The sequence below is a fragment of the Flavobacterium sp. W22_SRS_FP1 genome (assembly GCF_052113685.1).
GTDB lineage: Bacteria > Bacteroidota > Bacteroidia > Flavobacteriales > Flavobacteriaceae > Flavobacterium.
On the sequence record NZ_JBGQOE010000012.1, the window covers coordinates 1 to 57,671 of the forward strand.

A 57,671-nucleotide genomic window follows, 5' to 3' on the forward strand; every position below is an offset into this window, starting at 1 on the left:
TTTTCGTTTTTCCATCGTACAAAATTATAGTTTTTGATTTATAATTGTGTCCGATTATTTAAGGGGTCAATACAGCAGGAAATTCGCGAAATTTAGTTCATCCTCAAATAGCAGCAAAGACAGGATATGATTTGCTTATAGGGTCTACTTTATCAAAAAATTGTTTAGTAGTTGGAGCTGTTAATTATGTTTATAATTATGCTGATCCTTCAAATGTTATAATTTCTAGTTTTAGTAATTATGGACCTACAGATGATGGAAGAATAAAACCAGATGTCGTTGCTCAGGGAGTTCAGGTTTACTCGACAACATCAATTTCTGATGTGTCTTATGATAGCTTAAATGGAACTTCAATGGCAGCACCGGCGATTACAGGGTTAATTATGTTGTTGCAAGAGTATTATAAGAATTTGAACGGTGTTTTTATGAAGGCAGCTTCTGTCAGAGGTTTAATTTGCCATACAGCAAATGAAGTTGGTTTTTCATTAGGTCCAGATTATGAAAGCGGATGGGGCTTAGCTAATGGTAAAGAAGCTGCGAAGTTAATTTCATATAACGGTAGTAAATCTATAATTAAAGAAGAAAATTTGATTAATAATGGGGTCTACACAAGAACTTTTTCTGTAAATACTGCTCAGCCTTTATCGGTTTCTATTGCTTGGACCGATCCAGTTGGAGTTATAACTCCAACCGGTATTGAAGATAGTAGAAAATCCGTTTTAGTAAATAATTTGGATTTAAAAGTTTTTAAAGATGATGTTGTTTATTATCCTTGGAAATTGGATGCAAATAACCCACAGAGTCCCGCAACCAATAATTCAGATAATGAGGTGGATAATATTGAGAAAGTTTTTATTGAAAATGCTGAACCTGGTTTATATACCATTCAAGTAACCCATAAAGGCTCTCTTTTAAATGGAAGTCAAGAATTTACCTTAATTGCAGACGGACAAACTTCTAAAACATTAGCTTCTTCAGAATTTGTACTTAATGATGGCTTTAGAATTTTTCCAAATCCAGCTCAAGAAATTTTATTTTTTGACATGCCGTTGGGCTGCATACCACAAAGTATTGGGGTTTTTGATCTAACTGGTAAAATGATTCGTAGTTATAATTACGAGCAAAAAAACAACATAGACGTTTCTGGTCTGGTTTCAGGTGTGTATATTATTAAATTTACTTGTGAGGATAAAACTTTCAATTTAAAGTTCGTTAAAAAATAAAGAATATGATTTTCAATTTAATAAAAAAACATCCAAAAGAAATGGGTGTTTTTTTATGGATAAATATCATTTACCTTTGCCTTTATATAATAGCTTAATTACATCCTTTTCCAATGAGAATACTTTATTTTATATTTTTCTTAGCAGGTCCAATACTATTGTTTTCTCAAGATAAAACTAAAAGAAATTTAGCCGTAACTAATAAGGGTATGCAGCAACTTGATACTATTGGAAAAAAAACCAAGGTCGCAACTATGGATCAATATCGTTTTATTTCTATAGAACGCGATACCACGTACCTCGATACTTCACTTACCATTCAAAAGGAGTACAGTTTTAATTATCTTCGAAAAGACAACTTTGGACTATTGGCTTTTTCCAATGAGGGTCAAACTTACAATACTTTGCAATACAGTTTAAACGAAATTTCGCCTCTACCTGAATTTGGTTTTAAGGCAAAACATTTTAATTTTTTGGAAGCAAATGATATAAAATATAGCTCTGTGGCCACACCGGTTACCGAATTGTATTTTAAATCGGTAATGCAAAAGGGACAAACTCTAGATGCCTTTTTTACTTTAAACATTAATCCAAGACTCAATTTTTCGATTGCATATAAAGGATTGCGTTCTGAAGGGAAGTATATAAACCAACTTTCTAGTACTGGAAATTTCAGATTCACAACAAGCTATAATACAAAAAATGATCGTTATTTTGCTAAGGCACATTTTACATATCAAGATATATTGAACGAAGAAAATGGTGGGATAACCACAATTTCCGATTTTGATGATGAAGACCCTAGATACGATAATAGACAAAGACTCCAGGTATACCTTAACGATACTAAGTCTTTTCTGAAAGGGAAGCGAGTTTTTGTAGACCACTTTTTAAGGGTCAATGCAGAGAAAAGTGATAATAATTTGTATGTCACGCATCAGTTTAATTACGAAAACAAATTTTTTGAATACAATCAGCTAACGGTTCCTTCAACTGTTGGTTCAGCACCGGTTTATAGATTTGGAGATTCTTTTCTTACGTCTGGTATTAATGACCAGACACGTTACAATAAGATGTATAATAAGCTTGGGTTGGTTTATGAAAACACCACGCTAGGAAAATTTCAATTTTTTGCTGATGATTTTCGAAGCAATTATTACTACAATCAGATATTGATTTTTGACGATAAAACAGTCCCAGCTTCATTAACGCGAAATATAAATAGTTTAGGAGGTCAGTACGATTATCAAAAGAATAAATGGAATGGGAAATTCTCGTATTCAAGATCCGCTACAAACCAGTCGTTGTCGAATTTAGATGCTAATTTGAACTATGATTTGAATGATGACTATCAATTTTCATTCGGCTATCAAAACTTGAACAAGTTGCCTAATGATAATTACAATCTCTACCAAAGTAGTTATGTGAATTACAATTGGTCTAAGGATTTCAAAAACGAAAAAATAAATTCTATTACTGCCGAGGCTGAAACTCCTTGGGTCGGAGCATCAATCAAGTTTATGACGCTTAAAGACCATTTGTACTTTAGCAATACGGCAACAGACGCTAGCCAACAGATTATAACTCCACAACAGTATGGTAACAGTATAAATTACGTGTCGGTGAAACTGAATAAGGAAATAGCTTTCGGAAGGTTCGCTTTGGATAATACTATCTTGTATCAAAAAACAGATCAAAGCGAAACGATTTTAAATGTTCCTGAACTTGTTACGAGAAACACATTCTACTATACCAATTATCTGTTTAAGAAAGCCTTGTTTTTGCAAACAGGAATTACCTTGAATTATTTTACGAAATATTTAGCTAATGACTATAATCCCGTGACAGGAGAGTTTTTTGTTCAAAATAAAAAAGAAATTGGAAGTTATCCAAACCTTGATTTTTTTATCAATGTCAAAATTCAAAGAACTAGAATTTATCTTAAAGCAGAGCATTTTAATTCTTCTTTTACAGGAAATAATTTCTATTCAGCACCAAACACTCCATACCGTGATTTCATGATCCGTTTTGGTTTGATTTGGAATTTCTTTAATTAGAGAACTGTATCTCCTATCTTTTCCTAATACTTTTGCCGGTCCAGCCGCTATGTCCTAACATGCTCAAAGCAAATGAGGCAAAGATTTCGCTTTTGCCAAGAACGCAAAAGCTCTTAAACAGCTTTACTCAATAACAAAATACTATCTTTGCAAAGATATTTATCACAAATAAAATACTTAAACGCAGAATTAAATGCAATACGCAGAAAACATATTAGGTACAATTGGTAACACGCCGTTAGTGAGGTTAAACAAAGTAACTGAAGGAATAGATGCATTGGTACTAGCTAAAATCGAGTCTTTTAATCCCGGAAATTCTGCAAAAGACAGGATGGCTACAAAAATGATTGCTGATGCTGAAGCTGATGGTAGGTTAAAGCCCGGAGGGACAATAATAGAAGGAACTTCTGGTAACACTGGAATGGGTTTGGCCTTGGTCGCGATTATAAAAGGCTACAAGTTGATTTGTGTAATTTCAGACAAACAATCCAAAGAAAAGATGGATATTCTGCGCGCAGTGGGTGCAAAAGTGGTGGTTTGCCCTACGGATGTGGAACCAACTGACCCGCGGTCGTATTATTCCGTTTCTAGAAGATTAGCTGAAGAGACTCCCAATTCTTGGTATGTCAATCAGTACGATAATCCATCAAATGCGTTGGCTCATTACGAACAAACAGGACCGGAAATTTGGGAACAAACCGAAGGTAAAATAACTCATTTCGTTGTTGGAGTGGGGACAGGAGGAACTATATCAGGAATCGCAAAATATCTGAAAGAGAAGAATCCAAATATTAAGATTTGGGGTATTGACACTTATGGTTCGGTATTTAAAAAATACCACGAAACAGGCATTTTTGATGAGAACGAGATCTATTCCTATATTACAGAAGGAATCGGAGAAGATATATTGCCTAAAAACGTTAACTTTTCATTGATTGATGGGTTTACAAAAGTAACTGACAAAGATGCTGCGGTTTACACTCGCAAAATTGCTGTTGAAGAAGGTATTTTTGCAGGGAATTCGGCGGGAGCGGTAGTAAAGGGATTGTTGCAGCTAAAAGAGCATTTCAAGCCAGAGGACGTTGTTGTTGCTTTATTTCATGATTCTGGGAGTCGCTATGTAGGAAAAATGTACAATGACGAATGGATGCGCGAAAGAGGCTTTCTGGAGGAGGTGATAACCAAAGCAGAAGATGTAATAAAAGATCATATAGATAAACCATTAATCGTAGCGCGTACTGAAGAATTGGTTTCGCATGCTATTGAAAGAATGCGTAAATATAAAATCTCACAAATTCCTGTGATGGATATAAACGGATTTGTTGGTTCTCTTGATGAATCTGGCTTATTTCAAAGTTATATTAGTGATAAAAATTCTGCAGAAAGACCGATCAGAGAAATCATGGGAAAACCATATCCTATTGTAAAAAAGGGAACGACTATTGAAGCGGTTTCTAAGTTATTCAGCAGAGAAAATGCTGCTGTTTTGATTGATTTAGAGAATGGAAAATTTCATATTATCACGAAATATGATATCATTGGTTCGATTAAATAGAAGCTTTTTGTCATAATTAATTTAGATGCTAAACCTAGCGTCGCTTTGTGTGAACGTTTCAAGTTCGTAGCTTTTTAACTCTTGAAAATAAAGACAGCAATCTTAATCCCTTAATAGAAATGACTTTTACTGCAATAGATTTTGAAACTGCAACAGCATTTCATCCTTGCTCTGTTGGCATTGTTACCGTAGAAAACGGAATAATTGTCGACGAATACGTAAGCTTGATTAAGCCGCCAAACAATTTTTACTCTCCCTTCACTATTCAAGTGCACGGAATATATCCACGTGATACGGTAAACGCAAAATCATTCTCGCAAGTTTTTCCTGAAATACAAAAACGACTACAAAATAGAATTGTAGTGGCTCATAATGAAAGCTTTGACAGGAATGTTTTGGCTAAATCGATGGCTTTATACAATTTAAGCTATGCTGATTTGAATATTGGCACTCGCTGGGAATGTACTGTAAAAATATACAAAGCTAAAGGTTTGAAACCAACTAAATTAAGTGACTGTTGCAGAGAAATGAAAATTGCTTTAAATCACCATGAGGCTTTATCTGACGCCAGAGCTTGCGCAAAACTGTATATGTTGCGATAGTTTTTATCACTAGAAATGGTAACTATTGCTTTAAGATTCTTCTTTTTTTTAGAAGAGGTAAGTTGTGCTTTTTTTTTATTACTTTAGTTAGTCATTAACGAGGTTTTACGATGAAAGAAGATTTTCTACATTACCTATGGAAATTTAAGAAGTTTGATACTCTAAATTTAAAAACCTCCAAGAGTGAGGATGTTACAATAAGTAATGTTGGTCAATATCTAGAGTTAGCAGGGCCTGATTTTTTCAATGCCCAGATTACCATTGGTGACCAGAAATGGGCAGGCAATGTGGAAATACATCTTAAGTCATCGGATTGGTATGCCCATCACCATGAAAATGACGCAGCTTATGAAAACGTAATTCTCCATGTGGTGTGGGAACATGATATCGAGATTTTCAGAAAAAACAATATTGAAATTGCTGTTTTAGAGCTTAAAAATTATGTGGGTAAATCGGTATTGGATAGTTACCAGTTATTGATGAAGCCAAAATCCTGGATTTTTTGTGAGAAACAAATTAGTACAATAGATGATTTTATAGTCAGGAATTGGCAAGAACGTTTGTTTTTTGAACGTCTCGAGCGAAAATCAAAACCTATTCATGATTTATTAGAACAAACCAATAATGATTGGGAAGCTGTTTTATTTTGTCTTTTGGCGAAAAACTTTGGACTCAATACCAATGGGGATATTTTCTTTAAAACTGCCAAATCCATTCCATTTTCAACCATTAGAAAGGAAAGCTTTGAGCAAGAGAATTTAGAAGCGCTCTTATTTGGGAATGCGGGTTTATTGGATGGAGAAAAGGAAGATAATTACTGTAGGAGTTTGAGATCTAGGTTTGACTATTTAAGACATAAATACCAACTAGAAAAATGTTCATTCGAGCCAGTTCAGTTTTTTAAGCATCGACCAGATAATTTTCCGACCATACGACTGTCACAGTTAGCTATGTTGTATCATATTGAACAGAATCTGTTTTCAAAAACCTGTAAAATTAATTCTGTTGCGGCCGTTTATGATATCTTCAAAGTTAACGCCCAGGATTATTGGCAGGACCATTATCAGTTTGACAAAAAAAGTCCGGTGAAGAAAAAAATGCTTTCCAAGTCGTTTATCGATTTGATTGTCATAAATACTATAGTTCCAGTTTTGTTTGCATTTGCAAAAAGCCAAGGAAGAGAAATTTCTGAGAATTTAGTTGAATTAATAAATCAGGTTTCTCCAGAGAAGAATGCCATTATAGATAAGTTCAGCTATTTTGGAATAAAATCAACAAATGCTTTTCAAACTCAGTCCTTGTTACAGCTCAAAAACGAGTACTGTAATAAAAGCAAATGTTTGGAATGCGCTATAGGAATGGAGTTGTTGAAGAATAAAAAATAAAATGACTCTAGTAAAAAATTCAGTACTTTTGCATATGCACAAAACAGAATCACATAAGAAATTACCAACAGTTATAAAGCTTAAGTATTTCTTTGAAAAATATGGTTTCCACGTTTCTTCTCGACTAGCAGACAGCTTGGGTATGCGGGTAGCAAGTGTTCGTCTGTTTTTTATTTACATATCGTTTGTCACCGCGGGATTATGGTTTGGAGTGTATTTAACGCTAGCTTTCTGGATCCGACTTAAGGATTTGATTCGGGCAAAACGAACCTCGGTATTCGATTTATAGAGTTTTTAAAAAATTAGCATATAAAAAGGGATCATAAAGTGAGTAATTACTTTACGATCCCTTTCTTAATTCTTAGAGAAAATTATTTTTGCGGATTGTTTAGCTTACTTTTTTTCTTGCCATAGGCAAAATAAATAGCAACTCCAATAATCATCCAAATTGCAAGTCTTTCCCAACTTTCAATAGGTAAGCCAGCCATCAAGATTAGACAGATAACAACTCCTACAATGGGAAATACTGGTACAAATGGTACTCTAAAACCTCTTACTGCATCAGGATTGGTTTTTCTCATTACCACAACTCCAATACATACAAGAGCAAACGCAAATAATGTTCCTATACTTACCATATGACCTAGGTCTGACACAGGAACAAATCCCGCAAACATACTAACAAAAACCATGAAAAGTAGGTTTGTTTTGTATGGTGTTCTATTTGTTGAATGTAATGTGCTGAAAAATTTAGGTAGTAATCCATCAACACTCATGCTATAAAAAACCCTACTTTGTCCCATCAACATCACTAACATTACAGAGGTATATCCAGCAATAATAGCAATTGTTAATGCTGAGTTTAAGAATGTATAACCTGTCTTAGCAAATGCTGTAGTCACAGGGCTTGCGTCACCTTTAAAGTTAAGATAGTTTTCTAAACCAGTCAAAACAAAAGCAAATAGAACATATAAAACGGTACAAATTATTAACGATCCTAATATACCAATTGGCATACCCTTTTGTGGGTCTTTTGCTTCTTGTGCAGCTGTAGAAACAGCGTCAAATCCAATGAACGCAAAAAACACAACCCCAGCACCTCGTAGGATACCACTCCATCCGTAATGACCAAAGTAATCACTACTAAAAAAATTCAAAAAGCTCATTTTTCCAGAGCTTAAAAGTGCTTCACCTTCATTTACTGGAATAAACGGAGTATGATTTGCTCCATCAATAAAACCCCATCCTAAACCAATGAATACAACAACAACAGTTACTTTTAGAATAACCAAAATATTATTAATTAAAGCAGATTCTTTTGTACCTCTAATCAATAGTAGAGAGAGAGCGAAAATAATTAATATGGCGGGTAAATTAATGAATCCTGGTTTCTCATCCCATGGTCCATGGAGTATTGCTTGCGGAATAGAGAGTCCATAGTTGCCAAGGAATTTATCTACGTATTGAGACCAGCTTACTGCTACCGTTGCGGCTCCGAGAGCATATTCAAGTACTAAATCCCATCCAATAATCCAAGCAACAAACTCTCCCATTGTTGCATAAGAATAGGTGTACGCACTACCTGCAACAGGTATCATTGAGGCAAATTCGGCGTAGCACAATCCAGCAAAGGCGCAACCTACAGCAGCTAAGATAAAGGATAACGTTACTGCAGGTCCTGCATTTTCTGCAGCTGCAATTCCTGTTAAAGAAAATAACCCAGCACCAATTATCGCCCCAACTCCAAGAGCAACAAGGGACCGAGCAGATAACGTTCTTTTTAACCCTTTCTCGTCTTCTGAAGCTTCATTCAGTAAAACCGACAGTGGTTTTGTTTTCCAAATTGACATATATTTATTGGTTTTTTGTTATTAGTGCTCAAATGTATTATTTTTTACAAAATATAAAAATATTATTTGAACTAAATAAGAAAATAAAACTGTGGTCAGAATATGATTTAGTTCCGCATTTCGAAATATTTTGTGATCTAAATAATGATTTGTTTGCTTAGGGCTGAGTTTTATAACAATAATTAAGATTTTTTTTCGTGAAATATTTTTTTTGTCTGACATTTTTATAATTTTAATGTCAAAATTAAGGGGGCTTAATATGGAATACTATTTCTCAATTAATACAGTTTTTTACACTCAATATTTGTCGATATGAATTTCAAAAATATAGCTGTTTATTTTAAATTCACTAAAAGTCAGCGTACTGGTGTTTTGATTCTCTTTGCCATCATTGTAGTTTTTCAATTGGCTTATTTTTTTGTCAATATTGATTCAATTGAAAAGGAATCTCCCGAAAAACAGAAGTGGCTATCCGTGCAATCTGAAATAGATTCTTTAAATAGATCAAAGCAAAAGCTTGTGGTTAAAACATACTCCTTTAATCCTAATTTTATTTCAGATTATAAAGGGTACAGGCTTGGGATGTCAGTTCCTGAAATAGATAGACTACTTGCATTTAGAAAAGAAAATAAATACGTGAATTCTGCAAAAGAATTTCAAGACGTAACTATGGTTTCTGATTCGTTATTAACTGTACTAGCTCCATATTTCAAATTTCCAGATTGGGTCATAAATAAAAGTACGAACAAAAAATATTTGAATTATGAAGAAAAGGCTTTTGGCCAAAAAGAAAAAATAGTAGTAGCGGACATCAATAATGCTAAACAAGAAGATTTAACTAAGATTTTTGGAATCGGAGAGGTTCTCTCTCTTAGAATTTTAAAGTTAAAGGAGAGTCTGGGTGAATTCGTTTCTATGGAACAGATGAAAGATGTTTGGGGACTATCACCCGAGGTAATCACTAATCTTAATATGCATTATAAAATTTTTGCTTTTCCGAATATAAAGAAATTGGATATCAATAATGCTTCAGTGAAGGAAATGGCCCAATTTCCATACTTTAGATATGCTTTGGCGAAGCAAATAGTGACTTACCGCAGTATGAATGGAGATATTAAAAATATTGAGGATTTAACAAAAATTAAGGATTTTCCTGTTGAAAAGTCAAATATAATTGGCTTATATTTGACTTTTAATTAGAAGTGCGTAATATGGTGATTTATTTTTTTAATCAGGAGTGGGTCTATAAGCTCAAAAATTTTAAATTTAGAACTATAAAAGCCATTTTGACTTAAATTACAGTCCACTTTAACTACAAAATAAAAAAAACAAACACATTATTTACATGAATTCGAGATATTTCACAGAAGAACATCAATTATTTAGGGAGAGTTTAAAAGATTTTTTACATAAAGAAGTAGTGCCTCATATTGAAAAATGGGAGAAAACAGGTGAGATAGAACGTTTTATATGGAAAAAGTTTGGAGAAATGGGTTTTTTTGGAATACCCTACCCTGAGGTTTATGGAGGGTTGAATCTAGACCTGTTTTACACAGTTATTTTTTTAGAAGAGCTTCAGAAAATTAAATCTGGTGGCTTCGCAGCCGCGATGTGGGCGCATTCTTATTTAGCAATGACGCATTTAAATGCTGAAGGCGATGAGCGCATTAAACAAGACTATTTAGCGGCAAGTATTGCTGGTGATAAAATAGGCGCTTTATGTATTACAGAGCCTTTTGGTGGTAGTGACGTTGCCGCTATGCGTACTGTAGCTATTAGAAAAGGAGATAAATATATTATCAATGGTTCGAAAACCTTCATTACTAACGGTGTCTATGGTGATTATTACGTAGTTGCGGCAAAAACAAGCCCTGAGCTTGGAAATAAAGGAATAAGTATTTTCTTGGTAGACAGTAACCTTAAAGGGGTTTCGGCTATAAAACTCGATAAATTAGGTTGGAGAGCTTCAGATACTGGAGAGATTGCATTTGATGATGTAGAAATTCCTGTTGAAAACTTAATGGGAGAAGAAGGGAAAGGCTTTCCTTATATTATGCAGCACTTTGCATTAGAGCGTTTGATTATGGCTATAAATGCTCATGCGAGAGCGGAGTATGCAATTGACTATACAATAGAATACATGTCACAGCGAGAAGCATTTGGTAAAACGATAGATAAGTTTCAGGCATTAAGACATAAGTTAGTCGAGCATGCAACAGATGTAGAGCATTGCAAAGTGTTTAATTATTCAGCCGTAGCTAGATTAGATAAAGGGGAATACGTAGTTAAGGAGGCAACTATGGCCAAATTACAATCTACAAAAGTGTCTGACGAAACAATTTATAGTTGCTTACAAATGTTGGGTGGTTATGGGTATATGGAAGAGTATCCATTAGCTCGTTTATTTAGAGATAGCCGTTTGGGGCCGATAGGAGGTGGGACTTCAGAAATTCTCAAGGAAATTTTATCAAAAATGATAATTGACAAACAAAATTATAAGCCAGCTGTGAAATAATATCTTGCTTAAAATAATAATATAAATCCGTTGGTAAAACAGCGAACTATATTTAAACTTTTTTAAATGGATTGAAAGATTTATTTAAGTATAAATGTAAAAAAAGAGTCAAAAAACTGTTCGGAGGCTATTTTATTTGTCAATATGCACCGTTTTTTCAAAATAATCAGAATTCATGAGGAGTAACTCAAAATATTGATTACTTTTGCGCACTTAACGAGAGGGGGTGTCAAAATTATGTTAATTATACCAATTAAAGACGGAGAAAATATCGATAGAGCATTAAAGCGCTATAAAAGAAAATTTGATAAAACAGGAACTGTTCGTCAGTTACGTGCACGTACTGCTTTTATTAAGCCTTCTGTAAAAAATAGAATTAAAGTTCAGAAAGCAGCTTACATTCAAAACATGAGAGACAACTTAGAGAACTAAGTTATTTCTTTTTAAATTCAATACCGTTAGTCGTCAAAGTTTCTTAGCTTTGACGCTAACGGTTTTTTTATATGGTCAACACTACTGACGCATTCATGGCTTATCTACAGAAGGAGAAAAAATACTCTCCTCATACCATAAATGCGTACTTGAATGATATAGCAAACTTCCAGTCGTTCAATAAAGTTCATTTCGATCAAAATAATATAGAAAAGGTAAATTACAGTCAAATTAGAACTTGGATTGTGTCTCTTGTGGATAACGATATATCGAATGTTTCAGTAAACAGGAAAATTTCGTCTTTGAAAGCTTTTTATAAATTTCTTTTGAAAATTAAGCAAATTGAAGTTAGCCCCTTGCTTAAGCATAAAACCTTAAAAATTTCAAAGAAAATTCAGATCCCTTTTTCAGAAAAAGAGGTTGCCGAAGTGTTAACTGGGATTCAAAATCCATCTGGTTTTGAAGAAGTGAGGGATAAATTAATAATAGATTTGTTTTATACCACAGGAATACGAAGAACTGAACTGATTCGTCTAAAAGGTCTAGATGTTGATTTCTCAAATAACACGATAAAGGTTTTGGGTAAGAGAAACAAAGAAAGAATTATTCCTGTTTTGCCGATAATAAAGGAGGAGCTTTCCTTGTATGTTTTTGAGAGGTCGTCTTTAGAATCGATTAAGGATAAGGAGTTTCTTTTTTTAACAAAAAAAGGGTTGAAATTAAACGATTCTTTTGTGTATCGTTTAATAAATTCTTACTTTAGTGCGGTCTCTGAAAAAGTAAAAAAAAGCCCGCACATTTTACGACATACGTTCGCAACGCATTTGTTAAATAATGGGGCTGATTTGAATTCGGTGAAGGAGTTATTAGGGCATGCGAGTTTAGCTTCAACACAAGTTTATACACACAGTAGCTTGTCTGAGCTAAAAAAAGTTTACGAAGATTCTCATCCAAGAAATAAAAGATAATTCACAAAAGGTTTAACCATTAAATTAATTGATTATGAAGGTAAATGTTCACGCAGTCAACTTTAACGTTGACGGGAAGCTGGTAGATTTTGTTCAAGACAGAATGGATAAATTGGAGAAGTATTACGATAAGGTAGTGTCTTCAAATGTCTATTTGAAAGTGGAGAAGACAAGCGATAAGGAAAATAAGATTGTTGAGGTAAAGATGAACGTTCCCGGAGATGATTTTATGGTTAAAAAGCAATGCAAAACTTTTGAAGAAGGGATTGAATTGTCAGCCGAATCTTTGGAGCGATTATTGGTTAAAAGAAAAGAAAAGATGAGTCCGCATATATAATATTAAAGTTTTTTTAAAAAATGTTTTGATTGAGAGATAAAATTTCTACATTTGCAGTCCGTTAGAAATAGCGGACTTTTTTTATCAATATTGCCAGCGTAGCTCAGTTGGCTAGAGCAGCTGATTTGTAATCAGCAGGTCGTGGGTTCGAGTCCCTCCGCCGGCTCTAAAGATGCAGTACACTTGAATGTGGCTAAATGGAATATTGGGAATAAAAAAAGAGGGGAGATACTCAAGCGGCCAACGAGGGCAGACTGTAAATCTGCTGTGTAAACTTCGCAGGTTCGAATCCTGCTCTCCCCACAAGAATTGATTTTAGATTGCGGGTTTTAGATCGTAGATTGAAAGGTTTAAAATCGGAAATCTAAATTGTTCAATCAAGGATTCTGCCGACTTAGCTCAGAGGTAGAGTGCTTCCTTGGTAAGGAAGAGGTCACGGGTTCAATTCCCGTAGTTGGCTCAAGTAAGTAGGAAATTGAAAATGAATATATAACTAGATTAAAAATTAAGTAAAATGGCAAAAGAAACCTTTAACCGTAACAAACCCCACTTAAACATTGGAACAATTGGGCACGTGGATCACGGAAAAACTACATTAACTGCGGCAATAACTAAAGTGTTATCTGATGCAGGTTACTGTCAAGCAAAATCATTTGATCAAATTGATAATGCTCCTGAAGAAAAAGAAAGAGGTATTACAATTAATACATCTCACGTTGAGTATGAAACTGCTAATCGTCATTACGCTCACGTTGACTGTCCAGGTCACGCGGATTACGTAAAAAACATGGTTACCGGTGCTGCTCAAATGGATGGTGCTATTCTTGTTGTAGCTGCTACTGATGGACCAATGCCACAAACACGTGAGCACATTCTATTAGGTCGCCAAGTTGGTATTCCTAGAATGGTTGTATTCATGAACAAAGTGGATATGGTTGATGATGAAGAGTTATTGGAATTAGTCGAAATGGAAATTAGAGACTTATTGTCTTTCTATGAATATGATGGAGATAATGGTCCTGTTGTTCAAGGTTCTGCTTTAGGTGGTTTGAACAATGATCCAGTATGGGTTCCTAAAATTCTTGAATTGATGGAAGCGGTTGACGCGTGGATTGAAGAGCCGGTGAGAGATACTGACAAGCCTTTCTTGATGCCTGTTGAAGATGTGTTCTCAATTACTGGTCGTGGAACTGTTGCTACAGGTCGTATCGAAACTGGTATTGCTAACACTGGTGATGCTGTTGAAATCATTGGAATGGGAGCTGAAAAATTGACTTCTGTTATAACAGGTGTTGAGATGTTCCGTAAAATCCTTGATAGAGGAGAAGCTGGAGATAACGTAGGTATTTTATTGAGAGGTGTTCAAAAAGAAGACATCAAAAGAGGAATGGTTATCGTTAAGCCAGGATCAGTAAAACCACACGCTACTTTCAAAGCTGAGGTATATATCTTGAAAAAAGAAGAAGGTGGACGTCATACTCCATTTCATAATAACTACCGTCCACAGTTTTACGTACGTACAACAGATGTGACGGGTGTTATTTCTTTACCAGAAGGTGTAGAGATGGTTATGCCAGGAGATAACTTAACTATTAACGTAGCTTTGTTAAGTCCAATCGCAATGAATGTTGGATTACGTTTTGCTATCCGTGAAGGAGGTAGAACTGTTGGTGCAGGTCAGGTAACTGAAATTGTAGCGTAATTCAATAAAATAAATCTGAGACCAGTAGCTACGCATGTAGTTACTGGTTTTTAACGAACGGGCGTAGTTCAAGGGTAGAATAGCGGTCTCCAAAACCGTTGATGGGGGTTCGAATCCCTCCGCCCGTGCAAAAAAATAAATCATAATGGCAAAAATAGTTAATTACATATCAGAATCATTTGAGGAATTAAAGTCAAATATGACTTGGCCAGTTTGGGCTGAAGTACAACGTCTTACCATTGTTGTTGCTATTTTCTCTGTATTATTCGCCTTGGCAACATGGGGAGTAGATGAGTTTTTTGCGTCAGCATTAGCCGGATTTTTTAACTGGATCAAAGCTTAATTTTTGTTATGACGGATAATAATCTAAAAAAGTGGTATGTCGTTCGAGCAGTAAGCGGACAAGAGAATAAAGTGAAGGCCTACATAGAATCGGAAATCGCAAGGTTAGGGATGGCTGATTATGTTTCTCAAGTACTTGTGCCTACTGAAAAAGTAGTTACTGTGAAAGATGGTAAAAAACTGATCAAGGAAAAAGTTTATTTTTCTGGTTATGTTATGATTGAAGCGAATCTAGTAGGAGAAATACCTCATATTATTAAGTCTGTGACTAGTGTTATCGGCTTTCTAGGTGAAACTAAAGGCGGGGAGCCAGTTCCTTTAAGGCAATCAGAGGTAAACAGAATGTTAGGTAAAGTAGATGAGTTAGCCGTTAATGCAGATACTCGGTCGATACCATTTAATATTGGTGAAACAATTAAGGTTGTTGATGGTCCTTTTAACGGTTTTAACGGAACGGTTGAGAAAATTAATGAAGAAAAGCGTAAACTAGAAGTGATGGTGAAAATTTTCGGAAGAAAGACACCTTTGGAGTTAGGGTTTATGCAAGTTGAAAAAGTATAATATTTTGTTACATATAATTCCATTACAATCGCTTCCAATGATTGTGATGTTAAATTTTTTAAAAAATGGCTAAAGAAATTAGTAAAGTAGTTAAACTACAAGTTAAGGGAGGTGCTGCGAATCCATCGCCACCGGTTGGACCTGCTTTAGGAGCTGCTGGTGTAAACATCATGGAGTTCTGTAAGCAATTCAATGCTAGAACTCAGGATAAAGCCGGCAAAATATGCCCAGTACAGATTACTGTGTATAAAGACAAATCATTTGAATTTGTTGTTAAAACTCCGCCTGCAGCTGTTCAGTTAATGGAAGCTGCAAAGCTAAAATCAGGTTCTGGAGAGCCTAATCGTAAAAAAGTAGCTAGTGTTACTTGGGAACAAATTAGAGCTATTGCTGAAGACAAGATGCCTGACTTAAATGCGTTCACAACAGAAGCTGCGATGAGTATGGTTGTTGGGACAGCTAAGTCTATGGGTATAACTGTATCAGGAGACTCTCCTTTTTAATTAAAAGAAAGAAATGGCAAAATTAACAAAAAAGCAAAAAGAGGCTGCTTCAAAGATTGACAAAAACAAAGTATACTCTCTAAAAGATGCTGCGGCATTAATAAAAGTAGTTGCTTCTGCAAAGTTTGACGAGTCTGTTGATATCGCAGTTCGATTGGGTGTAGATCCAAGAAAAGCAAATCAAATGGTGAGAGGTGTGGTAACATTGCCTCATGGAACTGGTAAAGACGTTAAAGTATTGGCATTAGTTACTCCAGACAAAGAAGCAGAAGCTTTGGCAGCCGGAGCTGACTATGTAGGTCTTGACGACTATTTAGCGAAGATTAAAGCGGGTTGGACAGATGTTGATGTAATCATCACTATGCCAAGCGTTATGGGTAAATTAGGTCCATTAGGTCGTATATTAGGACCTAGAGGTTTAATGCCTAACCCTAAAACAGGTACTGTAACTATGGATGTTGCAAAAGCTGTTCAAGAGGTAAAAGCTGGTAAAATCGATTTCAAAGTTGATAAAACTGGTATTGTACATGCAGGAATTGGTAAAGTTTCTTTTGGAACGGAGCAAATTGTTGAAAATGCACACGAAATTATTCAAACATTAATCAAACTTAAACCAACTGCGGCTAAAGGAGTGTACATTAAAAGTATATACCTTACAAGCACTATGAGTCCTGCTATTGCATTAGACCCAAAAGCAGTATAATTGGTAGTTAATAATTTTTAGTATGACTAGAGAAGAAAAATCAATCGCGATTGAAGAATTAACTGCACAGTTAGCTGGTACAAATATTGTTTACATAGCAGATATTTCAGGACTAAATGCAGATACAACTTCAAAGTTGAGGAGAGCTTGTTTCAAAGCAAATATTAAATTAGAGGTAGTAAAAAACACTTTGCTTGTAAAAGCAATGGCAGCTTCTGAAAATGAATATGGTGACTTACCGTCAGTTTTGACTGGTAACAGCGCTATATTCACATCAGAGATCGCAAACGCACCTGGAAAGATAATAAAAGATTTCCGTAAGAAATCAACTAAGCCACTTTTAAAGGGTGCTTATATCAATGCGGAAGTTTATATTGGAGATGACCAGTTAGATGCGTTGGCAACTATCAAATCAAGAGAAGAACTTATTGGCGAAATCATTGGATTACTTCAATCACCAGCACAAAGAGTTATTTCTGCTCTTCAAAATCAATTTGCCAAAGAAGAGGCAGTTGAAGAAGAGGCATAATAAAAACAGAGTTTATCTCAGTTCTTATTATTTACAATGCGCACAATAAACAAAATATAATTTTACAAATCATTTTAAAACGATAGAAAAAATGGCAGATTTGAAACAATTCGCAGAACAATTAGTTAATTTAACTGTAAAAGAAGTTAACGAATTAGCAACAATATTAAAAGATGAGTACGGAATCGAACCAGCTGCTGCAGCTGTAGTAGTTTCGGGTGGTGGCGACGCTGCTGCAGAAGAGGTTCAAACAGAATTTACAGTTGTATTGAAAGAAGCTGGTGCTTCTAAATTAGCAGTTGTGAAAATGGTAAAAGAACTTACAGGTTTAGGTTTGAAAGAAGCTAAAGATGTAGTTGATTCTGCTCCGTCAAATGTTAAAGAAGGTGTATCTAAAGAAGAGGCTGAAGGTCTTAAAAAATCTTTAGAAGAAGCTGGAGCTGTAGTTGAGCTTAAATAGTTTAACTCAGTTTAGGGAATACGGTTTAGGTCTTGGATGCACATCCAAAGACCTAAACCATTTTTCGTATAACTAAAGTCTATCTTGTTTTGCTGCAAAATAGTCTTTAATATCAAGTTCATTTTACCCATTACGAGGAAAAAAAATTAACAGATAATAAGAAAGTAGTTATCTTAAATTGGTTTTTAAAGATGTAATGGTAGTAAAAGAAAAGTATAAATAATATTTATACACAAAAAATTACTTTTTTAATCAAAATTTTGTCCATTGATGATAACAAATCAGACTGAAAGATTGAATTTTGCCTCTACAAAAAATATTCCTGACTATCCGGATTTTCTGGACGTACAGGTTAAATCTTTTCAAGATTTTTTTCAACTAGAAACTAAATCTGACGAAAGAGGCAATGAAGGACTTTATAACACCTTCATGGAAAATTTTCCAATTACAGATACAAGAAATAATTTTGTATTGGAATTCCTTGACTACTTTGTAGATCCACCACGTTATACAATTCAAGAATGTATAGAAAGAGGGCTTACACATAGTGTACCTTTAAAAGCAAGGTTAAAACTATATTGTACAGATCCGGAGCACGAAGATTTTGAGACCATTGTACAAGATGTGTATCTTGGTACTATTCCTTACATGACGCCTAGTGGTACTTTTGTTATCAATGGTGCCGAACGTGTGGTTGTTTCTCAGCTGCATAGATCTCCAGGTGTTTTCTTTGGACAGTCATTCCATGCAAATGGAACAAAATTATATTCTGCGAGAGTTATTCCTTTTAAAGGTTCTTGGATAGAATTTTCAACAGATATCAATAGCGTAATGTACGCTTATATCGACAGAAAGAAAAAACTGCCTGTTACTACTTTATTCCGTGCTATAGGTTTCGAAAGAGACAAGGATATCCTAGAGATATTTGATCTTGCGGAAGAAATTAAAGTATCGAAAACAGGACTTAAAAAATATATCGGTAGAAAATTAGCTGCACGTGTTTTAAATACATGGCATGAAGATTTTGTAGATGAAGACACTGGTGAGGTAGTTTCTATCGAACGTAACGAAATCATCCTTGATAGAGATACCGTTATCGATAAAGATAATGTTGAGGAAATCATCGATTCTAACGTTAAATCTATTTTGTTGCATAAGGAGGATAATAATCAAGTTGATTATTCTATAATCCATAATACGTTACAGAAGGATCCAACTAATTCTGAAAAAGAAGCCGTTGAGCATATTTACAGACAATTGCGTAATGCAGAACCGCCTGATGAAGAAACTGCTCGTGGTATTATAGATAAATTGTTTTTCTCTGACCAACGTTACAACTTAGGTGAAGTAGGTCGTTATAGAATTAACAAAAAACTTGGTTTAGATACTCCAATGGAAAAGCAAGTGCTTACCAAAGAAGATATCATTACCATCGTAAAATACTTGATCGAATTAATCAATGCGAAAGCAGATATTGATGATATTGATCACTTATCAAACCGTCGTGTTAGAACAGTTGGAGAACAATTGTCACAGCAATTCGGTGTTGGTTTAGCGCGTATGGCTAGAACAATTAGAGAACGTATGAACGTTAGAGATAACGAGGTGTTTACACCAATAGATTTGATCAATGCTAAAACATTATCGTCTGTTATTAACTCTTTCTTTGGTACTAACCAATTGTCTCAGTTTATGGATCAAACGAATCCACTTGCAGAGATTACGCACAAAAGAAGATTATCTGCGCTAGGACCAGGTGGACTTTCGAGAGAGAGAGCTGGATTTGAGGTTCGTGATGTTCACTATACGCACTACGGACGTTTATGTCCTATTGAAACACCAGAGGGACCAAACATTGGTTTGATATCTTCTCTTGGAGTTTATGCTAAAGTAAATGGAATGGGTTTCATCGAAACACCTTACCGCAAAGTAACTAACGGAGTTGTAGATTTAACTTCTACTCCAATTTACTTAAGTGCTGAAGAAGAAGAAGGAATGTTGATTTCTCAGGCGAATATTAAGATGGATGATTCCGGAAAAATTACCGCTGAGAATGTAATTGCGAGAATGGAAGGTGATTTCCCAGTAATTGACCCTATAAAAGTTGATTATGCAGATGTTGCTCCAAATCAAATTGCTTCGATTTCAGCTTCTTTGATTCCTTTCTTAGAACATGATGATGCGAATAGAGCCTTAATGGGATCTAACATGATGCGTCAGGCCGTACCATTAATTCGTCCTGAAGCTCCAATTGTTGGAACTGGTTTAGAGCGTCAAGTTGCTTCTGATTCTAGAGTTTTAATTAACGCTGAAGGAGATGGAGTTATTGAATATGTAGATGCAAATATAATCACAATCAAATACGATCGTTCTGAAGAAGAAAGAATGGTTAGTTTTGACTCTGATGAGAAAACATACAATCTGATTAAATTTAGAAAAACCAATCAAGGTACAAGTATCAACCTTAAGCCTATCGTAAGAAGAGGAGACAGAGTGGTTCTTGGACAAGTGTTATCTGAAGGATATGCTACTCAAAATGGTGAATTAGCTTTAGGTAGAAACCTAAAAGTTGCATTTATGCCATGGAAAGGGTATAACTTCGAGGATGCCATTGTTATTTCTGAAAAAGTGGTGCGTGACGATATTTTTACTTCTATTCACGTTGATGATTATTCATTGGAAGTGAGAGATACTAAATTAGGTAACGAGGAACTTACAAATGATATACCAAACGTTTCTGAAGAAGCTACTAAAGATTTAGATGAAAATGGTATGATTCGAATTGGAGCTGAGGTTAAACCTGGTGACATTCTTATCGGAAAAATTACTCCAAAAGGGGAATCAGATCCTACTCCAGAAGAAAAATTGCTTCGTGCAATCTTCGGGGATAAAGCAGGTGATGTAAAAGATGCTTCATTGAAAGCTTCTCCTTCTTTACATGGTGTGGTTCTAGACAAAAAATTGTTCGCAAGAGCAGTAAAAGATAAGCGCAAACGTACGCAAGATAAAGATGCTTTAGGCGCTTTAGAAATGGAATTTGAAGTTAAATTTGTTGAATTAAAAGACAAATTAATTGAGAAACTTTTCTTAATCGTTAACGGTAAAACATCTCAAGGTGTAATGAATGATTTGGGTGAAGAAGTTTTACCAAAAGGTAAAAAATACACTCAGAAAATGCTTAACGCTGTTGAAGATTTTGCTCACTTAAGTAAAGGTCAATGGGTTGCTGATGATGCGACTAATAAAATGGTTAATGATTTAATTCATAACTATAAAATTAAATTGAACGATTTACAAGGTGGATTACGTAGAGAGAAATTCACGATTACTGTAGGTGATGAATTGCCTGCTGGAATTTTGAAATTAGCTAAAGTATATATTGCCAAAAAACGTAAGTTGAAAGTTGGGGATAAAATGGCTGGACGTCACGGTAACAAAGGTATTGTTGCAAGAATCGTTCGTCACGAAGACATGCCTTTCCTTGAAGACGGAACGCCAGTTGATATCGTGTTGAACCCATTAGGTGTACCTTCACGTATGAACATCGGTCAAATTTATGAGACGGTATTAGGTTGGGCTGGACAAAACTTGGGTAGAAAATTTGCTACTCCGATTTTTGATGGTGCTTCTCTTGACCAAATTAATGAATTGACTGACGAAGCTGGAATACCACGTTTTGGACATACACATCTTTATGATGGTGGAACTGGAGAGCGTTTCCATCAAGCGGCTACTGTTGGAGTTATCTATATGTTGAAATTAGGACATATGGTTGATGACAAGATGCACGCACGTTCAATAGGACCGTACTCATTGATTACGCAACAACCACTTGGTGGTAAAGCGCAATTCGGTGGACAACGTTTTGGAGAGATGGAAGTTTGGGCACTTGAGGCTTATGGAGCATCAAGTACACTAAGAGAAATCTTAACAGTTAAGTCTGATGACGTTATTGGTAGAGCTAAAACTTACGAAGCAATCGTAAAAGGAGAGTCTATGCCAGAACCAGGATTACCTGAATCGTTCAATGTATTGATGCATGAATTGAAAGGTCTTGGATTAGACATTAGATTAGAAGAATAAAAATAGTTTGTAGTTGTCAGTTTTCAGGTAGTAATATCTGAAAACTGATTACTCATTTTTAAGAGTTTTTAAGATTTATACTCGTAACCCGTTCCGATTTTTTATTTAAACCAATAGGTTTTGTAAATAGCGCTTTAATAAATTCATTAAAGTTTAGAGAAGTAACCCGAGGAAGTAGCTTAATGATTAAATGAGTTTTTTTGAGCGATTCGCTTAATAACGTCCATTAAATCATGAGTCTAAAACCAATTTTCAATTGCTAATAGATCAATAGTAAAAACTATGATGAATAATAGAAATAATAATAAAGATAAGAATCCTGTAAAAAGGTTCAACAAAATTTCGATAGGACTTTCGTCTCCTGAAGCCATCTTGAAAGAATCAAGAGGTGAAGTATTGAAGCCAGAAACTATTAATTACAGAACACACAAACCAGAACGTGATGGTCTCTTCTGCGAAAGAATTTTCGGACCAGTTAAGGACTTTGAATGTGCTTGTGGAAAATACAAAAGAATCCGTTACAAAGGAATCATTTGTGACCGTTGTGGTGTTGAAGTCACTGAGAAAAAAGTACGTAGAGATAGAGTAGGTCACATCAATCTTGTTGTGCCAATTGCTCATATCTGGTATTTCCGTTCTCTTCCAAACAAGATTGGTTACATACTTGGTCTTCCGTCTAAGAAATTAGATATGATTATCTACTACGAAAGATATGTAGTTATTCAAGCAGGTATTGCCAAAAATGGAGAAGGTGAATCAGTACAAAGATTAGATTTCTTAACTGAAGAAGAATATTTGAATATATTAGATACTCTTCCTGACGACAATCAATATCTTGATGATTTTGATCCTAATAAATTTGTTGCCAAAATGGGAGCAGAATGTATTATGGACTTATTAGCTCGAATAGATCTTGACGAATTGTCTTATGAGTTAAGACATAAAGCAAACAATGAAACGTCTAAGCAACGTAAAACTGAAGCATTAAAAAGATTACAAGTTGTTGAATCTTTCCGTGAGTCTAACTTGAACCGTGAGAATCGTCCAGAATGGATGATTATGAAAGTGGTACCAGTTATACCGCCGGAATTGCGTCCTCTTGTACCTCTTGATGGTGGTCGTTTTGCGACTTCAGATCTAAATGACTTATACCGTCGAGTAATTATTCGTAATAACCGTTTGAAAAGATTAATGGAGATCAAAGCTCCAGAAGTTATCTTGAGAAACGAAAAGCGTATGTTGCAAGAATCAGTAGATTCATTATTTGACAATACACGTAAGGCTTCTGCAGTAAAAACAGAATCAAACAGACCCTTAAAATCATTATCTGATTCCCTTAAAGGTAAGCAAGGACGTTTCCGTCAAAACTTACTTGGAAAACGTGTGGATTATTCCGCTCGTTCGGTAATTGTTGTTGGTCCTGAATTGAAATTGTTCGAATGTGGTATCCCTAAAGATATGGCAGCTGAGCTTTACAAACCTTTCGTTATCCGTAAATTGATTGAAAGAGGAATTGTAAAAACAGTTAAATCAGCCAAAAAAATAATAGACAAAAAAGAGCCTGTAGTTTGGGATATCCTTGAAAATGTGATTAAGGGTCACCCTATATTACTGAATCGTGCCCCTACTTTGCACAGATTAGGTATCCAAGCATTCCAACCAAAATTAATTGAAGGAAAAGCAATCCAATTGCACCCTTTAGTTTGTACTGCATTTAATGCGGATTTTGATGGGGATCAAATGGCGGTACATTTACCATTAGGACCAGAAGCCATCCTTGAAGCACAATTGTTAATGTTGGCTTCTCATAATATTCTGAATCCTGCAAATGGTGCGCCAATTACGGTACCTTCTCAAGACATGGTTTTAGGTCTATATTATATGACCAAAGAACGTTTGTCTACTCCAGAGCATAAGATTTTAGGTGAGGACATTACTTTTTACTCAGCGGAAGAAGTAAATATTGCTTTGAATGAAGGTAAGTTAGAATTGAATGCTCGTGTGAAAATTAGAGCAAAAGATTTTAATGAAGCTGGAGAATTGGTTTATAAAATTATTCAAACAACGGCTGGACGTGTTATCTTTAATGAAGTAGTACCAGAAGCAGCAGGTTATGTCAATGACGTATTAACTAAGAAAAACCTAAGAGATATTATTGGTCACGTATTAAACGCGACTAGTGTACCTGAAACGGCTGCCTTCTTGGATAATATGAAAGACATGGGTTACAAATTTGCCTTTAGAGGTGGATTGTCATTCTCATTGGGTGATATTAGAATTCCAGAGCAAAAACCTAAATTAATAGCAGATGCAAGAGAGCAAGTTGAAGGCATCTCTACAAATTATAACATGGGTCTTATTACAAATAACGAGCGTTACAACCAAGTTATTGATGTATGGACTTCTGCAAATGCTCAATTGACAGAGTTGGCAATGAAAAACATTAGAGAAGACCAACAAGGTTTCAACTCGGTGTATATGATGCTTGATTCTGGAGCGAGGGGTTCCAAGGAACAAATTCGTCAGTTAACTGGTATGCGTGGTTTGATGGCTAAGCCTAAAAAATCTACTGCTGGTGGTGGTGAAATTATTGAAAACCCGATTCTTTCTAACTTTAAAGAGGGTCTTTCTATCCTTGAGTACTTTATCTCTACTCACGGTGCGCGTAAAGGTCTTGCGGATACGGCTTTGAAAACTGCCGATGCAGGATATTTAACAAGAAGATTACATGATGTTTCTCAAGATGTTATTGTTAACATCGAAGATTGTGGAACATTGAGAGGTGTTGAAGTTTCAGCATTGAAAAAGAATGAAGAAATAGTTGAATCTTTAGGGGAAAGAATCTTAGGACGTGTTGCATTGCAAGACGTAATAAATCCTTTAACTAATGAAGTGTTAATCCAATCAGGACAACAAATTACTGAAGTTATCATGAAAGCGATCGAAGCTTCTCCTATCGAGAAAGTTGAAGTTCGTTCTCCATTAACTTGTGAAGCCCTAAAAGGAATTTGTGCGAAATGTTACGGTAGAAACCTAGCTACAGGTAAAATGACGCAAAGAGGTGAAGCAGTTGGTGTAATTGCAGCACAGTCTATTGGAGAACCAGGTACACAGTTAACATTACGTACCTTTCACGTTGGAGGTGTTGCGGGTGGTATTTCTGAAGAGTCTAGCATCGTTACTAAATTTAACGGTAAGTTGGAAATTGATGATTTAAAAACTGTTAAAGGAGAAGATAGTGATGGAAACGCTGTTGATGTTGTTGTTTCTCGTTCAACTGAGTTAAAATTAGTTGATGCTAAAACAGGTATCTTATTAAACACACATAATATCCCTTATGGTTCAAATATCTTTGTAAAAGACGGTCAGTCTGTTGAAAAAGGTGCTGTGATCTGTAAGTGGGATCCATATAATGGAGTTATCGTTTCTGAATTTACTGGTAAAATTGCTTATGAAGAATTAGAGCAAGGTCAATCTTACATGGTTGAAATTGATGAGCAAACTGGTTTCCAAGAAAAAGTAATTTCTGAGTCTAGAGCTAAAAAATTGATTCCAACTTTACTGGTTTACGGTAAAGACAATGAATTGATCCGTTCTTACAACTTACCAGTTGGAGCCCACTTAATGGTTGAAAACGGTGAGAAAATTAAGGCAGGTAAAGTATTGGTGAAAATTCCACGTCGTTCTTCTAAATCAGGAGATATTACAGGAGGTTTACCAAGAATTACTGAGCTTTTAGAAGCTCGTAATCCTTCAAATCCAGCCGTGGTTTCAGAAATTGATGGTGTTGTTTCTTTTGGAAAAATCAAAAGAGGTAACCGTGAGATTATAATTGAGTCCAAATTTGGTGAGGTTAAGAAATACTTAGTAAAACTTTCAAGTCAAATTCTTGTTCAAGAGAATGACTTCGTTAGAGCAGGTGTTCCTTTGTCTGACGGGGCAATCACTCCGGAAGATATCTTGAGAATTAAGGGACCAGCTGCTGTTCAACAGTATTTGGTTAATGAAATTCAAGAAGTATACCGTTTGCAAGGGGTGAAAATTAACGATAAGCACTTTGAGGTAGTAATACGTCAAATGATGCGTAAGGTTAGAGTACAAGATCCAGGGGATACATTATTCTTAGAAGATCAATTGATTCATACTAAAGACTTTATCTTCCAGAATGATAAGTTGTATGGCATGAAAGTAATTGAAGACGCTGGTGATTCTGTTAACTTAAAAGAAGGTCAAATTATTTCGCCTCGTGAGTTGCGTGATGAAAATTCTCTTTTGAAACGTACGGATAAAAATATCGTTGTGGCTCGTGAGGTAATCACTGCAACTGGAACTCCTGTTTTACAAGGAATTACGAGAGCGTCACTTCAAACGAAATCATTTATTTCTGCTGCTTCTTTCCAAGAAACAACTAAAGTGTTAAATGAAGCTGCTGTTGCAGGTAAAATTGACTATTTGGAAGGATTGAAGGAAAATGTAATTGTAGGTCATAGAATTCCTGCCGGTACTGGTATGAGAGAATATGATCACACGATTGTAGGTTCAAAAGAAGATTATAATGATATGATGGCAAATAAAGAGGAATATATCTATTAAGACATGAGTAATTCTAAACAACAACAAGAACAAATTAACATTGAACTGGATGAAAAGATAGCTGAAGGGATTTATTCCAATTTAGCCATAATCAATCATTCATCATCTGAGTTTGTTTTAGATTTTGTAAGTATCATGCCTGGTATTCCCAAGGCCAAAGTGAAATCAAGAATTGTCTTGACGCCACAACATGCCAAAAGATTATTAAAGGCGATAGGAGAAAATATTCACCGTTTTGAACTCGCTTATGGCGAAATTAAAGATACTGAACAACCTCCTGTTCCTCTTAATTTTGGTCCCCCGGGACAAGCATAATTTTACAGAGAAGGCTCCAGAAATGGAGCCTTTTTTTATGGCATTTAAAAAGTAAGGAAGCTTGCTTCATGAGTAGTTATTCTTTTGCCTTTTCATGGAGTTCAGGTGATCTTTTATAACTGTTTTGACTGTTTAACAGGTAATGAAGTTATTCATCGGAAAGATTTTACAGTGGTGTATTATTGATATATTTTTGTGACAAATAAATGATACGTAGTTGTCGTTTAATAAAATAAAATCATCTATGAGTTATTTTTCAAATATAGACAACACCCTAAAAAGCATGAGCATACTATTTATGTTTGGTATTGTAATGTTGTGCAATGTTTCTGTCTTTGGCCAAGAAAAGGAAAAGAAAATTGTTATCTCAAATACGACCGAAATTGCTAGTGATGCAAAGGAAGAAAGTACCTCAAGTTCTAATATGGATTTCGTTTTGTGGTTTATGGGCTCGAAACAGGATCCTAATAGTACAATTTCAACAGAAGGATCAAATACAAAGAAAAAAATAATGACTACTGGTTTAGCGCCAAATCGTATACTTATCAAAGCTTTTTTAAAGAAAGCCGTTAATTTTGAAAGCGCATTATCTTAAATACGAACTAGTTTATTCTTTTATAGGCACAAAAAAAACGCTAGTTTTTAAATTAGCGTTTTTTTTATGCTGTATTTTCTAACGGTTTAATCGAATTCTGATGTAAAAAATAGTTTTACATTAGGATATTTATTTTGCGTCATTTGAATAGTAAAATCTGAGTCGGCAAGAAATACTAATTGGCCATATTTATCATGGGCTAAGTACTTTTGTTTTATCCTTCGAAATTCTTTAAACTCATTACTTTTAGAATCGTCAGGTTTTACCCAGCAAGCTTTATGTACAGGGAAGTTTTCGTAGGTACATTTTGCGCCATACTCGTGCTCTAAGCGATATTGTATAACTTCATATTGAAGAGCACCGACCGTACCGATGATTTTTCTGTTGTTCATTTCTAATACAAATAACTGGGCAACACCTTCGTCCATTAGCTGGTCAATACCTTTGTCTAGCTGCTTGGCCTTCATTGGGTCGGCATTATTAATGTATCTAAAATGCTCCGGAGAGAAACTTGGAATGCCTTTAAAGCTCATGATTTCTCCTTCAGTTAAGGTATCTCCAATTTTGAAATTTCCTGTATCATGAAGACCTACAATGTCACCTGGATATGAGATGTCTACTATTTCCTTTTTCTCGGCAAAAAATGCGTTTGGACTTGAGAATTTTAAATTCTTTTTAAGGCGTACGTGGTAATAAGGTTTATTTCTTTCAAAAGTTCCAGAAACAATTTTAATAAAGGCTAATCGGTCTCTATGTTTAGGATCCATGTTTGCGTGTATTTTAAACACAAATCCCGACATCTTTTCTTCTTTAGGATCGACTAATCTAGTTTCAGATTCTTTTGGTCTTGGTGATGGAGCTATAGAAACAAAGCAATCCAATAGTTCTCGAACGCCAAAATTATTCAACGCTGAACCAAAGAATACTGGCTGCAATTTTCCGTCTAGGTAATCCTGACGATCAAATTTAGGATAAACTTCGTCAATCAATTCTAATTCTTCCCTTAGTGTGTCGGCTGGTTTTTGACCAATTATTGTTTCTAGTTCTGGATTTTGCACATCCGAAAAAGCAATAGTTTCCTCGATATTCTTGCGGTTGTCACCACTAAATAAATTTATGTTTTGTTCCCATAAATTATAAATCCCTTGAAAATCATATCCCATTCCTATTGGGAAACTAAGAGGAGTAACAGTTAGGCCCAGTTTCTGTTCCACTTCATCCATTAAATCAAAAGCATCTTTTCCTTCACGATCCATTTTATTTATGAAAATGATTATAGGGATTTTACGCATTCTACATACTGAGACTAATTTCTCTGTCTGCTCTTCGACCCCTTTTGCGACATCAATGACGACGATGACACTATCAACTGCAGTTAATGTCCTAAACGTGTCTTCTGCAAAATCCTTGTGCCCAGGAGTATCAAGGATATTTATTTTCTTTTCTTTATAATTAAACGCTAAAACGGAAGTGGAAACAGAAATCCCTCTCTGACGTTCAATTTCCATGAAATCGCTCGTAGCTCCTTTTTTTATTTTATTGTTTTTTACAGCACCTGCTTCTTGAATGGCACCACCAAAAAGGAGGAGTTTTTCTGTAAGTGTTGTTTTACCTGCATCGGGATGCGAGATAATTCCGAAAGTTCTTCTTCTTTGTATTTCTTTTAAAAAGCTCATGTATCTTATAAATAGTTTGCAAAAGTACTATTTATATATGCTAATAAAAACATATCTGCTTTGTTTTAAGACAGCTCCACTTATTTAGATGGTTCCTAATCGTTGCATATCATTTAGACTGATGGGGCTTTTTGTATATGGCATAGGTGGCTTCATATTATAAAGGGTATAAGAAAGTGATTTTTATTCTCGTAGTCGTTAGTAAAAGTTATAAACGACCCGATTGCCTGATACAAGATACTGTTAAGGTTTGGTTCCTTTTTTTAATTTGTAAAGTCGCGAATTAGAACTTGTTAGCTAAAGTAAATGCCTATAGTAATTACGGAAAGGAGACGATTAACTAAAGGGCTTATAATTTTATGTTAATAGTACTAAGGAAAGTTGTATTATATAATTGAATTGTTATTTTTGTTCGCTTTAACTTTGAGATAAGTTTGTCAAAACAGTTTTATTTCTTGATACTTATGGTGTATATTTGGCCATCTAGATTGATACTGTATCAATCAAATCTTTTAGGTTAAAAAAGATACTTACAATAAAATATAAACTTTAAATAATGCCTTTAAAAAAAATACAAATGAAGTCAGTAAATAATAGAATTGCATTAATATTTTTTCTTTTACTGTTTTCAAGTACCATCGCCAGCTCACAAGAAATAATCAAAGACAGCGTGATTGCTCCTGTAAAGAAAACTCAAACGAGTCAAAGACAGAAAATAGACGGTATCGTCGCTACTGTGGGGGACTATATTATTTTAGATTCGGATATTGACAAGTCATACTTGGAGATTTCAAGTCAAGGGGGCTCAATAAAGGACATTACTAGATGTCAAATGCTAGGAAAACTATTAGAAGACAAACTGTATGCTCATCAGGCGATTCAGGACAGTATTAAGGTTACAGACTCAGAAGTGAAAGGTATGCTGGAAGACAGGGTAAGTTACATGGTAGGTCAAATAGGTTCTATAGAAAAAGTAGTTAACTACTATAATAAAAGTTCAGAGGAAGAATTTAGAAGCTATTTCTTTGACATTTTAAAAGAGCAGAAATTAACTTCAGAAATGCAAAAAAAGATTATTGGAGAAGTTGAAATTACGCCTGAAGAGGTTCGCAATTTTTTCAAAACAATACCTAAAGATGAATTACCTCTTTTTGGAGCAGAAATGGAAGTAGCACAAATTGTTGTGACTCCCAAAGTTTCTGATGAAGAGAAACAAAAAGTAATTGATAAGTTGAACCAATTCAAGAAAGAAATTCAAGAGGGCTCAAGTTTTGCGACCAAAGCTGTTTTGTATTCTAAAGACCCTGGTTCGAGTTCTAATGGGGGATATTATAAAATGAATCGAAAGACACCATTTGTAAAAGAGTTCAAAGATGTGGCTTTTAGTTTACAAGAAGGTGAAATTTCAGCTCCTTTTGAAACTGATTTTGGTTTTCATATCATTTATGTGGAAAAGATAAGGGGACAAGAAATTGAGTTGCGTCATATATTATTGACGTCATCAGTGACAGAAGATGCCTTAAACGAAGCCAAAGAGAAAATAACTTTGATTAGAAATAAGATTGTAAATAAAGAAATAACTTTTGCTAATGCTGCTAGAACAGAGTCTGATCAAAAGGAGACTAGAGCAAATGGGGGAGTTTTGATTAATCCAAAAACTCAAGATACTCGGTTTGAATTAACAAAAATGGATCCTAGTCTTTATGGCCAAGTTTCAAATTTAAAAGACGATGCAATATCTCAGCCTATATTGGATACGGATGAAAATGGTAAGAAAAGTTTTAAGCTTATTACGGTAGCCAATAGGATAAATGAGCATACGGCAGACTATGCCACGGACTATATTAAAATCAAAGAATTAGCACTAAAGGAAAAACAAATCAAAGCCATAGGGAAATGGTTTGATGAAAAAATAAAGGAAACATACATAAAAATCCTTGGGGAGTATAGAGAATGTGATTTTACTAATAATTGGGTGAAAAAATAATTTCTGTTAAATAGAATAGATAAAAAGAGTTAGCTTTATGATTTCATAGAGATAACTCTTTTTTAATTTAAAATATTTATAAAATGTCTGACGTAGCTGCAATACATAATCTAGTTAAAAAGCGGAATGATTTAAAAAGCGAAATCGCAAAAATTATTGTTGGTCAGGACAGAGTGGTAGATCAGATATTGCTTTGTATTTTTTCTGGGGGTCATGCACTTTTGGTAGGAGTCCCTGGATTAGCCAAAACTTTAATGGTGAACACTCTGGCGCAAGCTTTGGGGCTTGATTTCAAAAGAATCCAGTTTACACCGGATTTGATGCCGTCAGATATATTAGGAAGTGAAATATTAGACGAAAACCGTCAATTTAAATTCTTGAAAGGACCTATTTTTTCGAATATAATCCTCGCAGATGAAATCAATAGGACTCCCCCGAAAACGCAGGCGGCGCTGTTAGAAGCCATGCAGGAACGTTCGGTTACCATTGCTGGCGAAAACTATAAATTGGATCTTCCTTATTTTGTTTTGGCGACTCAAAACCCTATTGAGCAGGAAGGTACCTATCCTTTGCCAGAAGCACAATTAGACCGTTTTATGTTTGCTATAAAACTAGAATATCCTTCTTTTGATGAAGAAGTTCAAGTGGTAAAACGAACTACTTCAGATACTTTCAATACGATCAACCCGTTATTTACAGCACAAGAGATTATCGATTTTCAAGCCTTGATACGCAGAATTCCGGTAGCAGACAATGTTATTGAATATGCGGTGACCTTAGTAAGTAAAACACGTCCCGATAACATTTTGTCTAATGATTATGTCAAAAGTTACCTTGATTGGGGAGCTGGGCCACGAGCGTCGCAAAATCTAATTTTAGCAGCCAAAGCACATGCCGCTTTCAATGGAAAGTTTTCGCCAGATATCGAAGATGTAAAAGCAGTTTCTGTAGGAATACTTCGTCATAGAATTATCAAGAACTATAAAGCAGATGCTGAGGGGATATCTGAAGAAATGATTATTGCAAAGTTACTTTAAAATGATTTTTTCAGTTGTTTTACACTTCAATTTTGAATATAACTACAACGTTTTCTTAATGGATAAGATTTTTGCATTTTATAAAGTATACTTATGCAAATAATTAATTACGGATTAATTATAAAAACGTTAAATTTTTTGTGTTTTATCAATTATGCGCATTAAAATTAAGTATTAGATAATAATTATTTTTGAAAAGCGTACTTCCATTAAATTTTTTCAAATCTCAGCTTAAAGCCTTAAATTTGCCGCACAAAAAAACAAATAGCTTATATATTATGGTTTTTGGCATTGAAATTATCAATGGATTCGGCTATAAAAATTGAAAAATACTTCTAATATGAATACTTATAAGGATTACATTCAAGAGATTGAAAAAAGAAAGCAACAAGGGCTTAACCCCAAGCCAATTGATGGAGCTGAATTACTAAGCGAAATCATTTCGCAAATTAAAGATTTGGAGAACAAGGATAGAGCTGATTCTCTTGACTTCTTTATTTATAATGTTGTACCCGGTACTACTCCTGCAGCTGGTGTTAAAGCTAAATTTTTGAAGGAAATCATTCTAGGGGAATCAGTAGTTACTGAAATCACGCCTGCTTTTGCTTTAGAATTGTTATCACATATGAAAGGGGGAACTTCTGTTGAAGTTTTACTTGATTTGGCTTTAGATGCTGACTTAGCTATTGCTAAAGAAGCTGCAGCCGTTTTAAAGACACAAGTTTTTCTTTACGAAGCCGACACAGATCGTTTAGAAGAGGCGTTCAAGAATGGTAATCCAATAGTTAAAGGAATTCTAGAGAGCTACGCACAAGCTGAGTTCTTCACGAAATTGCCTGAAATAGCAGAAGAAATTAAGGTGATCACGTATATTGCTGGCGAAGGGGATATTTCAACTGATTTACTTTCTCCAGGAAACCAAGCGCATTCAAGATCAGATCGTGAACTTCATGGTAAATGTTTGATTTCTCCTGAAGCACAAGATGACATCAAAGCATTGGCAGAAGCGAATCCAGATAAGAGCGTTATGTTAATCGCTGAAAGAGGTACTATGGGAGTAGGATCATCAAGAATGTCAGGTGTAAACAACGTGGCGTTATGGACAGGTAAAAAAGCAAGTCCTTATGTTCCATTTATCAATATTGCTCCAATTATTGCTGGTACAAATGGTATTTCGCCTATTTTCCTAACTACAGTAGGAGTTACAGGTGGAATTGGGATTGATCTTAAAAACTGGGCTAAAAAGCTTGATGCACAAGGGAATGCTGTTCTTGATGAGGCTGGAGAATCTATTCTTGAAGAAGTATACTCTGTTGCTACTGGAACCGTTCTTACTATTAACACAAAAACAAAGAAACTTTATCACGGAGAAAAAGAATTGATCGATATTTCGGCATCTTTAACTCCTCAAAAAGTTGAGTTTATTAAAGCGGGTGGATCGTACGCTATTGTATTCGGGAAAAAGCTACAAACATTTGCAGCTAAAACTTTAAACATAGATATCCCTCAAGTATATGCTGCATCAAAAGAAATTTCTATAGAAGGACAAGGTCTTACTGCAGTAGAAAAAATATTCAATAAAAACGCTGTTGGAACAACTCCGGGTAAAGTGTTACACGCTGGTTCAGATGTGCGTGTTGAAGTAAATATAGTAGGTTCACAGGATACAACTGGTCTTATGACTTCTCAGGAATTAGAGTCTATGGCTGCAACTGTGATCTCTCCAATTGTTGATGGTGCATACCAATCAGGTTGTCATACTGCTTCAGTTTGGGATAATAAGTCAAAAGCAAATATCCCTAGATTAATGAAGTTTATGAACGACTTCGGTTTGATTACCGCTCGTGACCCAAAAGGAGAATATCTTGCCATGACTGATGTTATACACAAAGTGCTTAATGATCTTACGGTTGATGATTGGGCAATTACTATTGGGGGTGACTCTCATACAAGAATGTCTAAAGGAGTTGCTTTTGGTGCTGACTCAGGAACTGTTGCACTTGCATTGGCTACAGGTGAGGCTTCTATGCCAATCCCGCAATCAGTGAAGGTAACATTCAAAGGGGAGATGAAGGAATATATGGACTTCCGTGATGTAGTTCATGCTACTCAATCTCAGATGCTTCATCAGTTTAAAGGAGATAACGTTTTCCAAGGTAGAGTTATTGAGGTACATATTGGTACACTTACAGCTGACCAATCATTTACATTTACGGATTGGACTGCAGAGATGAAAGCGAAAGCTTCTATCTGTATTTCTGAAGACGCTACTTTGATCGAATCATTAGAGATCGCAAAAGGTAGAATCCAGATTATGATTGATAAAGGAATGGATAATAAAACGCAAGTTCTGAAAGGCTTGATTGCTATTGCTGATAAGCGAATAGCAGAAATCAAATCGGGAGAGAAACCAGCATTGGCTCCAGATGCAGATGCTAAGTATTTTGCTGAAGTTGTCGTTGATCTTGATGTGATTTCAGAGCCAATGATCGCAGATCCAGATGTAAATAACATTGATGTTTCTAAACGATATACGCACGATACGATTAGACCATTGTCATTTTATGGTGGTGATAAAAAAGTTGATCTTGGCTTCATTGGTTCCTGTATGGTTCACAAGGGCGACATGAAAATTCTTGCTCAAATGCTTAAGAATATAGATGAGCAACAAGGTAAGGTGGAGTTCAAAGCGCCACTAGTTGTAGCTCCTCCTACTTACAATATAGTAGATGAGCTTAAAAAGGAAGGTGACTGGGAAATTTTACAAAAATATTCAGGTTTCGAATTTGATGATAACGTACCTAAAGCAGTAGCACGTACTTCGTATGAAAAAATGTTGTATTTAGAGCGTCCAGGATGCAACCTATGTATGGGTAATCAGGAAAAAGCAGCCAAAGGAGATACTGTAATGGCAACATCTACCCGTCTTTTTCAAGGAAGAGTTGTTGAGGATACTGAAGGTAAAAAAGGAGAATCTTTACTTTCGTCAACACCTGTTGTAGTTTTATCTACAATCTTAGGTAGAACTCCTACTATAGAAGAATATAAAGCTGCTGTAAAAGGGATCAACTTGACTAAATTTGCGCCACCGCATAAGCAATTAGTTGGATAATTAAAGATTGTTCATTAAATATAGTAAGAAGCCTGAGTTATAAACTCGGGCTTTTTTTGTATATTGTCATGTTTAAAATACAACAACAAAAAACACCTATATATTATGGCTTTTGATATTGAAATGATTAAAAAAGTGTATGACAACATGGCAACTCGTGTTGATAAAGCACGTGAAATTGTGGGGCATCCACTTACTTTAACTGAGAAAATTTTATACAATCACCTTTGGGATGGCATGCCGTCTAAAACTTTTGCAAGAGGTACTGATTATGTAGATTTTTCTCCGGATCGAGTAGCTTGCCAAGATGCAACGGCACAAATGGCGTTGTTACAGTTTATGCATGCCGGCAAGTCTCAAGTAGCAGTTCCTACAACGGTACATTGTGATCACTTGATTCAAGCTAAAATTGATGCTGTTACCGATTTGGCAAGAGCAAAAACCCAAAGTAATGAGGTTTTTGATTTTCTTTCATCGGTGTCAAATAAATATGGCATTGGTTTTTGGAAACCGGGAGCTGGAATTATTCACCAAGTAGTTCTTGAGAACTATGCATTCCCAGGGGGAATGATGATTGGTACCGATTCACATACTGTAAATGCAGGTGGTTTAGGGATGGTTGCTATCGGTGTAGGTGGTGCTGATGCGGTAGATGTAATGTCAGGAATGGCGTGGGAGCTAAAATTTCCTAAATTAATCGGAGTTAAATTAACGGGTAAACTTTCAGGTTGGGTAGCTCCAAAAGATGTTATCCTTAAAGTCGCTGGAATTCTTACTGTAAAAGGAGGAACTGGTGCTATAGTTGAATATTTTGGTGAAGGTGCCACCTCTATGTCTTGTACTGGAAAAGGAACAATCTGTAATATGGGTGCTGAAATTGGCGCAACCACTTCTACATTTGGATATGATGCCTCTATGGGACGTTATTTGCGTTCTACTAATAGAACCGATGTGGCAGATGCCGCTGATAAAGTAGCAGAACACTTAACTGGTGATGCTGAAGTTTACGCTAATCCTGAATTGTATTTTGATCAAGTTATCGAAATTAACCTTTCAGAATTAGAACCACATTTAAACGGTCCTTTCACACCAGATTTGGCTACACCAATTTCTAAAATGAAAGAAGCAGCTATTAAAAATAACTGGCCGTTAAAAATCGAAGTAGGTTTGATTGGTTCTTGCACCAACTCTTCTTATGAAGATATTGCTCGCGCAGCTTCTATAGCCAAACAAGTTACCGACAAAAAATTAAAATTGAAATCAAAATTCACGATCACTCCAGGTTCTGAAGTGGTTCGTTATACAATCGAGCGTGACGGCTTTATTGATACTTTCGAGAAAATTGGTGCAACGGTCTTTGCAAATGCTTGCGGACCATGTATTGGTATGTGGGATAGAGAAGGGGCTGATAAAGAAGAACGAAATACCATTGTTCACTCTTTTAATCGTAACTTTTCTAAACGTGCGGATGGAAACCCAAATACATTGGCTTTCGTAGGTTCGCCTGAATTGGTTACAGCTATGGCAATTGCAGGTGATTTAAGTTTTAATCCTTTGACTGATACCTTAATTAATGAGGATGGCGAAGAAGTGATGTTGGAAGCGCCAACAGGTGACGAATTACCCAAAAACGGATTTGATGCTGAAGACGCAGGTTTTCAAGAGCCAGCCGCCGATGGTTCAAATGTTGAAGTAACTGTAAGTGAAACTTCAGAACGTTTGCAATTGTTGGCTCCGTTTACTCCATGGGACGGAAAAAACATTGCAGGTGCTAAATTGCTGATCAAAGCATTCGGAAAATGTACTACAGATCACATTTCTATGGCAGGACCATGGTTGCGTTTCCGTGGACATTTAGATAACATCTCAAATAATATGTTGATTGGTGCTATCAATGCATTCAACCAAAAAACAAATATGGTTAAAAATCAATTGACAGGAGCCTATGACGCTGTTCCTGCCGTAGCTCGTGCTTACAAGGCGGCTGGTGTTCCATCTATAGTTGTGGGTGACCATAATTATGGTGAAGGTTCTTCTCGTGAGCATGCTGCAATGGAGCCTCGTTTTTTAGGCGTAAATGCGGTATTAGTGAAATCTTTTGCTCGTATTCATGAAACAAACCTTAAAAAACAAGGTTTACTAGGCTTGACATTTGATAATGAAGCGGATTATGATAAAATTCAAGAAGATGATACGATCAATTTTACAGATTTGGTTGATTTCGCTCCAGGAAAACCATTAACCTTAGAATTCGTTCATGCTGATGGAAGTAAAGATACAATCTTAGCTAACCACACTTATAACGAAGGACAAATTGGTTGGTTCGTTGCTGGTTCAGCATTAAATTTAATCGCTGCGGGTAAAGCATAAAACTCAGTTTCTTTACCATCTATTTGGGACGGAGTAATTATAAAAAAAACGCACTGTGAAAACAGTGCGTTTTTTTTATAATTTCAAATTTGTTAAATTAATTATAAAGAGTTCTTAAAAAAGTGTGTAATTTATATTTATACGTTAAATTCGCTTTGGTTAATTACTTTTTTTTACTATTTTGGTATCGTAATTTGCTGTTTTTCAATAAAATAAAATATTTACTACTGGTAAAAATTAAGTAAATAGGTAATTAGAGTCTGAAATTTAAATAGTGTTTATGAGGTACAACAGTTGGCTTTTAGTATTTGTTTTTTTATTTAGTTTTAGTGCTTTTTCACAGGATAAGTTCACAAAGCACATCGTTTCAAAAGGAGAAACCATTTCTAAAATTGCACAACAGTATCACGTAAAAGCTAGCTCGATTTTTGAGCTCAATCCAGAGTCTAAAGACGGGATAAAATATAAGTCGGTTTTATTAATTCCGATCAATACAACTAAATCTAAAGAAACGAATACTGATTTAGCAACTTCTTACCCTTCAAAAAAGCATGCAGTTCTTCCTAAAGAAACCCTATACGGCATAGCTAAACAATATGGTGTAACGGTGGAAGATTTGAAAAAAACAAACCCGACACTTGAGAAATCAGGATTGAGAAAGGGGCAAAATATTACTATTCCAGGCAACGGTGTAAATCAAGCTGTAGTTGTTGCGGAGGAGGAAGTGGTAAAAATTAATCAAAACACGACAATTTCTTCACAAGTCAATGTGACAAAAGAGAATGCAGCAAAAAGCGTAGTTCGTGAAATCTTACCTAATGAAACTAAGTATGCTATTGCTAAAGAATACGGTATTACTGTAGCTGATTTAGATAGAGCCAATCCAATTTTAGGAACTGATGCCTTAAAAATTGGTCAAAAAATTACTATTCCAATAAAAGAAGAAAACAACCTCAAGGTACTAGCAGTTAAAGAAGAAATCAAAAGCGAGAAAGTTGTAGTGGTTGAAAATTTAATAGAGTCAAAAACGGATAAATCTGTTACTGAACAATCAGTGATTGATAACAAAATCGTCGAAACAACTGTTATTCGAGAGGTGATGCGTAAAGAAACAAAATATGGTATTGCAAAAGAATACGGTATTTCAGTAAAAGAACTGGAAAGGCAAAACCCTAAAATTGCCAAATCACTTCCTGTGGGCTATAAGCTGAATATTCGCAGTCCTAAGTTGGTTTTAACGGAGGAAGCCAAAGAAGAATATGCGAGAAATAATGAACCAGAAAATGTGGGGCCATCTTATAATTTAAAGCCATTTCAGGGCGTTGATTTCTTGGATCAGTTGGTGTCTGCTGCTTCTGAAAATATAGGAACACGATACCGCATTGGTGGCACTACGAAAGAGGGTTTTGATTGTTCCGGATTGATGTGTACTACTTTTGGTTCTTTCGATATTCAATTGCCTAGAACATCCATAGAGCAGTCGCGTTATGGTGTTAAGATAAATAACGAGGAAGCCCAAAAAGGAGATCTAATTTTCTTTAAAACGAACGGAAGACGTCAAATTAATCACGTCGGTATGGTAGTTGAAGTAGCTGATGGCGACATTAAATTTATTCATGCCTCTGTTGGGGGTGGTGTGATTATTTCGTCAATAAAAGAAAGGTATTACAGTAAAAAAGTGTCTCAAATCAATAGGGTGTTATAAGGCTCTTTCGATATATTTTATAAACCAACTCTTAAGCTAACTTGAGAGTTTTTTTTTTGAATTTTGTTAAATGTTCGATATAACTCTTACTGTTTTTTTTGATTTTTTATAAAAAAATTAAGCAAGACTGCTTGGTTTTAAATTAAAAATCAGCATTTCCAAATTGGAAATGCTGATATATTTGTATTCTAATGGCGACTTTCGACTGTCAGAATTTCCAGTTGTTTTTCACCTTCTTCAAAGGGCCTGTTAATCACATCGCCTACTTTCCAGCCCACTAAAGCTAGTCCCATCTTAGTTAATATGGACTCCGTTTTATTTCTTCTTTTTGCTTTATCTGGAGCTACAAAAACATAGGTTTCTTCAAGGTCGCTATCTAAGTTTTTAACTGTTACACGTTTGTTAATATCGACAATGTCATCTGGTAAATTCTTTCGGGTCAATTGCTTTGCATTCTTAAGTTGTACTTTTAAAGCTTCCTCTTCTATAGGCGTTACTTTTTTGCTTCTAATATGATCTTTGATTAAATCATAAATACCTGTTGTTAAAATAATATTTTGTGACATTTTTCTGTTTCTTAGTACCAATGCTTTTGATACAGCTTTTTTTATCGGCCCAAACATTAAAAAACAATTTGTCCCTAACGGGATTGCTATTTAATGATAAAAACTGCATTAATTGGCTATTGATGGTTTAAAATTTTATTTAAAGGACATCTGAAGGTTTCCCTGCCATGGGTTCGGCAGGGATTATTATATAAAGCCTTTGAAAATTTTCAGAAAAAAGTAGTTATGCAGATAGGATGATAAAAACCCTATTGCACAAGTGTTTGTGCGAAAAAATAGTGATTTAGTCATTGTTTTTAATTGAACAACAAAAGTACGAAACTAAATGAACCTAAAAAAGGATTTGGCCTATGGTTTAATTGTAAATGTCAGGCAGTGGACGGTTGTTTTTCTAATAAGATGAAAAATAAATTCTTGCAGAAGGTCTTTTGAATCTGGATGTTTTTTGAATAAAAAAACTGCTAGTGATGAAGTAGCAGTTTGGTATGATTTATTCGTGAAACGATTTCTATTTGCGATCTAAACCTGCTTTTAAATTACCGCATAATATGCCAGTACTTTTTGTAGTTATAAAACAGTGTGTTTTTATTTTCTCAAACTTTGTATTATTGCCATGACATCTTGATCGCCTAATCCTTCATATTGTGCCGCTGCATAGCTGTCAAATAAAGGTTCGATTAAGGGCGTATTTAATCCCGCTTCTTTTGCTAATCCCAAGTCTTTAACGAGATGTTTAAGCGCAAAAGCTGCAGGGTAGGAGTCCTCTAGAATGGAAGTTGATTTTATTTTGGTAATCCCGTTTCCACAAGCGCCTTCATTGATTATGTTGAGCATGTCTTCTTTACTTACGCCATTGTTTTCTGCAAAAATTATGGTTTCCGCTAATCCCTGAAGATTGAGTCCTAATAAGTAATTAATGGCCAACTTAGCAGAACTGGCTACACCGGCAGCGCCCACATGAATTGATATTTTTCCTAATACATCAAAAATTGGTTTGACTTTTTCATAGCTTTCTGCAGTGGATCCAACTAAAATCACCAAAGTTCCGTCTTGTGCAGGTTTTACGCTACCGGACACGGGAGCATCAATAAAAGTCACTTCTCTCTTGCTGCAATTGGTTGCTAAATAGCGGGAAGTCGCAGGAGAGACTGTGCTCATGTTTATAATGATTTTTCCTGGAGACTCTCTATTTAAAAGTCCTAATGGGCCGTCGAAAACTTCTTTTACCGCGGCATCATCGGATAACATGGTCAAAACTACATCGCAATTTTCCATAAGCTCCTGAAGACTGTTCGCCGAGCTGGCTCCCGCCTCAATCGATTGGGACTCCTTCTCTTTGGTGCGGTTGTGCACCGTCACCTCAAAACCCGCATTTAGTAAGTTTTTAACCATCGGATTTCCCATGTTGCCAAGTCCTATCCATCCTAATTTCAATTTATTCATCTTTTCGTAGTGCTAATTTGTGTTTGTGTAAGTCAGGCCTAGATTTTTTTTCACGAATTCACATTCGTTAAAGCGTTTCTGTTCCCAAGTACTAAATTACCGTTTATTTTTCGTTTAAGGGCTAAAAGGATGACATGAAATTAGCCATTAATGTTTTCTCTTTTTTAGCGAATCATAATATGTTTTTATGATATTAGTCTTAAGTTGGTCACATTTTGATAAATTGTTTTTGGATTTATCTAGTCTTACTTTCTTTAAGATGTAAAGTCAATGTTGAAGTTGCTTGTATGCTTTATAGAAATGCTTTGCCTTCATCCTTAGTATCTAATCTAGTAGTTAGGCGGCTTTCTGTAAATAGAATTAAAGTAAGCTCTTAGTTTGGTTATAAATAAAACAGATTATTGTCGGCCGCTTGATTTTATTTTGTGATCTTTAGGGTCAAACAAAAAAACAGCAGTATGAGCAAGACAAAATTAATAATTAACAGCAACGGGTCTATAAAAATAGAAGGTGATTTTGAAATTATGGATAGTAAAGGTAACGTTTACGGATTAGAAGGAAGAACTGCATTGGGAATTTGCCGTTGCGGATTGTCATCAAATAAGCCTTTTTGCGATGGAGCCCACAGAAACAAATTCGAACATGATGCAGCAGCATTTGATTTGCCACCACTGCAAGTAAAATAAGAAATTCTATTTTTTACGCCTACTAAAAAAAGCTATATTTTTATTAATATAGCTTTTTCGTTTTAGTGCTCAATTTTATTTTGGATTATTGATTAAGTAAATAAGTGCAAAAGATACCTTAAACTTGAGTATTTTGTCTTTTCTTAAAATTGGAAGGGTTTTCACCCGTTATTTTTTTAAAAACTTTATTAAAATAGGAAATGTTCGCATAACCGCTTTGAAAGCAAGCTTCGGTGACATTGAGGTCTTGTAGGAGTAATTTTTTGGATTGATTAATTCTAAACTGATTTAAAAAATCGGTAAAAGTAAAATGAGTCGCTTTCTTGAAATACCTGCAAAATGCTGGAGTGCTGAGGTTACATTTTTGAGCAACAACATTCACGTCAATTTGATTTTGATAATTGGCTTCAATATAATGGTAAATCAGCTGGAGTCGCTGTTGTGCTTTTAGAACAGAAATACTTGCAATTGGTTTTGCTTTGAGGTTTTCGATTTCGGTGCTATTTGCCAATAAGTTAAAAACTTCTAATAACACTAACAATTGTTCAAAATGAGGTAAAGTGGTTAAAAGCTTCAATTTTTTACCCGCTAAATTTTTTGTGGCTCCGTGAAAGACCAAACCGGTTTTTGATTTTTCGAATAAATTTTTAATAGCGTTCATTTCTGGAATCGAAAAAAAGTGCTCTCCTAAAAAGTGTTCTTTCATCTGGATTACAACAGTGTTTACAGTGTTCTTTACGCCATAATCAAAATTTAAGTGCGGTATATTTGGTCCAATTAGTGCTATGTCGCTGCCTTCATATTTTGAAATATGGTCGCCAATGTGCCTCAACCCATTTTCTGCTTCAACATACACAATTTCGTATTCAGGATGAAAATGCCAATAAAAAACATCGTTTAAATTAGGCGTAAGCAGGATTCTAAACGAACTTTCACTATCGTTTTGGATGGTTTCAAATTTTGCTTTCATTTACCTTATTTGGGTTGATTTACATCAAATATATAGAATTATATCAATACAGTATAAGTTTTGGCTAATCTAGCTGTGGAAACACTTTCCATTTCCTTATAAATTTGTAGTAACGAAAAGGAATTTGAATCTAAATCTCATATTATGGAAAATAAAAAAGTGGTACCCACGATGGCGCCAACAATGCAGACCAATGATGCGCATAAAGATATTCCGGGTAATCCATCGACTGCAAAAAGTAGTACCTCAAAATTAAACGATCGTAGCAATGGCAAACCGCTGCGAGTGTTGACTGAGGCGGAATGGGATTTTTGGGTAACCAATGGTTATATTGTTATAAAGAACGTGGTGCCAAAAGAGCAGGTAAAAGCAACTGCCGATTTTTTATGGGAATTTGAAGAAAAAGATCCTAACGATAGGAATACTTGGTACACCGCACCAAGAGCAGAAATGCAAATGAAGGAACTGGCTAATACTGGAATGGTCGAAGTATACAACAACCAGCATTTATGGAATAACCGCATGGTACAAAAAGTACATGATGTTTTTGCAGATATTTGGGGAACAGATAAATTATGGGTCACTATTGATCGCGCCATTTTGAATATTCCCATTCGTCCTGATTACGAATACAAAGGATTTATTCATTGGGATTATGACCCAGAGACGAAACCAGTAAATGTGCAAGGTGTGCTGGCATTGGCAGATCAGACGGACTTAAATGTTGGCGGTTTTCAGTGCCTTCCAGAACTGTTCAGGACTTATGACACTTGGAAATTAACGCAACCCGAAGACAGAAACCGTTTTCGTCCAGACACGGAAGGGTTTGAGTTGGAAAAAGTAAAAATGGAAGCGGGTGATTTGTTGGTTTTTAATAGTTTGCAGCCACACGGAATTAGGCCAAATGTTAGCGGCGATAAAGTACGGATTGCCCAGTACATTTCTATGATGCCAGCCGAGGAAGACAATGAAGCTTTGCGAGAATGGCGAATTAATTCCTGGAAAAACCGTGTTGCGCCCGAAGGTTATGCTTTTCCCGGTGATCCTAGAAAATGGGAACAAACAAAATATGACACTGCTGAATTAAACCCATTAGGAAAAAAATTATTGGGTTTAGAAAAATGGTAGAAAGCTTATGTAAGAGAACGATTTTTTGAGGAGCAGCACTTTTTTAAGTGCTGCTTTTTTTGTAAAGCATTTGACAGCTTCCCCCTCGGCTTGCTATGGTTTTGGAAATTAGCTAGGCTGTGGTTTTCCGATTATTGCTTTTTAAACGAGTATAGATCCAACTTTAAATTCACCTTGAAATCAGAATCTTTCTCAACTGTTAGCGTTGTTTCTTTTATTTTAAAAATTTATTTATCTCTATTAATTCGTATTTAGGGCTTCTTTGCAAGAAATCATTAAAGAAAGCCGTGTGAGAGGATCCCATTAGAATAAAAACTCTATCGTTTTCATTAACATGGATTCTATTTAAATTTGAAAACATTCTTAAGTTTCTTTGATAATATTTTGCTGCTTCGTCAGCTCCTTCAAAATTATTGCGTGTGGCAACATAGGTTAAAATGTCTGCATTTGTCTGCATGATATAATTTAAAGATTCAGGTTGATTACTTTTTATTAAATTGTTTTTTAAATTATCAGAATTTACATTTTCATCGTTAAATTCCTCGATTATAGGGTAGTATATTTCGGGAAATTTTATAAAAGTGTTGTAGGTCAATGAATCAATGGAATTATTATCAATGAGTGAACCCAAACTATAATTATAAGCTAGTGGGTTATTTATACCGAATATTTTATCTGCTTTAATATTTGATAATTTACCGACTTCAAAAGCCAGTAATTCAATTTCTGAAGGTGAATCAAATTTAATGTTTGGATTTTTAATGTATTCTGAATATAAGTTTTGATAATGAGAATCTTCTTCTGGGTTTGATTCAATGGCTATTATTGTCGGTTTAAATTCACTAATTTGTTGTGCTATTTCCTTTAAAACTTTAAGGTTACTTAAATCTAAGTTGTTGAAACTTGTTTTGTTTGCGTCTGGAGTGTATCGCATATGAAACGTCGCCATATTTAGAACTTTTATTTTAGATACATTTTTAGGTTTATCAATAATACTTTTCAGATATTTTCTTTTACTTAATAGTCTATCATGCCAAATTGTAATGTTTAATTTCAAAGTATCCTTTAATGGATAATCAATTCTGCTTGTATTAAAATGATTTACCGCTTCCAGAGTTATTCCTTCGGAGTCGGAGTCTGAGTTTATAAATTTAAAATTTAAAGGATAGGAAAACGTTTGATTTAAAGTTCTTTCATATTTAGATCTCCTGTTTAATAATATTTTTTCGTTCTTAATAATTGAATTAACATTTGAATTGATATTTATATAAACTTCATCGCTCTCATTTGGAACTGTAACGATAAGGTTTAGGTCTTTTTCTTGACCAAAAGACATTAGGGATGTATTTAGTGAGATAATTAAATAAAGTAGATTTTTAATTTTCATTTTTTTATTTAGAATTTTTATTTTGTGGGCGGATACTAGCAAATATAACAACTTCTGGTTGTTTTCTGGATTAATATTCAGTTTTTTCCTATTGTTTTGCAGATGTAGTTTCTTGTAGAGGACATTAGGTAAATTAAAACTCCAAGTTCTTTTTTGGTTCAGGCGTCCTATTCTTGGTACTAGGGTTTTGCGTGAAGGATAGCAGCGAAAATCCTCCCGTTTTTTCGGGAGATTGTAGCGTATAGCCTGAGCTTGTTGCTGACAGGGAATTTCTGGCTAACTGCGATCGCTCTGCAACAAGGCCACGCCCAAAAGAATATGGATATTACTTAATCGATTTCGCAAAAAAGTATATCTTTAGCCATTTCAAAAACCAAAAAACCAAATTTTAGTTATGCAAGAAGAGAACCAAGACGATTTTAAAAGAGAACTAGGCTTATTTGACGGAACGATGCTTGTTGTGGGCTCCATGATTGGGTCTGGAATATTTATAGTGAGCTCAGATATGGTGCGCCAAGTGGGTTCTGCAGGCTGGCTGATCGCCATGTGGGTGCTTACGGGAGTTATTACCGTGATTGCCGCGGTGAGTTATGGCGAACTGAGTGCCATGTTTCCTAAAGCTGGTGGCCAATATGTGTACATCAAAGAGGCTTATGGTAAGTTGATTGGGTTTTTATACGGCTGGAGTTTCTTTGCCGTGATACAAACCGGTACGATTGCCGCAGTGGGTGTGGCTTTTGCTAAATTTACTGCCTATTTGTTTCCGCCCGTTAGCGATACGAATATTTTGTATGAGTTGGGTGATTTTAAACTAAATGCCGCACAGCTGGTTTCTATTGTGACGATTGTTTTATTGAGTTATGTAAACAGTCGCGGGGTAAAGAACTCTAAAACGCTACAGACTATCTTAACGATAATTAAAATTTTATCATTGGCCGGAATCATCGTTTTTGGTTTCATGGCTGCTAAAATGGAAGTTTGGGATGCGAACTGGGCTGATGCTTGGGGGGCTAGATCACTTGATGTGGCTAGTGGAAACTGGATTCCTATTGGCGGAACGGTTTTGATCTCAGCAATTTCTGCCGCTTTGGTAGGTTCAATATTCTCGAGTGTGGCTTGGGAAGGCGTAACTTTTATAGCAGGCGAAATTAAAAACCCTAAACGCAACGTAGGTTTAAGTCTATTTCTGGGTACAATGATTGTATGTTGTATTTATGTATTGGCTAACTTGATGTATCTGGCAGTAGTGCCTTTGCAAGATATTGCTACTGCTCCATCTGATCGTGTTGGTGTTGTTGCTTCGCAATACATTTTTGGTGGAATAGGAACTTTGATTATCGCTGTGATGATTATGATTTCGACTTTTGCCTGCAACAACGGATTGATTATGGCGGGAGCCAGAGTGTATTATACTATGGCCAAAGACGGAGTTTTCTTTAAGAAAGCAGCCGAATTGAATAAAGCGAGCGTTCCTGCATGGGCCTTATGGGCACAATGTATTTGGGCTTCGGCTTTGTGTTTGACAGGAAAATATGGTGATTTGCTAGATTTTGTGGTAATCATCGTTTTGATTTTTTACATACTAACCATCTTAGGAATTTTTGTTCTTCGTAGAAAAATGCCAGATGCCGAAAGACCTTATAAGGCTTTTGGTTATCCATTTTTACCTGGACTTTATATTGTGGTAGCAAGTGCCATCTGTATTGCTTTGTTTTTTACCAAAACGAGTACGAGTGGTTGGGGTGTGTTAATCATGCTACTGGGAGTACCAGTTTATTATTTGACTAGAGGTAAAAAGTAGTTTTTTGAAGAGAGCCATAGAATAAAGAACACAGAGTAAAGAGTATAGAATAAAGAACACAGAGTAAAGAATATAGAAAAGAGAGTATAGAAAAGAGAATATAGAAAAGAGAATATAGAAAAGAGAGTATAGAAAAGAGAGCATAGAATAAAGAGTATAGAAAAGACAGTATAGAAAAAAGGGAATATCAAGCATAGTGAAAAGTGAGTAGTGAATTTTGCTCATAATTCTTTACTCTATTTTCTACTCACTTTTTTCTCTTTCTCCTCTACTCAACAAACCATAAAAAAAATCCGTCTCGTTGCAATAACGGGACGGATTTTTTATTTGATACAGGCTGGATTACCGTAAACTTTAAATCTTAAACTTGAACTAAAAACTAAAAACTAAAAATCTGCAAAAGCAATATCCAACCTGTAATTTGTATGCTAGTAGTAGGTGAAACGTCTTACTTTAGCGATATATTTTGCCAATCGGATTACCTGATGGCTATAACCGTATTCGTTATCATACCAGATGTACAATACGATGTTTTTTCCATCATTGGAAACGATAGTGGCATTACTGTCATAAATTGAGGGTGCCGAAGTACCAACAATATCAGAAGAAACCAATTCGTTATTTGTAGAATATTTAATTTGCTCCACTAATTCGCCTTCAAGGGCATATTTTTTCATGATGGCGTTAACTTCTTCAATCGAAGTTTCTTTGGACACTTCTAAATTCAATACAACCAATGAACCATTAGGAACGGGAACCCGAATCGCATTCGATGTTAGCTTGCCTTCTAGTGAAGGCAGTGCTTTTGCAACTGCTGTTCCTGCACCAGTTTCGGTAATAACCATGTTTAGTGCTGCAGCTCTACCACGACGGTATTTTTTGTGCATGTTGTCTACTAAGTTCTGGTCATTCGTGTAAGAATGAATCGTTTCTAAATGACCTTTTACTACACCTAAAGTATCTTCAACGACTTTCAGTATCGGAGTGATGGCATTGGTTGTGCAAGAGGCTGCGGAGAAAATGTCTGTTTCGTCAGGATTATACTCGTTTTGATTTACGCCATGAACGATATTTGGTACTCCTTTTCCCGGAGCGGTTAAAAGTACTTTGTGTGCTCCTTTTGAGACCAAATGTCTACTCAGGGCTTCTTTATTGGTAAAAGCACCTGTGTTATCTATAACTAAAGCATTGTCAATGTCATAAACGGTGTAGTCGATGTCCTCTGGCGCGTTTGCCGTGATGATATGAACAGTAGTTCCGTTGATAATTAGTGCATTATTTTTAGTGTCAGCGGTAACGGAACCTTGAAAATCACCATGAATAGAATCATATCGCAATAAGGAAGCTCTTTTTTCAAGGCTTGAAGCGTCATTTTTATCTCGGGTTACAATCGCTCTTAATCGCAACTGGTTCCCTTTCCCAGTCTTAGACATCAGCTCTCTGGCTAGTAAACGTCCGATCCTACCAAAACCGTATAAAACCACATCTTTGGGTTGTATTTCTTCAGAAAATTTGGCTTCTTTTAATTTGTCCAGCACAAAATGTCTTGCGTCTTCGTATTTGTCTTCTTCCAAAAGGTATTCGTATGTCAATTTACCAATGTCAAGTTTCGAAGGCGGCAATTCTAATGATAAAATAACTTTGGCAATTTCTACCGAAGAAAATACATTAATTGGTTTGCCCACAAATTCGCCTGCATACTGATGCAAATTGATGATCTCATTTACATTTTTATCTAGTAATTGGTTTTTAAATAAAACCATCTCTATGGATTTGTCATACCATAAATCACTTATTATTTTGATTAATTCGACTGCTGAACGTCGTCTGTCGACTTGAAATGAAACTTCTTTTTGGTACAAAGTTGTATTATTCATAGGTGAAAAATTTGTAAAAATTGAGTAATTATTTCTTTAAATTTGGCGCAAAAATAGCAATTTCAATCGATTTCGTAAAGTGTTTTATGGTTTTTTTTAAAACTCAAAGCCGACTTGTTTTTGCAAGTCGGCTTTGAGTTTTTGAAGCAGGGGATTATCAGATGATAATTCTGAACACTTCTCCGTTTTTATTGATCATTTCAAGTCGGACGCTTTCGTTTTCGTCTTTTTCATTTAAAAGTTTAGAAACCGATTCAATATCTTTTGCTTTTACGTTATCTATACTCAATATTATGTTTCCCTTTAGCTCGTCGCTGTATTGTAGCAGATTTTCATTTGAGATTGATTTTATTTTTACTCCGTAATCAAGATTAAACCTTTTTTTGTCTGCAGCATCAATATTCTCTAGTTGAATCCCTTTAAATTCAGTACTGAAAAATTCGTTTTTACTCAATACTACCGGAACTGTTCTGCTATTTCCGTCTCTCATAAAAGTGACTTGTATTTTGTCTTTTGGTCGTTTGGTATTTATGTATCCCGATAGATCGGCAAAAGTGGCAATACTTTGATCGTCGAGTTTGACGATAATATCTCCTTTTCTAAGTCCAGATTTTTCGGCACCAGAATTTTTGGTAACGGTACTGATGTAAAAACCTTCCGTTCTTGTAATGCCTAATTCTTTGGAGGCCATAGCATTAAGTTCACCACCTTCGACTCCTAGAATTCCCCTTTGCACATTTCCGTATTCCATGATGTCTTCAATAATTTTTCGAGCAATATTCGACGGAACTGCAAAAGAATATCCTACATACGAACCTGTCATAGAAGAGATCATGGTATTGATACCCACTAAATCTCCGCGGGTGTTTATTAATGCACCACCGCTATTTCCGGGGTTTACCGCAGCATCTGTTTGTATGAAGGATTGAATCCCCTTTGCATCTAGTGTTCTGGCTTTTGCCGAAATTATTCCTGCTGTAACAGTTGAGGTTAAATTATATGGATTACCAACAGCTAATACCCATTCTCCAATTTTTACCGAATCAGAATTACCAAATGGGGTATAAGGAAGTTTTTCGTTTGCATCAATTTTTAGCAGTGCGATATCCATTTTTGAATCCGTACCGATGAGTTTCGCTTTGTATGATTTTTTATTGTTTAAGGTAATTTCAATTTCCGAAGCTCCCTTGATAACATGATTGTTGGTGACGATATAACCATCTTCCGAAATTATCACGCCAGAACCCGCTCCTACTTGTTCCTGAGTTTGTCCCCCTTTATAGCCATAAAAATACTCTAGCATGGGGTTAGTAACTGTTTTATAGGAAACATTTTTTACATGGACTACGGTATGGATCGTCTTCTCGGCCGCTTCGGTAAAATCGAGCACTTCAGGAGATAAACCTACTTTTTTAGAAAAGTTATCGGTAGCAACTGTTGTTATCGGGCTTTTATTAGTCGACAATATTCCATTATTTTCAAATAGTAATTTGTAAGCACCTAATGTTGTGACTCCGCTCAATAAAGAAATTAAAAAAAGCTGTGAAAATCGTTTCATACTACAGTTTGTTTTTACGTTATTTGACAAGTAAAATTAAAGCAAAAAAGGCTTGTAAAAAACAGTTTAACGCTCTTTAACATTGATTAACATTTCATTAATAGTTTGTACTTTTGTGCAACACAACTAAAAAAAAATGCAAATAGAATTTTATAAATACCAAGGAACAGGAAATGATTTCGTGATGATCGACAATCGTACGAATACTTTCCCAAAGGAAGATATTACATTGATTGCCCATTTATGTGACAGACGTTTCGGTATAGGTGGTGACGGTCTTATTCTATTGGAGAATGACGCCGAAACTGATTTCAAAATGGTCTATTACAATTCCGATGGAAACCAAAGTACTATGTGCGGTAATGGAGGAAGATGCTTAGTGGCTTTCGCCAAAAAACTGCATGTCATTAAAAACAACTGTAGCTTTATTGCCATAGATGGATTGCACCAGGCAAGCGTTACCGAAGACGGAATCGTATCACTGCAAATGATTGATGTTACGGAAATTAAAACAGACTTAAATTATACTTTTCTAAACACGGGCTCTCCCCATCATGTTGAATTAGTAGATGATTTGGAGCATTTTAATGTGAAGGAAAACGGAGCTGCTATCCGCTATGGTGGCTTGTATGGAGAAGAAGGAAGCAATATCAATTTCGTAAAACAAATAAATGACAGCACTTTTTCTATCCGTACTTACGAAAGAGGAGTGGAAGATGAAACTTTGGCTTGCGGAACAGGAGCTACAGCTGTTGCAATTGCTATGAACGCAACTGGCTTGACCACTGCCACGGCAATAGACGTGAATGTGGAAGGTGGAAAATTAGCCGTTTCATTTGATAGGAAAGACAATCAATATACCAATGTTTTTCTGATAGGTCCAGCCGAATTTGTTTTTAAAGGATCAATCGCTATTTAATAAAAAACAGTACCTAAAACTCTTATGATTACACTAAAAGGAGATAATATATATATCAGGGCATTGGAGCCAAATGATTTGGAGTTTATATATGCCATTGAAAACGAACAATCAATTTGGGAAGTGAGTAATACCCAGACGCCTTACAGTCGGTTTTTAGTGAAACAATACCTAGAAAACGCACATCAGGATATTTATGAAGCGAAGCAATTGCGATTAGCCATTTGCCAAGACCGAGACTTTCCCGCTCTGGGCTTAATAGATTTGTTTGATTTTGATCCAAAGAATAATAGGGCAGGAGTTGGTATCGTAATTCAAGGCAAGGATAATCGAAATAAAAATATAGGATCGGAAGCATTAGGCTTGTTAATCCAGTATGCTTTCTATCATTTAAACCTGCATCAGTTGTATGCAAATATAGGTACTGAAAATAGATCTAGTATCGCTCTTTTTACTAAATTTGGCTTCCAAAATATAGGGACAAAAAAAGATTGGAATCTTGTAAATGGAATCTATAAGGACGAGGCTATTTTCCAATTAATTAATCAACAATTTTAATATTTTAGTTTTGAATTTAAAAAAAATTATTACAATCGCATCTATCGGTTTGATATCTGCCTTAGTTGTTTACGGATTTATTTTGATAGGACAAATTTTTGCAGAGAATACCAAGTTCGGGGAAAAAGAAGTGTATGTCTATATTCCAACAGATGCAAATTTTGATACTGTCAAGAACATAGTGGCACCTTATATTCTGCATATGGATCGTTTTGAAAAGGTTGCAGATAAAATGAGCTATCCTCAAAACGTAGGTTCGGGACGTTATTTATTTACTAAAGGGATGAACAGTTATGATTTGGTGAAAAGTTTGAGAAGAAATTTACCGGTAAACTTAGCTTTCAATAATCAAGAAAGGATAGAAAATTTGGCTGGACGGGTAGGCTCACAAATTGAAGCGGATAGTTTGTCATTATTAACTTCATTTAAAGATTCCATTTTTTTGAAAGAAAATGGTTTTAATGAATATAATGTCTTGGCCGTATGCATTCCTAACACCTATGAAATCTATTGGAACACAAGTGCCGATAAATTCCGAGATAAAATGATTAAGGAATATCGTAAGTTTTGGAACAAAGAACGTGTTGCAAAAGCTAAGGAACAAGGTTTAACGCCAATCGAAGCGACTATCTTGGCTTCGATAGTGCACAAAGAATCAGTAAAAAAAGATGAAAGACCACGAATAGCGGGAGTTTACCTGAATAGGTTAAGGTTGGGAATGCCACTTCAAGCGGATCCTACTGTGATATTTGCTATCAAAAAGAAATCAAATGATTTTGAACAAGTTATCAAAAGGGTATTTTATAACGATTTAACAATGGCATCTCCTTATAATACCTATGTCAATACAGGTCTTCCTCCAGGTCCCATTGCAATGCCGGATATCACTGCTCTTGAGGCAGTTTTAAACCCAGAAAAAAATGATTTTATTTATTTTTGTGCTAGTGTTGATCGTTTTGGTTATCACGAATTTGCAGCGACTTTGTCTGAACATAATAAAAATGCCAAAAAATACTCAAATTGGATCAACAGCCAAGGAGTGAAAAGATAGTTTTGAACTATAAAAATAAAAGCTTTTTACTATTTTTTTTGGTGCTGGGAATCCAGGGAGCTTTTGGTCAGTCTGCAATAGATGATTTCCTGAAACCTTCTGACAGTTTAAATGTCAAAAGGAACAAAACGTTGTTTATTTCTGAAGCGGTTTTAGCTTCTGGAGCATTAATAGGTTTAAACCAACTTTGGTATGCTGATTATCCAAAATCTAAATTTCATTTTATAAATGATAATTCAGAGTGGTTACAAATGGACAAAGTGGGCCATTTTTATTCTTCTTACCAAATGGGCAGGTTGAGCTCCGAAATGCTTGAATGGAGTGGATCTTCTAAAAAGAATCAATTAATCTATGGCGCAAGTTTTGGATTTGCGTTTCTGACCGCCGTAGAGGTCATGGATGGCTTTTCTTCTGAATGGGGTGCCTCACCTGGAGATATTATTGCAAACGCATCAGGTACCGCCTTATACGTATCGCAGGAGCTTTTATGGAATGAACAACGTATTCTCCCAAAATTTTCTTTCCATGTAAGCCAGTATGCAAAAGACAGACCTAATGTTTTGGGGCATTCCTTCACGGAACAGCTACTGAAAGATTACAACGGACAAACCTATTGGCTTTCGGCTAATCTGCACTCTTTTCTCAAAGACTCAAAAATACCTAGATGGCTGAATTTCGCAGTTGGTTATGGTGCTGAAGGCATGATCAGCGGGAACGGTGAAAATGTTAATATGTTTCTGGGGCCAAATAATATCAGAAGTCGGCAGTTTTATTTGAGTTTTGATGTGGATTTAACTAAAATAAAAACTAATTCACATGCTTTAAAGACTCTGTTTTCCGTTTTGAATACGGTAAAAATTCCGGCTCCAACCCTGGAATTAGCGCACTTCAACCAATTTAAATGGCACTTTATCTACTTTTAGGCAAGTCTAAGAGTTTATATTTTTATTTGTTTTAAATTTATGAAGCATCACCGATAAAGAAGATTTTTTATGGGTTAACAATCTAAGCTCACGCTGAAGTTATTTAAAAGAGAATAATTCGCCTAATAAACGAGATTTTTTTTGACTATTAAATATGTATTTTGACGTTTAGCTGACGAAAATGTACTAAAAAACATATTTTTACAACATGTTTTTTTATATCTTTTAGTGTTTTATAATTCCGGCTAAAATGATTGAATGCTATGCTATATAAGGAATTACAGCCCACGTTGTATATTTTTAGACAAGATTAATAGCTTGGTTTTCAGCTTTATAAATTTTAGTGTACCTTTGCACTTAGAAATTTCTCAACGGGACAGCGTTTTGAAGAAAAACAATTTATGGTAAGAAAATGGTATTTTTATGCAAGTTTAGCTATTATTATAGCCTTTTTAAGTGCGGGTTTTAAACCTCTTAAAATAGAGTCAAATCAATGGTTTCTAATAAAAAACCCAGATGGAGTTCGATACTTATATCCATCTCTAGAACAAGAAGATTACACCAATATGAATATCCCATTTACAGGAAATTTATTTATTGGTTTTAAAGAGGCACTTGCCTTCAAAGAATCCGAAGGAAAATATAAAACAATAAATTCTCTTGGATATATGGGTAAATACCAATTTGGTACTGAAACCCTAAGATCAGTTGGAATATACGACAGTTCTTTATTCTTAAGAAGTCCTAGGATGCAAGAAAGGGCATTTGTAGCGCTTTTGTCAAAGAACAAGTGGATTTTACAAGACATTATCAAGAAATACAATGGCACTATGGTTAATGGAATCGTAGTGACTGAATCTGGTATTTTGGCTGCAGCTCATCTAGGTGGTGCAGGTTCTGTAAAAAGGTACTTTAGAAATAATGGTAATGTATCTATTAAAGATGCTTACGGTGCTTCAATACGAAGTTATATGAAAGCGTTTGGCGGATATGATACTTCACTGATAGTAGCAAATGTAAATGCGGTCGTAAGTCGGAATTAAATTATAATTAATCAAAATAAAAAAGGCAGTTAAACCATATGGTTTAACTGCCTTTTATTTTATCGAACTTTTAGTATATGCCCATCGTCTTGAACTGTCAACTTAAGGGTTTGTTTGCCTTTTTTAATTTTGAGATTATATTGTTTTTTTAGGATATCTCCTTCCTCTTGGCTGTACAGGTATTTGTCGTTTACAATAGTCCAGTCAGGATATGTTCTGTAGATGGAATAAATCACCTCATTGGGTAATCGAACATTTTTATACTCCTCCACAACACGAATCAGTTTGCCTTTTTCGTTGTAGGTTGCTGATAAGGAACCATCTTTAGTTTTCATTAGTAATAAGTAGGTTTCAGCACCCTCATAATCTTTCCCTATGTCATAAGCAATAAATTTTTCTTCCATCCTTCTGACGTCTTGATCAGGATGATTGTCTGGAAGATAAACTGAAAAATCAGTACCGACGCGTTTAATAACAACTGCCGGTAATTCTTCCATTTTCATGATTCCTTCTTCTCGGTCTTTCTTCATTTTATCCTGAGAATAAGATGAAGTGGTTAACCCCAATAACAATAAAGCAGTAATAAATGTTTTCATAATATTTAGTTTTAAATTTGTAATTAGGTTTTAAATAATATAGGATAATAATGAGATTTATAGCTTTGTTAATTAAATTAACAACTTGTTAGTCAGACATTTGTGAATTATCATTATTATGTATTTTTTTTGATTGATAGTTTAAAAATAGATGCTCTATAGTAAAGTTAGTTTTTTTCGTAGATGTTAAATGTTAATTTTTTGGTAATATTGTGTTAATAACGTGGATTTTTTTAAGAGTTATTTTAGTCAGAAAAAAATGCTTTTTGAAAACATACTCAATAAAAAAGCTGCCCGTTTTATCGGGCAGCTAATTGAGTATTGTTTTAGGTTATTTTTATTTATAACCCAGCAATGATCGCACCGTCTGGGTGAACTGTCAATTTTTTGGTTTCTTTACCTTTTTTAATTTTCAGATTATACTGTTTTTTTATAATATCACCTTCTTTTTGGGAATATAAGTACTTATCATTTACGATTTCCCATCCAGGGAATTTTTTATAAATAGAGTAGATTACATCACCTGGAAGTTTTACGTCCTTATAATTTTCCACGACAGAGATTAATTTCCCGTTTTCGTTGTAAGTGGCTGACAAAGATCCTCCTTTTATTTCCATAACAACTAAATAGGTATCATAGCCCTCGAAGTTTTTACCGAGGTCATACGCAATGAAACTGTCTTGGAGTTTCCTGACCTTAGGATCGCTATTTTTGTCTGGTAAATAGATTGAAAAGTCGTCTCCAGCACTTTTGATTACAAGAGCAGGTAGCTCTTCCATACTAATAGTCCCGCTTTTTGAATCTCTATCCATTTTATCTTGTGAATAAGATAGTGTTGTTAACCCTAAAGCCAACAAAGCAATTACATAAGTCTTCATAATAGTTGAATTTAATTGATTAATAATTCAGTAGAGATTTAAATAATTAAGGCCTTTTGTTTACTTCCCCTTATTATTATTATTATTATTTAATCTACATTTTTTTAATAAAACAACAATTAAGATTTGGGATATTATATAGCCGTTGTTAACCATATATATAAAGTTATGTTTTTTTTAAGCATTGATAATCAATTGATTGTGTAAGTTTTGTTAAAATATATAATGTGCTACAACATTTTATTTAATAAAAAGCTTTTATTATGTCTAATTAATATAATATGGGCACAAAAAAACACCAAATCTTCATTTGATGTTTTTTTGTACGAGAAAATTGATGTTACTAGTATGCTAGTTGCCAATCAAAATTTCCAAGATCTTGATTGCTGCATCGCTGATTTTTGTTCCAGGGCCAAAAACAGCAACAGCTCCTGCGTCAAATAAATATTGATAATCTTGCGAGGGAATCACTCCTCCCACGACCACCATGATGTCTTCTCGGCCGTATTTTTTTAGTTCTTCAATTACTTGAGGAACTAGTGTTTTGTGTCCAGCGGCCAAAGAGGAAACGCCCAAAATATGTACGTCGTTTTCAATAGCTTGTTTTGCCGCTTCGGCAGGAGTTTGAAAAAGAGGCCCAATATCCACGTCAAAGCCTACGTCAGCATAACCGGTAGCCACAACTTTGGCCCCGCGGTCATGTCCGTCTTGCCCCATTTTAGCAATCATAATTCTCGGACGGCGGCCTTCCTGTTTTGCAAAGGTATCCGCAAGCTGTTTAGCTTTCTCAAAACTTTTGTCGTCTTTTATTTCTTTACTATACACACCACTAAAGGATTTAATTTGTGCTTTATATCTTCCGAAAACCGTTTCCAGAGCATCACTAATTTCACCTAATGTTGTTCGGTTTCTTGCGGCATCTACGGCTATTTCTAATAAATTTCCTTCTCCGCTTTGGGCGCAAAGGATTAGTTTTCTGAGTGATTCTTGAACTTTTTCAGAGTCTCTTGTCGATTTGATGTGGTCTAGCTGTTCTAATTGTTGCTTACGCACTTTTTGGTTATCCACATCGAGAATTTGTAAAGGGTCT

The 57,671-nt window shown here is 35.2% G+C and carries 46 protein-coding genes and 4 tRNA genes (1 of these 50 running past the window's edge); 39 read left to right on the plus strand and 11 right to left on the minus strand.

Features of this window, described 5'->3' with window-relative positions:
• Positions 1 to 131 precede the first annotated feature (131 nt).
• The 6 genes from ACEN2H_RS08475 (at position 132) to ACEN2H_RS08500 (ending at position 7,111) form a co-directional block, all read left to right on the plus strand.
• Positions 132 to 1,223 (plus strand): S8 family serine peptidase, encoded by a 1,092-nt coding sequence (locus tag ACEN2H_RS08475; protein WP_441731900.1) that lies wholly within the window; start codon positions 132 to 134, stop codon positions 1,221 to 1,223.
• A 113-nt stretch (positions 1,224 to 1,336) separates the two neighbouring features.
• The gene (locus tag ACEN2H_RS08480) at positions 1,337 to 3,280 is read left to right on the plus strand and encodes a putative porin (RefSeq protein ID WP_441731901.1); all 1,944 of its coding nucleotides are present in this window, start codon (positions 1,337 to 1,339) and stop codon (positions 3,278 to 3,280) included.
• Between the two features lie 193 nt (positions 3,281 to 3,473).
• Positions 3,474 to 4,835 carry a pyridoxal-phosphate dependent enzyme gene (locus ACEN2H_RS08485; protein ID WP_441731902.1) on the plus strand — a complete coding sequence of 454 codons (1,362 nt, stop codon included), beginning with the start codon at positions 3,474 to 3,476 and terminating at the stop codon, positions 4,833 to 4,835.
• A 119-nt stretch (positions 4,836 to 4,954) separates the two neighbouring features.
• Positions 4,955 to 5,437 carry a 3'-5' exonuclease gene (locus tag ACEN2H_RS08490; RefSeq protein WP_441731903.1) on the plus strand — a complete coding sequence of 161 codons (483 nt, stop codon included), beginning with the start codon at positions 4,955 to 4,957 and terminating at the stop codon, positions 5,435 to 5,437.
• A gap of 110 nt (positions 5,438 to 5,547) precedes the next feature.
• Entirely contained in the window at positions 5,548 to 6,822 is a 1,275-nt protein-coding gene (locus tag ACEN2H_RS08495; RefSeq protein WP_441731904.1) for a DUF2851 family protein, read from the plus strand.
• A 34-nt stretch (positions 6,823 to 6,856) separates the two neighbouring features.
• On the plus strand, positions 6,857 to 7,111 hold the full coding sequence (locus tag ACEN2H_RS08500; protein WP_441731992.1) for a PspC domain-containing protein: 255 nt from the start codon (positions 6,857 to 6,859) through the stop codon (positions 7,109 to 7,111).
• An 82-nt stretch (positions 7,112 to 7,193) separates the two neighbouring features.
• Here the strand turns inward: ACEN2H_RS08500 and ACEN2H_RS08505 are convergent, their stop codons facing one another.
• Positions 7,194 to 8,672, minus strand: a complete 1,479-nt coding sequence (locus ACEN2H_RS08505; protein WP_441731905.1) for an amino acid permease — start codon at positions 8,670 to 8,672, stop codon at positions 7,194 to 7,196.
• A gap of 312 nt (positions 8,673 to 8,984) precedes the next feature.
• Between ACEN2H_RS08505 and ACEN2H_RS08510 the strand changes: the two genes are divergently transcribed.
• From ACEN2H_RS08510 to ACEN2H_RS08605, 20 genes are all read left to right on the plus strand, one after another.
• Positions 8,985 to 9,872 carry a ComEA family DNA-binding protein gene (locus ACEN2H_RS08510; protein ID WP_441731906.1) on the plus strand — a complete coding sequence of 296 codons (888 nt, stop codon included), beginning with the start codon at positions 8,985 to 8,987 and terminating at the stop codon, positions 9,870 to 9,872.
• A 145-nt stretch (positions 9,873 to 10,017) separates the two neighbouring features.
• Positions 10,018 to 11,187: an acyl-CoA dehydrogenase family protein gene (locus tag ACEN2H_RS08515; RefSeq protein WP_441731907.1), complete on the plus strand. Its 1,170-nt coding sequence runs from the start codon at positions 10,018 to 10,020 to the stop codon at positions 11,185 to 11,187.
• A 237-nt stretch (positions 11,188 to 11,424) separates the two neighbouring features.
• On the plus strand, positions 11,425 to 11,619 hold the full coding sequence (gene rpsU / locus ACEN2H_RS08520; RefSeq protein ID WP_331577641.1) for a 30S ribosomal protein S21: 195 nt from the start codon (positions 11,425 to 11,427) through the stop codon (positions 11,617 to 11,619).
• Between the two features lie 71 nt (positions 11,620 to 11,690).
• The gene (locus ACEN2H_RS08525; RefSeq protein WP_441731908.1) at positions 11,691 to 12,587 is read left to right on the plus strand and encodes a tyrosine-type recombinase/integrase; all 897 of its coding nucleotides are present in this window, start codon (positions 11,691 to 11,693) and stop codon (positions 12,585 to 12,587) included.
• Positions 12,588 to 12,621: 34 nt separating this feature from the next.
• Positions 12,622 to 12,924 (plus strand): ribosome hibernation-promoting factor, HPF/YfiA family, encoded by a 303-nt coding sequence (hpf, locus tag ACEN2H_RS08530; RefSeq protein WP_441731909.1) that lies wholly within the window; start codon positions 12,622 to 12,624, stop codon positions 12,922 to 12,924.
• A gap of 92 nt (positions 12,925 to 13,016) precedes the next feature.
• A tRNA-Thr gene (locus ACEN2H_RS08535) sits at positions 13,017 to 13,090 on the plus strand.
• A gap of 56 nt (positions 13,091 to 13,146) precedes the next feature.
• Positions 13,147 to 13,227 (plus strand) — tRNA-Tyr (locus ACEN2H_RS08540).
• A gap of 85 nt (positions 13,228 to 13,312) precedes the next feature.
• A tRNA-Thr gene (locus ACEN2H_RS08545) sits at positions 13,313 to 13,384 on the plus strand.
• A gap of 54 nt (positions 13,385 to 13,438) precedes the next feature.
• Entirely contained in the window at positions 13,439 to 14,626 is a 1,188-nt protein-coding gene (gene tuf / locus ACEN2H_RS08550; RefSeq protein WP_441731910.1) for an elongation factor Tu, read from the plus strand.
• Positions 14,627 to 14,683: 57 nt separating this feature from the next.
• A tRNA-Trp gene (locus ACEN2H_RS08555) sits at positions 14,684 to 14,754 on the plus strand.
• 17 nt (positions 14,755 to 14,771) lie between these two features.
• Positions 14,772 to 14,969: a preprotein translocase subunit SecE gene (locus tag ACEN2H_RS08560; protein WP_441731911.1), complete on the plus strand. Its 198-nt coding sequence runs from the start codon at positions 14,772 to 14,774 to the stop codon at positions 14,967 to 14,969.
• Positions 14,970 to 14,977: 8 nt separating this feature from the next.
• Positions 14,978 to 15,529, plus strand: a complete 552-nt coding sequence (gene nusG, locus ACEN2H_RS08565) for a transcription termination/antitermination protein NusG (RefSeq protein ID WP_441731912.1) — start codon at positions 14,978 to 14,980, stop codon at positions 15,527 to 15,529.
• Between the two features lie 65 nt (positions 15,530 to 15,594).
• The gene (gene rplK, locus ACEN2H_RS08570) at positions 15,595 to 16,032 is read left to right on the plus strand and encodes a 50S ribosomal protein L11 (RefSeq protein WP_441731913.1); all 438 of its coding nucleotides are present in this window, start codon (positions 15,595 to 15,597) and stop codon (positions 16,030 to 16,032) included.
• Between the two features lie 13 nt (positions 16,033 to 16,045).
• Positions 16,046 to 16,735 carry a 50S ribosomal protein L1 gene (gene rplA / locus ACEN2H_RS08575; RefSeq protein ID WP_441731914.1) on the plus strand — a complete coding sequence of 230 codons (690 nt, stop codon included), beginning with the start codon at positions 16,046 to 16,048 and terminating at the stop codon, positions 16,733 to 16,735.
• Between the two features lie 22 nt (positions 16,736 to 16,757).
• Positions 16,758 to 17,264 carry a 50S ribosomal protein L10 gene (gene rplJ / locus ACEN2H_RS08580; protein WP_441731915.1) on the plus strand — a complete coding sequence of 169 codons (507 nt, stop codon included), beginning with the start codon at positions 16,758 to 16,760 and terminating at the stop codon, positions 17,262 to 17,264.
• Between the two features lie 91 nt (positions 17,265 to 17,355).
• The gene (rplL, locus tag ACEN2H_RS08585) at positions 17,356 to 17,724 is read left to right on the plus strand and encodes a 50S ribosomal protein L7/L12 (RefSeq protein ID WP_441731916.1); all 369 of its coding nucleotides are present in this window, start codon (positions 17,356 to 17,358) and stop codon (positions 17,722 to 17,724) included.
• Between the two features lie 270 nt (positions 17,725 to 17,994).
• Positions 17,995 to 21,807: a DNA-directed RNA polymerase subunit beta gene (rpoB, locus tag ACEN2H_RS08590; protein WP_441731917.1), complete on the plus strand. Its 3,813-nt coding sequence runs from the start codon at positions 17,995 to 17,997 to the stop codon at positions 21,805 to 21,807.
• A gap of 282 nt (positions 21,808 to 22,089) precedes the next feature.
• On the plus strand, positions 22,090 to 26,400 hold the full coding sequence (rpoC, locus tag ACEN2H_RS08595; protein ID WP_441731918.1) for a DNA-directed RNA polymerase subunit beta': 4,311 nt from the start codon (positions 22,090 to 22,092) through the stop codon (positions 26,398 to 26,400).
• Positions 26,401 to 26,403: 3 nt separating this feature from the next.
• The gene (locus ACEN2H_RS08600; RefSeq protein ID WP_441731919.1) at positions 26,404 to 26,715 is read left to right on the plus strand and encodes a DUF3467 domain-containing protein; all 312 of its coding nucleotides are present in this window, start codon (positions 26,404 to 26,406) and stop codon (positions 26,713 to 26,715) included.
• 244 nt (positions 26,716 to 26,959) lie between these two features.
• On the plus strand, positions 26,960 to 27,310 hold the full coding sequence (locus tag ACEN2H_RS08605; RefSeq protein ID WP_441731920.1) for a hypothetical protein: 351 nt from the start codon (positions 26,960 to 26,962) through the stop codon (positions 27,308 to 27,310).
• An 86-nt stretch (positions 27,311 to 27,396) separates the two neighbouring features.
• Here ACEN2H_RS08605 and ACEN2H_RS08610 read toward each other — a convergent pair whose 3' ends face one another.
• Entirely contained in the window at positions 27,397 to 28,986 is a 1,590-nt protein-coding gene (locus tag ACEN2H_RS08610; protein ID WP_441731921.1) for a peptide chain release factor 3, read from the minus strand.
• A gap of 556 nt (positions 28,987 to 29,542) precedes the next feature.
• Here ACEN2H_RS08610 and ACEN2H_RS08615 point away from each other — a divergent pair.
• The 5 genes from ACEN2H_RS08615 to ACEN2H_RS08635 all read left to right on the plus strand — a co-directional run bounded on the left by ACEN2H_RS08615 (position 29,543) and on the right by ACEN2H_RS08635 (position 39,197).
• Complete coding sequence (locus tag ACEN2H_RS08615; RefSeq protein WP_441731922.1) at positions 29,543 to 30,973, plus strand: peptidylprolyl isomerase; 1,431 nt, start codon at positions 29,543 to 29,545, stop codon at positions 30,971 to 30,973.
• A gap of 83 nt (positions 30,974 to 31,056) precedes the next feature.
• Positions 31,057 to 32,010 carry an AAA family ATPase gene (locus tag ACEN2H_RS08620; protein WP_441731923.1) on the plus strand — a complete coding sequence of 318 codons (954 nt, stop codon included), beginning with the start codon at positions 31,057 to 31,059 and terminating at the stop codon, positions 32,008 to 32,010.
• Positions 32,011 to 32,350: 340 nt separating this feature from the next.
• The gene (locus tag ACEN2H_RS08625) at positions 32,351 to 35,122 is read left to right on the plus strand and encodes a bifunctional aconitate hydratase 2/2-methylisocitrate dehydratase (RefSeq protein ID WP_441731924.1); all 2,772 of its coding nucleotides are present in this window, start codon (positions 32,351 to 32,353) and stop codon (positions 35,120 to 35,122) included.
• A 105-nt stretch (positions 35,123 to 35,227) separates the two neighbouring features.
• Positions 35,228 to 37,492, plus strand: a complete 2,265-nt coding sequence (locus ACEN2H_RS08630; RefSeq protein ID WP_441731925.1) for an aconitate hydratase — start codon at positions 35,228 to 35,230, stop codon at positions 37,490 to 37,492.
• A 280-nt stretch (positions 37,493 to 37,772) separates the two neighbouring features.
• Positions 37,773 to 39,197 (plus strand): C40 family peptidase, encoded by a 1,425-nt coding sequence (locus ACEN2H_RS08635; RefSeq protein ID WP_441731926.1) that lies wholly within the window; start codon positions 37,773 to 37,775, stop codon positions 39,195 to 39,197.
• Between the two features lie 188 nt (positions 39,198 to 39,385).
• Here the strand turns inward: ACEN2H_RS08635 and ACEN2H_RS08640 are convergent, their stop codons facing one another.
• Positions 39,386 to 39,763, minus strand: coding sequence for a GreA/GreB family elongation factor (locus ACEN2H_RS08640; RefSeq protein WP_441731927.1), 378 nt, complete (start codon positions 39,761 to 39,763; stop codon positions 39,386 to 39,388).
• A 585-nt stretch (positions 39,764 to 40,348) separates the two neighbouring features.
• Positions 40,349 to 41,206 carry an NAD(P)-dependent oxidoreductase gene (locus tag ACEN2H_RS08645; protein WP_441731928.1) on the minus strand — a complete coding sequence of 286 codons (858 nt, stop codon included), beginning with the start codon at positions 41,204 to 41,206 and terminating at the stop codon, positions 40,349 to 40,351.
• Between the two features lie 458 nt (positions 41,207 to 41,664).
• Between ACEN2H_RS08645 and ACEN2H_RS08650 the strand changes: the two genes are divergently transcribed.
• Entirely contained in the window at positions 41,665 to 41,892 is a 228-nt protein-coding gene (locus ACEN2H_RS08650; protein WP_441731929.1) for a CDGSH iron-sulfur domain-containing protein, read from the plus strand.
• 118 nt (positions 41,893 to 42,010) lie between these two features.
• Here ACEN2H_RS08650 and ACEN2H_RS08655 read toward each other — a convergent pair whose 3' ends face one another.
• Complete coding sequence (locus tag ACEN2H_RS08655) at positions 42,011 to 42,862, minus strand: AraC family transcriptional regulator (protein ID WP_441731930.1); 852 nt, start codon at positions 42,860 to 42,862, stop codon at positions 42,011 to 42,013.
• 144 nt (positions 42,863 to 43,006) lie between these two features.
• Between ACEN2H_RS08655 and ACEN2H_RS08660 the strand changes: the two genes are divergently transcribed.
• Positions 43,007 to 43,990 (plus strand): phytanoyl-CoA dioxygenase family protein, encoded by a 984-nt coding sequence (locus ACEN2H_RS08660; protein ID WP_441731931.1) that lies wholly within the window; start codon positions 43,007 to 43,009, stop codon positions 43,988 to 43,990.
• Between the two features lie 214 nt (positions 43,991 to 44,204).
• Here ACEN2H_RS08660 and ACEN2H_RS08665 read toward each other — a convergent pair whose 3' ends face one another.
• Positions 44,205 to 45,377, minus strand: a complete 1,173-nt coding sequence (locus ACEN2H_RS08665) for a DUF5694 domain-containing protein (RefSeq protein WP_441731932.1) — start codon at positions 45,375 to 45,377, stop codon at positions 44,205 to 44,207.
• A gap of 394 nt (positions 45,378 to 45,771) precedes the next feature.
• Here ACEN2H_RS08665 and ACEN2H_RS08670 point away from each other — a divergent pair, with 394 nt between their 5' ends.
• Positions 45,772 to 47,178, plus strand: coding sequence for an APC family permease (locus ACEN2H_RS08670; protein ID WP_441731934.1), 1,407 nt, complete (start codon positions 45,772 to 45,774; stop codon positions 47,176 to 47,178).
• 428 nt (positions 47,179 to 47,606) lie between these two features.
• Here the strand turns inward: ACEN2H_RS08670 and ACEN2H_RS08675 are convergent, their stop codons facing one another.
• Both ACEN2H_RS08675 and ACEN2H_RS08680 read right to left on the minus strand, forming a co-directional pair.
• Positions 47,607 to 49,055 carry a glyceraldehyde-3-phosphate dehydrogenase gene (locus ACEN2H_RS08675; RefSeq protein ID WP_441731935.1) on the minus strand — a complete coding sequence of 483 codons (1,449 nt, stop codon included), beginning with the start codon at positions 49,053 to 49,055 and terminating at the stop codon, positions 47,607 to 47,609.
• Positions 49,056 to 49,212: 157 nt separating this feature from the next.
• Entirely contained in the window at positions 49,213 to 50,613 is a 1,401-nt protein-coding gene (locus ACEN2H_RS08680; protein WP_441731936.1) for a trypsin-like peptidase domain-containing protein, read from the minus strand.
• Between the two features lie 136 nt (positions 50,614 to 50,749).
• Here ACEN2H_RS08680 and dapF point away from each other — a divergent pair, with 136 nt between their 5' ends.
• From dapF to ACEN2H_RS08705, 5 genes are all read left to right on the plus strand, one after another.
• Positions 50,750 to 51,532, plus strand: a complete 783-nt coding sequence (dapF, locus tag ACEN2H_RS08685) for a diaminopimelate epimerase (protein ID WP_441731937.1) — start codon at positions 50,750 to 50,752, stop codon at positions 51,530 to 51,532.
• A 24-nt stretch (positions 51,533 to 51,556) separates the two neighbouring features.
• On the plus strand, positions 51,557 to 52,090 hold the full coding sequence (locus ACEN2H_RS08690) for a GNAT family N-acetyltransferase (RefSeq protein WP_441731938.1): 534 nt from the start codon (positions 51,557 to 51,559) through the stop codon (positions 52,088 to 52,090).
• 10 nt (positions 52,091 to 52,100) lie between these two features.
• Positions 52,101 to 53,141 (plus strand): endolytic transglycosylase MltG, encoded by a 1,041-nt coding sequence (gene mltG, locus ACEN2H_RS08695; RefSeq protein ID WP_441731939.1) that lies wholly within the window; start codon positions 52,101 to 52,103, stop codon positions 53,139 to 53,141.
• 2 nt (positions 53,142 to 53,143) lie between these two features.
• Positions 53,144 to 54,064: a DUF2279 domain-containing protein gene (locus ACEN2H_RS08700; protein WP_441731940.1), complete on the plus strand. Its 921-nt coding sequence runs from the start codon at positions 53,144 to 53,146 to the stop codon at positions 54,062 to 54,064.
• Between the two features lie 401 nt (positions 54,065 to 54,465).
• On the plus strand, positions 54,466 to 55,107 hold the full coding sequence (locus tag ACEN2H_RS08705; protein ID WP_441731941.1) for a peptidoglycan-binding protein LysM: 642 nt from the start codon (positions 54,466 to 54,468) through the stop codon (positions 55,105 to 55,107).
• 59 nt (positions 55,108 to 55,166) lie between these two features.
• On the opposite strand, the gene ACEN2H_RS08710 is transcribed toward ACEN2H_RS08705, so the two are convergent.
• The 3 genes from ACEN2H_RS08710 to scpA form a co-directional block, all read right to left on the minus strand.
• On the minus strand, positions 55,167 to 55,703 hold the full coding sequence (locus ACEN2H_RS08710; RefSeq protein ID WP_441731942.1) for a hypothetical protein: 537 nt from the start codon (positions 55,701 to 55,703) through the stop codon (positions 55,167 to 55,169).
• 341 nt (positions 55,704 to 56,044) lie between these two features.
• Positions 56,045 to 56,581, minus strand: coding sequence for a hypothetical protein (locus ACEN2H_RS08715; RefSeq protein ID WP_441731943.1), 537 nt, complete (start codon positions 56,579 to 56,581; stop codon positions 56,045 to 56,047).
• A 351-nt stretch (positions 56,582 to 56,932) separates the two neighbouring features.
• Positions 56,933 to 57,671: the 3' portion of a methylmalonyl-CoA mutase gene (scpA, locus tag ACEN2H_RS08720; protein ID WP_441731944.1), read on the minus strand. 1,394 nt of this gene lie beyond the right edge of the window; only the last 739 of its 2,133 coding nucleotides appear in the window; its start codon lies off the right edge, out of view; its stop codon occupies positions 56,933 to 56,935.

What these genes read in the sequence shown, in the direction of transcription:
- ACEN2H_RS08480 (WP_441731901.1), top strand. Translation starts at nt 1,337, where the DNA reads ATGAGAATACTTTATTTTATATTTTTCTTAGCAGGTCCAATACTATTG.
- ACEN2H_RS08485 (WP_441731902.1), top strand. Translation starts at nt 3,474, where the DNA reads ATGCAATACGCAGAAAACATATTAGGTACAATTGGTAACACGCCGTTA.
- ACEN2H_RS08490 (WP_441731903.1), top strand. Translation starts at nt 4,955, where the DNA reads ATGACTTTTACTGCAATAGATTTTGAAACTGCAACAGCATTTCATCCT.
- ACEN2H_RS08495 (WP_441731904.1), top strand. Translation starts at nt 5,548, where the DNA reads ATGAAAGAAGATTTTCTACATTACCTATGGAAATTTAAGAAGTTTGAT.
- ACEN2H_RS08500 (WP_441731992.1), top strand. Translation starts at nt 6,857, where the DNA reads ATGCACAAAACAGAATCACATAAGAAATTACCAACAGTTATAAAGCTT.
- ACEN2H_RS08505 (WP_441731905.1), bottom strand. Translation starts at nt 8,672, where the DNA reads ATGTCAATTTGGAAAACAAAACCACTGTCGGTTTTACTGAATGAAGCT.
- ACEN2H_RS08510 (WP_441731906.1), top strand. Translation starts at nt 8,985, where the DNA reads ATGAATTTCAAAAATATAGCTGTTTATTTTAAATTCACTAAAAGTCAG.
- ACEN2H_RS08515 (WP_441731907.1), top strand. Translation starts at nt 10,018, where the DNA reads ATGAATTCGAGATATTTCACAGAAGAACATCAATTATTTAGGGAGAGT.
- rpsU (WP_331577641.1), top strand. Translation starts at nt 11,425, where the DNA reads ATGTTAATTATACCAATTAAAGACGGAGAAAATATCGATAGAGCATTA.
- ACEN2H_RS08525 (WP_441731908.1), top strand. Translation starts at nt 11,691, where the DNA reads ATGGTCAACACTACTGACGCATTCATGGCTTATCTACAGAAGGAGAAA.
- hpf (WP_441731909.1), top strand. Translation starts at nt 12,622, where the DNA reads ATGAAGGTAAATGTTCACGCAGTCAACTTTAACGTTGACGGGAAGCTG.
- tuf (WP_441731910.1), top strand. Translation starts at nt 13,439, where the DNA reads ATGGCAAAAGAAACCTTTAACCGTAACAAACCCCACTTAAACATTGGA.
- ACEN2H_RS08560 (WP_441731911.1), top strand. Translation starts at nt 14,772, where the DNA reads ATGGCAAAAATAGTTAATTACATATCAGAATCATTTGAGGAATTAAAG.
- nusG (WP_441731912.1), top strand. Translation starts at nt 14,978, where the DNA reads ATGACGGATAATAATCTAAAAAAGTGGTATGTCGTTCGAGCAGTAAGC.
- rplK (WP_441731913.1), top strand. Translation starts at nt 15,595, where the DNA reads ATGGCTAAAGAAATTAGTAAAGTAGTTAAACTACAAGTTAAGGGAGGT.
- rplA (WP_441731914.1), top strand. Translation starts at nt 16,046, where the DNA reads ATGGCAAAATTAACAAAAAAGCAAAAAGAGGCTGCTTCAAAGATTGAC.
- rplJ (WP_441731915.1), top strand. Translation starts at nt 16,758, where the DNA reads ATGACTAGAGAAGAAAAATCAATCGCGATTGAAGAATTAACTGCACAG.
- rplL (WP_441731916.1), top strand. Translation starts at nt 17,356, where the DNA reads ATGGCAGATTTGAAACAATTCGCAGAACAATTAGTTAATTTAACTGTA.
- rpoB (WP_441731917.1), top strand. Translation starts at nt 17,995, where the DNA reads ATGATAACAAATCAGACTGAAAGATTGAATTTTGCCTCTACAAAAAAT.
- rpoC (WP_441731918.1), top strand. Translation starts at nt 22,090, where the DNA reads ATGATGAATAATAGAAATAATAATAAAGATAAGAATCCTGTAAAAAGG.
- ACEN2H_RS08600 (WP_441731919.1), top strand. Translation starts at nt 26,404, where the DNA reads ATGAGTAATTCTAAACAACAACAAGAACAAATTAACATTGAACTGGAT.
- ACEN2H_RS08605 (WP_441731920.1), top strand. Translation starts at nt 26,960, where the DNA reads ATGAGTTATTTTTCAAATATAGACAACACCCTAAAAAGCATGAGCATA.
- ACEN2H_RS08610 (WP_441731921.1), bottom strand. Translation starts at nt 28,986, where the DNA reads ATGAGCTTTTTAAAAGAAATACAAAGAAGAAGAACTTTCGGAATTATC.
- ACEN2H_RS08615 (WP_441731922.1), top strand. Translation starts at nt 29,543, where the DNA reads ATGCCTTTAAAAAAAATACAAATGAAGTCAGTAAATAATAGAATTGCA.
- ACEN2H_RS08620 (WP_441731923.1), top strand. Translation starts at nt 31,057, where the DNA reads ATGTCTGACGTAGCTGCAATACATAATCTAGTTAAAAAGCGGAATGAT.
- ACEN2H_RS08625 (WP_441731924.1), top strand. Translation starts at nt 32,351, where the DNA reads ATGAATACTTATAAGGATTACATTCAAGAGATTGAAAAAAGAAAGCAA.
- ACEN2H_RS08630 (WP_441731925.1), top strand. Translation starts at nt 35,228, where the DNA reads ATGGCTTTTGATATTGAAATGATTAAAAAAGTGTATGACAACATGGCA.
- ACEN2H_RS08635 (WP_441731926.1), top strand. Translation starts at nt 37,773, where the DNA reads ATGAGGTACAACAGTTGGCTTTTAGTATTTGTTTTTTTATTTAGTTTT.
- ACEN2H_RS08640 (WP_441731927.1), bottom strand. Translation starts at nt 39,763, where the DNA reads ATGTCACAAAATATTATTTTAACAACAGGTATTTATGATTTAATCAAA.
- ACEN2H_RS08645 (WP_441731928.1), bottom strand. Translation starts at nt 41,206, where the DNA reads ATGAATAAATTGAAATTAGGATGGATAGGACTTGGCAACATGGGAAAT.
- ACEN2H_RS08650 (WP_441731929.1), top strand. Translation starts at nt 41,665, where the DNA reads ATGAGCAAGACAAAATTAATAATTAACAGCAACGGGTCTATAAAAATA.
- ACEN2H_RS08655 (WP_441731930.1), bottom strand. Translation starts at nt 42,862, where the DNA reads ATGAAAGCAAAATTTGAAACCATCCAAAACGATAGTGAAAGTTCGTTT.
- ACEN2H_RS08660 (WP_441731931.1), top strand. Translation starts at nt 43,007, where the DNA reads ATGGAAAATAAAAAAGTGGTACCCACGATGGCGCCAACAATGCAGACC.
- ACEN2H_RS08665 (WP_441731932.1), bottom strand. Translation starts at nt 45,377, where the DNA reads ATGAAAATTAAAAATCTACTTTATTTAATTATCTCACTAAATACATCC.
- ACEN2H_RS08670 (WP_441731934.1), top strand. Translation starts at nt 45,772, where the DNA reads ATGCAAGAAGAGAACCAAGACGATTTTAAAAGAGAACTAGGCTTATTT.
- ACEN2H_RS08675 (WP_441731935.1), bottom strand. Translation starts at nt 49,055, where the DNA reads ATGAATAATACAACTTTGTACCAAAAAGAAGTTTCATTTCAAGTCGAC.
- ACEN2H_RS08680 (WP_441731936.1), bottom strand. Translation starts at nt 50,613, where the DNA reads ATGAAACGATTTTCACAGCTTTTTTTAATTTCTTTATTGAGCGGAGTC.
- dapF (WP_441731937.1), top strand. Translation starts at nt 50,750, where the DNA reads ATGCAAATAGAATTTTATAAATACCAAGGAACAGGAAATGATTTCGTG.
- ACEN2H_RS08690 (WP_441731938.1), top strand. Translation starts at nt 51,557, where the DNA reads ATGATTACACTAAAAGGAGATAATATATATATCAGGGCATTGGAGCCA.
- ACEN2H_RS08705 (WP_441731941.1), top strand. Translation starts at nt 54,466, where the DNA reads ATGGTAAGAAAATGGTATTTTTATGCAAGTTTAGCTATTATTATAGCC.
- ACEN2H_RS08710 (WP_441731942.1), bottom strand. Translation starts at nt 55,703, where the DNA reads ATGAAAACATTTATTACTGCTTTATTGTTATTGGGGTTAACCACTTCA.
- ACEN2H_RS08715 (WP_441731943.1), bottom strand. Translation starts at nt 56,581, where the DNA reads ATGAAGACTTATGTAATTGCTTTGTTGGCTTTAGGGTTAACAACACTA.